Origin of the sequence: Paenibacillus glufosinatiresistens (genome assembly GCF_031470375.1) — a bacterium.
Lineage (GTDB): Bacteria > Bacillota > Bacilli > Paenibacillales > Paenibacillaceae > Paenibacillus_AQ > Paenibacillus_AQ glufosinatiresistens.
On record NZ_JAVFHT010000003.1, the window covers coordinates 1 to 57,671 of the forward strand.

A 57,671-nucleotide genomic window follows, 5' to 3' on the forward strand; every position below is an offset into this window, starting at 1 on the left:
TGGGGTGTTCTGAAGGAAAAATACGAAACCGCTTCAATAGAAGGGGCAGCGGAAATTATCGATACCAAACTTAAAAACAGTCGTCTGCAAAAAGTAAACGTACTTTGGAATTACTCAGATGCACCAAGTGTCCAAGTCGAACTCGATCAAGTAATTAATTTTATAGATGATTTTATCACGGTAGGATCGGATACCTGGATAGTAGGTTTAGATTTCTCGTTTGTTATTGAATTTTTTCATGAAGGAGAAATTACACTGGGATTCTTGTCACTTTGATAAAGCGTTATGAGCTAGTAATAAGAATACAGCACTTACCGTCAAAACCAATTATCGTCGATAATTCTAAAAACTTTGATGAAAGGAGTAAGAGTATAAATTTGGTTCAAGCAGGCTTGTCAGAAAAGGAGAAAGGATTGGTTAGACTAAACAAAAAGCACCGTTTGATATCTGGTCCTTTAGCATTAAATTTGATAAAGGAGAAGATATGTCAAGCACTCTGGAGCAATTGTTACAGCTGTTGATTTCAAGAACTGAAGTTATTAGAGCATTGTCCAAGAAGTATAAACAAGTTCGTATGGAGTTGTACTTAAGGTCGGAATACGGACAATTGGGGATAGAGTTTACAAAGGAAAATTTTGATAAACTAGCTCAATTCGGAATTGGAATGGAAGTCCATATTTTATCCAGAAGGAAGGCAATGTCCGAAAATTGCTCCTTCCTTCAGATATACTTATTCACGCAGCACGAATACCCCGGCACCCCGGCGTATCTCTGCGAGGCTGCCGGGGTATTCGTCTTTCCCTTCGTATCAATCCGTTATGTTCCTCGTATAATACTCGATAATGTCCTTGCGGCGGATGATGCCCAGGAACACGCCGTCCTGATCGACGACGGGGACGAAGTTCTGGTCGGCGGCGAGCGTCAGCATGTCTTCCATCTCGGCCCGGATGTAGACGCTTTCGTTGAGCACATGCCGCTGGATGGTGCTGACCGGCACGGAGGCCATGCCCTCGAAGGTCAGGCCGGGCGTGCGCTTGAGCTTCCAGAGCAGGTCGCCCTCGGACAGGGTGCCGGCGTATTTGCCGGATTCATCAATAATGGGAATGGCGGTGTACGAGTGCTTCTCAAGCTGCTCCATCGCTTCGAGCATGGAGTGGGAGGAGGAGATATAAGCGACTTCTTCCTTGGGGAGCAGAAACGCGCTGATTTCCATGGGCGGATTCTCCTTTGCGCTGGAATTGGTAACCGGGCATAGGTCTATTAAAACATAAAATTTATGTAATCGCTTAATAAATGTTACGGGACGGTGTGATTTAATGAGCCGGCTGCGGCCGCGGAGCGCTATTTTGCGCTCCCGCGGATCGCCAGGTAATGGGTGACGTTGGCGTGCAGGGGATCGACCGACCCGCCTTTGATGAGCCGGATCAGGGTCCGAGCGGCCGTCATGCCCATCTCGGTCGCCGAGTAGTCGACGGTGGACAGCTTCGGGCGGACGATGGTCGACATGTAGCTGCCGTCGAAGCCGAAGACGGACACATCGCCGGGAACGGCGAGGCCCCGGTCGAGCAGCTCGTTCATCGCGCCGATGGCCATCCAGTCGGTGGCGCAGAAGACGGCCGTAGGCCGGCCGTGCTCCAGAATGCGCCGCATGGCGGCGGCCCCGTCTTCGGTAGAATGATGGCTCTCGGCGATCCACTCCGGCCGGACGGGGAGGCCGGCGGCTTCCATGGCCTGTATGAAGCCCCGGTAGCGCTCATCTCCGACGCCCATGCCGCCGCCGACCCGGATCATGGCAATGTCGGAATGGCCGTGCTGAATCAGCCAGGTGACGGCTTCATACGAGGCCATCAGGTTGTCCACATGTACGGATGGCACACCGGGGACGTCCGACACTTGGCCGGCGAGTACGCAGGCGATTCCGGAGTCCGCCAGGCGTTCCTGATGCGGCGGGCCGAACTGCGAGCCGACGAAGAGGATACCGTGCGCGCCGATGCCGCGGAACCGGTCGAGATAGTGAAGTTCGCTCTCGACGCTGCCGTCGGTCAGACCGATCAAGAGCTCATAGCCGTGAAGCGGCAGCACGCTGCCGATTCCCGTCACGAGCTCGCTGACGACGGTCTGGGTGAAGGCGGGCGCAATGAAGCCGATGAGGCTGCGCTCGGCGCCTTCGCCGAGCATCTCCAGGCGGTAGCCCGTCTGGCGCATCGCTTCGAGGACGCGCCGCCGGATGTCGTCGTTCACCGGCTTCGTATGGTTGATAACCCGGGAGACGGTGGCCATGGACACACCGGCCAGCCGGGCGATATCGCGGATGGTCGTTTTCATCAGAATCACCACTTGAAGAGATTTGAGAAAATATTTTCCTGATAGCATCATATCAGAACGGTTTTGGAAAGCCAAGGGTCTATTGCTATCTCTATTGACCGGGAAAATAAATGACTATATACTGACCTTAAGGAAAATATTTTCCCACAACCGAGAACGAGCGAGCGCAAAGGAGATTTCAGACATGGAACGGATCTGGTGGAAGGAAGCGGTGGCGTATCAGATTTACCCCCGCAGCTTTATGGACAGCAACGGCGATGGCATCGGCGACCTGCGGGGCGTAATCTCCAAGCTGGATTATTTGAAGGAACTGGGCATCGACGTCATCTGGATCTGTCCGGTCTACAAGTCCCCGAACGACGACAACGGCTATGATATTTCGGATTATAAGGACATTATGGAAGACTTCGGCTCAATGGCCGATTTCGACGAGCTGCTGGCCGAATGCCACAAGCGCGGCTTGAAGCTGATTATGGACCTGGTCATCAACCACACCTCCGACGAGCATCCGTGGTTCATTGAGTCCAGTTCGAGCAAGAACAATCCGAAGCGGGATTATTATATCTGGGCCGATCCGAAGGACGGGGCTGAGCCCAACAACTGGGACAGCCTGTTCGGCGGCTCGATCTGGGAGTACGATCTGGTCACGAACCAGTACTATATGCACGTGTTCTCGAAGAGACAGCCGGACCTCAACTGGGAGAACCCCGAAGTGCGGCATGAGCTGTACGACATGGTCAACTGGTGGCTGGACAAAGGGATCGACGGCTTCCGGATCGATGCGATCTCGCATATCAAGAAGCTGGCGGGCTTCCCCGATCTGCCGAACCCGGAAGGACGCAAGTATGTGGCGGCGTCGGCGGGCCATATGAACCGCGAGGGCATCCACGACTTCCTGGAAGAGCTGAAACGGGAGACTTTTGATAAATACGATATTATGACTGTCGGCGAAGCAAGCGGCGTAACGGCGGACGAGGCGGACCTGTGGGTCAGCCGCGAGAACGGCAAGTTCAATATGATTTTCCAGTTCAACCACATCAGTCTGTGGAAAAAGGACCTGGCCGAAGCGCTCGATATTCCGCGCCTGAAGGCGGTTCTTACGGAATGGCAGATTGCCCTGGAGAGGGACGGCTGGAACGCGCTCTTCCTGGAGAACCACGACAACCCGCGTTCGGTATCCACGCTTGGCAATGACAGCGAAGAATACCGCGTCCTGTCGGCGAAGGCGCTGGGAACGATGTTCTTCAACATGCAGGGCACCCCGTTCATTTACCAGGGAGAAGAAATCGGGATGACGAACGTGAAGTTCGACTCGATCGACGATTACGATGATGTCTCGATGCGCAACTGGTACCGGATGGGACGGGAGGAAGGGAAGACGCACGAGGAACTGATGCCGGTGATCTGGACGAACGGCCGGGACAATTCCCGGACGCCGATGCAGTGGGATGATTCCGATAATGGCGGATTTACGTGCGGAACGCCGTGGATGAAGGTCAACCCGAACTACCGGGAGATCAATGTGGCGAAGGATCTTGCCGATCCCGATTCCATTTATCATTACTACAAGAAGATGATTGCCCTGCGCAAAGCAAGCCCTGTTGCGGTCTACGGCCGCTATGAACTGCTGCTCTCGGAGCATCCGCAGATTTATGCCTATACCCGCACGCTGGACGGGGTGCGCTGGCTGGTGATCACGAATCTGACTGCGGAGAATGCCGTCTTCAAGCTGCCGGTCAAAATCCGGTTCAGCACGGTTAAGCTGCTGCTGTCGAATTACGGCGAACCGGCGGGCGACCGCTTCCGCGAGCTGCCGCTCCGGCCGTATGAGGCGCTGATCTACGAGCTGGATGTGCTCGGGGAGACCGATGCGGAAGCTTTGGCGGAAACGGCGGAAGAAGCGTAATTCCGTCATTTGTGAAGCTGTAAAATGAGACCCCCTTCTACTCCTTATCGGGGTAGGAGGGGGTTTTTGGGCTGTCATGAGGCAGCCGGCGAATAGAGCGGCGGCTAAGCGCAAACGTTGTGCAACGGTTGCGCAGCGTGGGAAAGATTAGGAGAAAAGTTGCGTATCCCGCAATTGGGTAAGATTCCTAAGTCCTATTGACGCTGTGTATTTGCGATGCCATAATGTAAGCGATTCCAGATTGAGAGCAGGCAATTCAACCTTACTCGGCGTGCGGCGAACGCGGATTGTAGCAGGTTGATCTTTTTTTCAACTTTGTGCAAACGTTTGCGTCGCTTGTCCGGTAAGGAAGCTCGATTTCAAGGTCAGAATGGCCAACACGGTTGATCCAGACCGATCTAGAAGGAAAGGAGGACCCGGGCGGGATAAGGAACAGGTTTCTTGTAAGCGAATACACCATTTAGCTTGTTAACTGCACAAACCAACGGCAAAGGGGAATGAGAGTTGAAGAAGAGTGCCAGATCGCTATCCAGCTTTATATTGTTTGTGGTTCTGCTGCTCCAGACTTGGAGCGGAGCCTTGCTTGCGCCGAGCAGCGCCCAGGCGGCGGCGTCCGATTACGGCCTGCCGGCCAAGACGGCGGACGGGGTTATTTTTCACGCATGGAACTGGTCCTTCGATAACATAACGGCCAATCTGCCGGCACTGGCGGCGGCGGGCTTCAAATCGGTGCAGACGTCGCCGGTTCAGCCGACCAAGGAAGCGCAGACGAGCGGAAGCGCCTGGTGGGTTCTCTACCAGCCGGTCGGCTTCAGCGTCGGCAATGCGCAGCTCGGTACGCGCGACCAATTCAAGCGGATGTGCGACGAAGCGGAGAAATACGGCATCAACATCATTGTGGACGTTGTGGCGAATCATACGGCCAATGCAGGCGGCGATTCGCTGAAATATACGCCTGCCTACAATGTCGATCCTTCGATCCGGAACAATTCGGCATTCTGGCATGAGGCCAAGGGGGTTCAGAACTGGAACGACCGCTGGCAGGTTACGCAGTGGGGGATCGGTCTGCCGGACCTCAACACCTCCAATGCCGATCTGCAGCGCATCATTATCTCCTTCCTGAATGATGCCGTCGCTCTCGGCGCGGACGGGTTCCGGTTCGACGCCGCAAAGCATATTGAGCTTCCGGACGATGCCTACGGCGCAGGCTCCAACTTCTGGCCCAACGTGCTGGGCTCTCTGACCAACAAGAACAATCTCTACATCTACGGCGAAGTGCTTCAGGACGGAACCGTGGACCGTTTTGCAAGCTATGCGAACTACATGAATCTGGCGGCTCCGAACTATGGCCATAACGTCAGATCGGCCGTCGGCTTCGGCAGCGGCGTCAATGTCGGCTCTGCGACTTCGTTCGATGCGGCGGGCGTCAGTCCGAGCAAGCTCGTGACCTGGGTAGAATCGCATGACACGTACGCCAACGACAGCAGCGAATCTACCGGAATGACTGATTATCAGATCAAAATGGGCTGGGCCATCATCGCTTCCCGCGCCCAGACGACTTCCCTGTTCTTTGACCGTCCGGGCGGCAGCGGCAAATTCGGCACCCCGCTCGGCGCAACCGGAAGCACGCTCTGGCAGGACCCGGACATTGCGGCAGTCAACAAATTCCACAACGCCATGACCGGCGAGAGCGAATATCTGCGTACGCAGGGCAATGCCATTATGATGATTGAACGCGGCACCAAAGGGATGACCATCGTGAACCTGGGCGGCAACGCCACGATTAACAGCCCGACGAACCTGGCGAACGGCACGTATGTCAACAAGGCCAGCGGCGGCGGCACGTTCACCGTCTCTAACGGAACGATTACCGGATCCCTGGGCGGCGGCAAAATTGCCGTGCTGTACCAGACGGGTACAGCAACTCCGACGCCGACGGTCTCGCCGACACCAACCCCGACGGCAAGCGCGACGCCGACTCCATCGCCGGGAACAGGCGTAACAGTGCATTTCTACAACCCGTCCGGATGGGGAACGCCGAACATCTACGCCTACGATGATACCGTATCTCCGGCGAAAACCTTGAGCGCCTGGCCGGGAACGGCCATGACGAGCGAAGGGGACGGCTGGTACAAATACACGCTTGCCGGCTGGAATTCGGCTAAAGTCGTCTTCAACAGCGGCAGCAACCAGACGCCGGGAGCGAATCAGGCGGGTTACTCGGTCAGCGGAGAGAAATGGGTGAAGGACGGCGTTGTGTACGCGTCCAACCCGATGGCTACGCCGACGCCGACCGCCACGCCGACGCCAACACCAACACCAACGGCTACGCCGACTCCGACTCCGACGGTCACGCCGACACCAACGCCGACCGCCACGCCGGGCAGCGGAGTCACGGTCCATTTCTACAAGCCATCTTCGTGGGGCACACCGAATCTGTACGCGTACGATGATACGGTGACGCCGGCGAAGACGAACGCCGCCTGGCCGGGAACGGCCATGACGAGCGAAGGGGACGGCTGGTACAAAGCCACGCTCTCCGGCTGGACCAGCGCCAAGGTAATTATGAACAGCGGCAGCAACCAGACGCCGGCTGCGAATCAGGCCGGATACGCGGTCACCGGCGAGCGGTGGATCAAGGATGGAGTGGTTACCCAGTCGAAGCCGGGAGGTTCTTCGACAGTTGCCGTCACCTTCACGATTAACAATGCCACGACGACTCTCGGACAGAATGTGTATATTGCCGGCAACATTGCCGAGCTCGGGAACTGGGACCCGGCCAAGGCGGCCGGGCCTGCCAGCAGCGCCAGCTATCCAACCTGGAAGCTGACGGTCAATCTGCCGGCCGGCACCGTCATTCAGTTCAAGGCCATTAAGAAAGACGCCGGCGGCAACGCGGTGTGGGAGAGCGGCGGGAACCGCAGCTATACGGTGTCCGCTTCAAATCCGAATGTCACTTTTAACTTCGGAAGCTGATCAAGCAAGCCGGCCAGCGGGAGCCTTCCCGGTGGCCGGCTTTTTTAGTATCGGACGGGAGGGAGCGGAGGAGACCGAAGCCGTTAGCGGGCTGGCATAAGCCATTTCCCGGAGCTGTGCCTGATCCGATTCGACGGGGGCCCATCACCGGTAGCGCCGCACCGCCGGACAAGCAGCCTGCGCAGCGAGCGCGAACAGAAGCAGGAGTCCGCCCAGCACCGCCATCACCGGCTGCGGGGACCAGCGGTCAGAGAGGACGGAGACGACGGTCAGTCCGGCCGAAGGGGCAATGCCGAGCACCGAGCCCAGAACGCCGAAGACCCGGCCCTGAAGCTCGGGCGGCACTTCAAGCCGAAGAATAATCTGCACCAGCAGGGTCGCGAAGGCGAACAGGAAGCCGATCAGCAGAATGACGGGGATTGCCGACAGTGCGGACGTACAGCGGGACAGCAGCATGTATGCCGGGCCGAGCGCGAGCAGACCGGCCATAATGAGCCGTCCTCTGTGCCGCAGCGAGGACCCGAAGAAGACGATGACCGCCGACCCGGCCATATACCCGAGCGGGATGGAGGCTTCCATCAGCCCGAACTGGGCGGAGCTGGCCTGCCAGACCTGGACGGCCATGACCTGCGTGAGCATCATCGACGGCATGAAGAAGAGCGTCAGCAGCGGAAGGATAACCATAACGGCTCTGGCAAAAGGATGCTCCCAGGCAAAACGGAAGCCTTCCCGCAAATCTCCGGCAAAAGAGCGCCGGACGCCCGGCTCCGGCGGAGCTTCCTTGTCCGCAGCCGCTTCATCTGCCGCCGCCATTTTCACCGCCGAAGATTCAGCTCCCGCCGCTGTCTGTCTCTCCGCCAAGGCTTCGTCTGCCTCCGCTGTCTGCCTCTGCCCGGTTCTCGGCAGAGGCGAAGCCCAGGGTTTCGGCTGAAGCGAGCCGGTCAGCAGCACCAGCAGATACGACAGCAGGAAGGCCAGACCGTCGATCAGGACGGCTCCCGAAGCGCCGATCGCGGCAATCAGAATGCCGCCGGCGGCGAAGCCGACGGTCCGGCACAGATTCTCGGACAGATTCAGCAGGCCGACCGCCTGCTGAATCCGGGAAGGACCGACAATGACGGACACGGAGGCTTGGTAGGCGGGCGACTGGAAGAGGCCCGAGACGGTAATGAGACCGTGCAGGATGAGGAAGAACGGCAGCGGAACCGTCTCGGGGAGGGCCAGCAAAAGCGCGGCCGTCAGCACCAATAGAGCGCTCGCCAGATCGGCGGCCAGCATGACGGACCGCCGATTGCGGCGGTCGGCGGTGGTGCCCGCCACTGACCCGAGCGCGAAGCTGATGAGGAGGCTCGCAATCGTGAAGCCTGCCATGGCGGCTGCGCTTCCCGTAGTCCGCAGTATCCAGAGATTCAGAGCGATACTGTAGAAGGTATTGCCGAAGGTTGTGATCGAGTAAGAAGCCAGCAGCAGCAGGAAGCGCCGGTTCCGCACCAGCGGTTCGGGCTTCGTATCCGCCGTAGCGGCGGTCGGGGCCTCTCCGGCCTGAAGAGGCAACGGTTCAATCATAAGAAATCCTCCTTAAATAGAATATAACCGACCGACTTAATCGTTTAAGTCAAGGGGCGACCGTCTCCCTCCCTGAAGGAAGCCGGGGGAGGGGGAAGCCGCAATCAACGGATACAATGACGGTTGTTGTCTCCGAGCTGCTCGGGGTGATGAAGAAGAATCTCCAGCAAGCGGCAGGCTTCCCGGGCCTTGCTGCCCTGGAACGGATATACCCGGACATTCGGGCCGAGCAGCTCGGGGCAGTCTCCGGTCGGGATCGCCATAAGCGGCGAGAATACGCCGGCCGCGGCGATGCGGCTGGCCAGAAATTCGTTGATGACCACCGCCGGTCCGACGGGAGCGTTCTCCAGCAGGTTATCGAGCTCTTCGGAAGAGCCGATCCGGTAAATCCGGGAGGCCGGAAGGCCGGAGCTGTCCGCGATATATCGGTTGAGTTCTCCGTTATGAAAGCTCTCGGTTATCAGGCAGACGTCTTCACCGGCGTCTCCGAGCGCCTCCTTCAGGACGGCGCCATAGTCATAGGCGATCTGGTGGAAGAGCCGGTCTTCAATGAAGCTGTCGATTGTAATCAGCGGAACCCCTTCGACAAAATGCCGCGAGACGGGATAGAAGGCGTCTTCCGGAACATCGATTACCAGCACGGCGTCCAGCTTGCGGAGGGCCACAATATCCAGCAGACCGGGGCCGGGGCCGATCGTCATCAGGAGCACATGATATCCGCCGGCGGTCAGCAGGCGTTCCAGACTGCGGATGAAGGAGGACTGGCTCTGCTGCTTCCAGAACGGCTCGGCGGGAAGGCCGTACACGAGCAGGCCGATGAGCCCGGTCCGCCGGCTTCCGAGCGAACGGGCCGCCAGGTTCGGGACGTAGTGCAGTTCTTCGGCAATCTCCCGGATCAGAGCCTGCGTCTTCGGAGGAATGCTCTGGCCCTGCACCCGGTTCAGCACATAGCTCACGGTAGCGACGGAAACGTTCGCCCGGGCGGCGATATCCTTCATGGTTGCTTTGCGCAAGACGTAATCTCTCCTTTCGGTGCCTCCAGACTATCACCGGAGAAGGAAGGCTGTCAACGATTAGCTTAATCGATTAAGTCTATCGGCGGGCTGGAAGTTGCCGAGCATGGTATAATCAGGCTGTGCCGCTGGTATGGACAAGGACAGAAATGAACAGGGATGAACAGAATGAACAAAATGAACAAAATGGACATAGATGAACAGAATGAACAGGGAAACAGGAACGGGAACAAGTGAGCGGAGGGACATACCGATGAAGGAGAAGGTGGCCGGGCTGCCGGCCGGACCGGGCGTCTATCTGATGAAGGACGGCCGCGGGGATATTATCTATATCGGGAAGTCGAAGAACCTGAAGCAGCGGGTGAGCTCTTACTTCCAGCCTTCCGCTGCGCACTCCAGCAAGATCAGACGGATGGTACCCCAGATCCGCGATCTGGATATTATACGGACGGATACGGAATTTGAAGCGCTCATGCTGGAGTGCAGGCTGATCCGGGAGCGGCGGCCGATCTATAACCGCAAGATGAAAACCCCCCGGGCTTATGTCTATGTGGCAGTGGCCCCCGGCGAGGGCGCGCGCGCCCTCCGGCTGGTGCGGGAACCGGATGCAGCCGCGGAAGGACGGGTATTCGGTCCCTATACCGCCGGTGCAGGCTCGATAGAGCGGGCAGCCGCCGCCGTCCGGGAGCTGCTCGGGCTGGCCTGTCTGAAGAACCGGCCGGACGGCATTCCCTGCCTCAACGTGAAGCTGGGCAAATGCCTCGGCTTCTGCCGGGGCGGCGAAGATGGCCAGCGGCACCGGGAGCAGACCGAAAGACTGTCGGAGCTTATGGAAGGCAGCGACGACGGCGTCTACCGGGAATGGGAGCGGAAGATGGAGGAGGCAGCCGGGCAGTTCGACTTCGAGCGGGCGGCCAAGCTGCGCGACGGACTGGCAGCGCTTCGGCTGCTGATGTCCAAGCAGCGGGTAGCGTCCTTTGCGGCGGAGAACCGCAATCTGATTGTGCTGGAGGAGCTGGACGCGAACACTGCGAAGGTGTTCTGCGTCCGGCGGAACGCGGTGCTGCACAGCGAGAAGGTCGATTGGGCCGGAATCGGAGGGCCGGAAGGTCTGCTGCTTCGGCTCCGGGAAGCTGCAACGGGGATCTTCGCACCCGTGCAGCAGGAGGTCGGCGCAGAAGCCATCCGGCGGGAAGAAATCGACGAAGCCCAGATTATCTACAGCTATCTGCGGAGCGGAGCGGCGAAGGCGGTAGAGATTCCGGCCGAATGGCTGGCGCCGGGAGCCGCAGCCGCGCTGGAGGAAGGTCTCCGTCGGCTGACGGAGACGGGCAGTTCCGACTTGTGATACAATCGGGGAAGCGGTTGATTCCGGATTGTACATATATGGAGGTACTCTTATGAAGAAGATTGAAGCGATCATCCGGCCCGAGAAATTAAGAGAGGTCATCGAGGCGCTGCGGGCGGTGGAAGTCACCGGATTCACCGTGACCCAGGCCCAGGGCCGCGGCCAGCAGAAGAACCTGACGGGCGTCTACCGGGGCAAGACCTATACCGTCAATCTGCACCACAAAGTCAAAATGGAAATCGTGGTCTCCGATCACAAGGTCAAGGAGACCATCCGAACCATCATCGGAACAGCGCAGACCGGAGAGATGGGGGACGGCAAGATCTTCGTTCTTCCCGTTGAAGAAATGTACAATATTCGGACCGGCAGACCCGACGACACGATCGACGAGCTGCTCTGACACATTTTGGCTAAAAATGAAAAAAGCCCGCAGCGGCGGGCTTGCAGACCTTCTAAAGAGACGAAGAAAGACCTTCGTTTCTTTTTTTGTGTAATAAAACCTGACATGAAGTGTTGACAATTTAAAGCCCTGCTTTTACTATTAGAAAAGTCAGTTCATGTCAGGGAGGTTGACATCTAATGAGTGTCGATACCGGTGTGGCGTTGAATACGGTCTGGGTCGTGCTGGCAGCCGCGATGGTGCTGTTCATGGAAGGCGGCTTCAGCCTGCTGGAAGCGGGTCTGGTGCGGACCAAGAACGCAGTCAATGTAACAATGAAAATATTCGTGGATCTTACGGTGGGGGTGCTGGCCTTCTTTCTGGTCGGCTTCGGCATTCTGTTCGGACCGGACGCAGGCGGAGTGTTCAGCTTCGACTTCTGGGGAGCCTCGCAGTCGCTGCATCTGTCCCTGAACCTGCCGCTGTCCGCCTATGTGCTGTTCCAGATCGGCTTTGCGATCGCCGCGATCTCCATTATCTCGGGTGCGGTAGCCGAGCGGATGTCCTATAAAGCTTATATTCTGATTGCATTGTTCGTTGCGGCTATCCTGTACCCGGTCTCCGGCCACTGGATCTGGAACGGAGAGGGCTGGCTCGCCCGGCTCGGAATGAAGGATTTTGCGGGATCGGCGGCGATTCATGCCCTGGGCGGCTGGGCCGCCTTTGCCTTCGCCAAGGTGCTGGGTCCCCGGAGAGGCCGCTTCAATTCGGACGGAAGCGTCAACGTCTTTGCTCCGAGCAATATTCCGCTGGCTTCGGCAGGCACGTTCATTCTGTGCTTCGGCTGGTTCGGCTTCAATGCGGGCAGCACGCTGAACGCGGCGGATGCGCAGCTTCCGGTCATCGCGCTCAATACGCTGCTTGCCGCCGCTTCCGGCGGCGCGGCCTCGATGCTCTATACGATGTTCCGCTTCGGCAAATCCGATCCCAGCATGACCATGAACGGCGCGCTTGCCGGACTGGTGGCCATCACGGCGGGTTGCGCCTATGTCAGCCCGTACTCCTCGATTGGCATCGGTCTTATTGCCGGTCTTCTGGTGATCTGGGGAACGCTCGCCATCGACAAGCTCAAGGTGGATGATCCGGTGGGCGCGGTAGCGGTTCATGGTGTCAACGGGATATTCGGCACACTGGCAGTCGGGCTGTTCGATGCCCAAGACGGACTGCTGACGACCGGCCATGCCCACCTTCTCGGCATTCAGGCGCTGGGGATCGCGGCGGTGGCCGTCTGGGGGCTGAGCATGAGCTTCCTGTTCGCCAAGCTGCTGGACCGCACCGTCGGTCTGCGGGCTACCGATGCGGAAGAAGAAGAAGGGCTCGATATGGCGATGCACGGCATCCCGGCCTACAATGAGCTGGAGCGCTTCAGCGACCAGCCGGGCGGCGATCTGCTGGACTTCGCCAAGGCGGGCGCCGCTCTCCGGGTCGCCGACTAGGCGGAGAAAAGGATGAACGAAGGCAAGCCTTGGCTGGCCGGAAGTGCAGCCCTATCCCCGGGGTCCGGTGAACCCGGCTAACCAATGAACAAGCCATCCGCTCACGGGGAACTGCCCGCGAGCGAATGGCTTGTTCTGGTTGTGGTTTATTTGGACGCCCGGAGATTCTGGGCCTGGAGCAGCTTGCTGAACACCTCCGTATTCTCGAAGACGCCGGTGAACAGCTGCGCTCCCGGTCCCATAGCCGTGACCGGAATATCTACAGCTGTATGGCCGGATGTTGTCCAGTCCACCACGAAGTTCTGCTTGGACCCGGCGATGGCGAACGGCCCGTCTTCCATAGAGATGCCGTCGCCGGACTCGTCCTCATCGTCCACAGGCTCGATCGAGAACCCGCCGGTCTCATGGTCGGCCAGTACGAGCACCAGCGTCTCCGGGTGCTTCTTGGCGAAATTTTTGGCGACCTGGACAGCCTTGTCCAGCTCCTGGCCGGACTTGATCGTCAGGCGGGCGTTGTTCTTGTGGGCGAATTCGTCCGTGCCTTCTTCCTCGACCATCAGGAAGAAGCCTTTGGAATTGGAGGAGAGCGTGTCAATCGCCTTCTGCGTCATTACAGGCAGCGGAACGACCGGGTTGTAGAGATCGCCCTTGCCTTCCTCGTTCTGCTGGAACATTTCTTCATTGGCGAACAGTCCCAGCAGCTTCTTGCCCTTGGTCTGCTTCAGGCCGTCCGGGGTCGATACGTACGTATAGCCGAGCTGCTTGGCCTTCTCCACAAGATTGCCCTGGGTTCCCTTGCTCTTCTCTTTGGGGTCTTCCGCCGGTTCATCCGGGAATTTGCCGGGATTGCCGGCCGGATACCAGAAATCCTCGCCCCCGCCGAGCATGACGTCGGGCTTGCTCTGGGTCAGCAGCTGGAGCGCGATGTCGCTCTGTTTCGACCGGTCTTCCACATGGGCGCCAAAAGCCGCTCCCGTCGCATCCGTCACCTGGCTGGTGGTGACGATGCCGGTGGATTTGCCGGCCGCTTTTGCGATTTCCATAATGGTCCGGACGGTCTTCTTGTCCGCGTTGACGCCAATCGCTCCGTTATACGTCTTGACGCCGCTGGCGTATGCCGTCGCCGAGGCGGCCGAGTCCGTCACCGGCGAAGTCGAGCTGGTATGAATCAGCCCGGCATAAGGCATGGCGTCCATGGCAAGCTTGCCGTTCTCGCCGACGGTGGCGAGCCGGATGGCGTTCCGCTGGGCCGTGCCCATTCCGTCTCCGACGAACAGAATGACGTTGCGGGCTTTGGCAGAGGCGGCGTCCGCCTGCTTTGGCGCTTGACCGGCGGTGGTTCCCCCTGCAAGTACGGCTGCTGCCGCCATGACGGCGGCTGTTCTGGTCCAAACGGATCGATTACGAAGCTTCAACTGAATTCCCTCCCGGTATTGGTTTACTGGACTATCGTAAAGCAGAAAAGTCAGCGCAGGACCTGCTCCGTGTTCGGACAATGTAAATATTGGGAGCCGGAAGCTTCATATCCGGGAAGAATTTCGGTATAGTGAATTCCGAGAGGGTGGAGCAACCAGAAGTTAAAATCGGGGGGACCGCGTATGGAATTGACGAAGACACGGCTTGGAACGGTCCGTGAAATTCGCCGGTATCCGGTGAAATCTTTCGGCGGAGAGGCGCTGGAGGCGTGCATGGTGGAAGAGACGGGACTGGAAGGGGACCGCATCTGCGCGTTTTACGATGAATCCAGAGAAGGTTGGCAGCGCTTTATAACAGCAAGGGCCCTACCTGATATGCTGGCCTATGAGGCCCGCTATGCCGACGGAGAAGTATGGATTCAGACGCCGGACGGCCGCGTTCTGGAATGGGGACCCCGGCTGCTGGAAGAGATTCAGCGCAAGAGCCGGGCGACGGTTACCTTATCGGAGCCTTTCGCGCCGCACCCCGAGCAGGAAGGGCTGCTGTCGGTGGACGGCGCGAGTCTTCTGCTGCTGACCGATGCCGGTCTGCGAAGACTGGAGGAGCGGTGGGGACAGCGGCTGGACCCCCGAAGATTCCGTCCCAATCTGATTCTGAATGTTGACGACGAGGCTCCGGACGACGGGCAGTGGGTCGGGAAGCGGGTATCCGCCGGTGACGCTGAACTGCGAATCGACAGTCTGTGCGAACGCTGCTCGCTGATTACAATCGATCCGGATACCCGGACCCGGGATGCCTCTCTGCTGCGGACCGTCAAGGAGGAGTTGGATCTGTGCTTCGGTCTGTACGCTTCGGTGGTTAAGCCGGGTATGATCCGGGTCGGCGATGAAGTAAGATTCTATTAATGGAGAACGAAGGTGGCGGAGCAGGCGAAGCTCGCCGGAGGGCTGGAGGGGGAGGATATTCTGGAACGGCTCGGCAACACAGCCGGGTTCCGCGGAACCCCTTCGGAGTCGGCGGATTGGGATTCGGATGAGCGAGGGCGAGGAGAACAAGAGCTTGACGATTCCGGGCTTCGGTTATACCGGGTAGATACAGGATGTTTCATGCTGCGGCGTGTTCGAATTAAGGGAAGGTTAACCGGAGACCAAATCTTTGTGCGTCTCCCACAAAGTTCGATCAAAATTGTAAAAATAGTAAACTTCTAACGGACTCCTCCTTGTTTCGTGCTATTCTGGTAACGACCTGCCAAGGCGGGCCAATCCCTGATAAGAGTGGAGGAATGTTCATGGTTCACAGCTTTCCCCGGTGGCGGTCTTTCTGGACGTCGCTGACAGCCGCCGCTGTATTGGCGGCGACGCTGGCGCTTCCGTCTGCCCCAACCTTTGCGGAAGGGCCGTCCGATCCGGCGCCCAGCCTGACTCCGGCTACGGCGAACGGCAAGAAGGTGCTGTTCGACAATACGCACGGCCAGACGGCCGGCGCGGCAGACTGGGTCATCGACGGCGGATTCTCGGATTTTGCCAACGGGCTGGCGTCTGCGGGCTACTATGTCAAAGAGCTGCGCAAAAGCGCGCCGATTACGCTATCGGACCTGTCCGGCTATGATGTCTTCGTCCTGCCGGAGGCGAACATTCCTTACAAAACGTCCGAGCAGTCTGCGCTCCTGAGCTATGTGCAGAGCGGGGGAAGCCTCTTCTTCATCAGCGACCATTACAATGCCGACCGGAACAAGAACCGGTGGGATGCCTCCGAAGTATTCAACGGCTACCGGCGGGGGGCCTGGTCCAATCCGGCGCTCGGCATGACTTCCGAAGAAGCCGCATCTTCCGCTATGTCGGGCGTTGCCAGCTCGGATTGGCTGTCGGCCAATTTCGGTGTTCGGTTCCGCTACAACGCGCTGGGCGATATCACGGCCAATCAGGTTGTCGCGCCGGCTCAGGCCTTCAACATAACGAGCGGCGTCTCGGCGGTGGCCATGCATGCCGGCTCCACGCTGGCGATCACCGATCCTTCCAGAGCCAAAGGCATCGTCTATGTGCCGACGACGGCAGCCTCGTGGTCGAGCGCGGTTGACCAAGGCGTCTATAACGGCGGAGGGACGGCCGAAGGCCCGTTCGTCGCCGTATCGAAGGTCGGGGCAGGCAAGGCCGGGTTCATCGGCGATTCTTCTCCGGTCGAGGATGCGACGCCCAAGTATAAGAAGGAAGAGAACGGCGGCGTCAAGACGACCTACGACGGGTACCAGGAGCAGAATGACGCCAAGCTGCTGGTCAATATGGTCAACTGGCTCTCGACCAAAGAGAGCTATACTTCCCTGACGGCCGTACCGGGGCTGACGCTGGATTCACCGACCGCTCTCTACAGCTGGGAAGCCCCGGCAAGTTCGACAGAGCCGGTGGCCGAGCCTTGGGCAGCGCCGGCGGCAGGCTACAAGTGGTATGATCCGGCAACCTTCAAGAGCGGATCGTACGGCGCCGGATCAAGCGGAAGCATTCCGTCTTCAGGCTACGCCTTCAATCATCAGGCAACGCTCCCGAATCACTACGAATTCCAGGTGGAGGTCGTCGTCAGCGGACTGACTCCGGGTTCCACCACTTCGGGCTACAGTCTGGGCATCTACAACGGCTCGGGCACCCAGGTTGCGAAAGTGAAGAACAGCGACGGCTCCTGGCCTTCCGCCTACGGCTACAGTTCGGCCTTCTCCCTGATGGCCGATGCAAGCGGGGTGGCGACCAAGGTCCTTACGCTCTCGATCAATCCGAATATAACCGGAGCGGCGAGCATGCGGCTCAGGCTGAACAGTACGGCGAAATACACCGAAGCGGTGACCATCGGCAATGTGCCGGTAGAATGACGGGAAAATAAAACGGCAAGAGGCGATTCCCTCGCTTGCAGGGAATCGCCTCTTGCGTTGATCGGAGTAGGTCCGGCTCACGCCTACGGCCAGGCCGGATTCAATCTGTCAGTAGGCGCCGCGGATATGCTCCTGCACCTGCTCGTTGTAGAAGGCGCGGAGCCGGGCGTGCTCCTCCGCGCTGAACGGCCCGGCTTCCCGTACGCCGAGGTTGTCCTCCACCTGGCGGACATTCCGGAATCCCGGAATGACGCAGGTAATCTCGGGGAAGTCCAGCAGCCAGCGGAGCGAAGCGCGCGTCATATTCCCGCGTCCTTCCGCAATCCAGGACAGCTTCGACGCCAGTTCGACCCCTTTCTCGAACGGGAGGCCGGCGAAGGTCTCGCCAACGTTGAACGCTTCGCCGTTGCGGTTGAAGCTGCGGTGATCCTGCTGCTCGAAGCGGGTATCCGAGGTGAATTTGCCGGTCAAGAGTCCGCTTGCGAGCGGCAGCCGCACGAGCAGACCGACTCCCTGCGCGGCGGCGCGGGGAAGAAGCTCGGCGATCGGTTTTTGCCGGAACAGGTTGAAGATGATCTGCAGCGCCTGAACGCCGGGCTGTTCCAGACAGAAGAGCCCTTCTTCCACGGTCTCGACGCTGACGCCGTAAGCTCGAATCTTGCCTTCGCGCTGAAGCTTGTCCAGCACCTCGAACACTTCGCCGCGCTTCAGAATCTCCAGCGGCGGACAATGAATCTGGTACAGGTCGAGCGTCTCGCGCTCCAGACGCTTCAGACTGTCTTCGCACCACTGGCGGACCCGCTGCTCGGAGTAGGTCTGCGGATCGGAAATATCGCCTTGGCGGCAGAACTTGGTGGCAATGTGAATCCGGTCTTCCTTGCCTTTGGTGGCGCGGGCGAGCAGGCGCTCGCTCTTGCCGTCGCCGTAGACGTCGGCGGTATCGAAGAAATTGACGCCTTCTTCCATGGCTTTGTCGAGAGCGCGAAGCGATTCGGCGTCGTCGGTCTGTCCCCAGGACCCTCCGATTGCCCAAGTGCCGAAGCTGACTTCACTGACGGTAAGACCGGTTCTTCCAAGCGGACGTTGATTCATCTGCCATCCTCCTAAGTTAGTCAAATGTCCATTCGAGAGTATTGTAGCAAACTCGTTATGAACACGCTATCATAAGAGAAGAAAATGGCGGCGACGGCAAGGGGACAGGGGCAGCGGCACCCAGTTCTCCTTCCCTGCCGCTTATGCTATAGTAGACGACAAAAGCGAAGCCGGAGCAGCCCTGCTGCTGACGGGAAGCTAACAGGGGGTTATGATTATCAATCAGCAAGCTGCACCGCAGCGCACATCCGGACGAAACCTGATTCAAATTCTGATCGACGGAATATCGGGCATTTTCCTGCCGATTGTCAACATTCTGAGCGCGGCGGGCATTATGAAGGGGCTGGTGGCCGGAGCGGCGGCGATGGAGATTCTCTCCAAGACAGACGGAACTTACATTGTGCTGAACGCGATGGCGGACAGCCTGTTCTATTATCTTCCGCTGCTGCTGGCCTACACCTCGGCGCGGAAGTTCGGCGCCAACCCGTACACCGCCGTCGTCATAGGCGGGGTGCTGCTGCATCCGAGCCTGACGGCGCTATTGGGGAATGACCACACTGTCCCGTTTCTTGGCATGAACATACAGCCGGCCAATTATCCGGCCAGCGCGATTCCGATCATTATGGCGGTCGGACTGCTGGTCTACGTCGAACGGCTCTGCAACCGCATTCTGCCGGAAGTCATCCGCAGCTTCTTTACGCCGCTCATTTCCATTCTCGTGGTGGCTTCGGCGACCCTGCTGTTCTTCGGTCCGATGGGCATGGCTGCCGGCGATGCGCTGGCCGATGCATACCGGTACGTCTATGATCTCAGCCCGGTGGGCGCGGGAATTGCGCTCGGAGGGATCATTCAGCCAATGGTCATCTTCGGGCTTCAGTGGAGCCTGGTTCCGCTGGCGATCAATAACATCAATCTCTATGGCTCGGACACGATTCTGGCCTTGATGGGACCGGCCGTCTTCGCCCAGGGTGGAGCGGCGCTGGCTGTCTTCCTGAAGTGCAAGGACCCGAAATTCAAGACCTTGTCGTTGTCGGCTTCCATCTCGGCCCTTTTCGGCGTTACCGAACCTGCCATGTTCGGGGTGAACCTGCCTCTGCGCAAGCCGATGATTGTCGTCTGCTGCGCGGGCGCCATCGGGGGAGGCCTGGTCGGCGGATTCGGCTCGGAGGCGATCTCGTTTGCTTTTCCGGGGCTCGCAACGCTTCCAGCCTATCTGGGCGACGGGTTCGGCGGTTTTGCCTTCGCCTGTCTGGTCGGATTCGTGATCGCACTGGCAACGACCCTGATGTTAAAGCTGGGACCGCTGCCGGAGACGGCTTCCGCGCCCGCGATAACGGAAGAAAGCCGGAAGGTCTAAATAGAGTTAGCTGGCGTGAAGCGGCTGAATAGGGAGTGGTCCTTATTCAGCCGTTTTTTTACTGTGCGGTGGGGGAATTTACGCCTATTTGCAGTTTAAATTTCATTCCCTAGAGAGTGACCTGAAAAGATATTTAGTTAAAGAACAAGGATATAGTGATTCAGATATTGTAAGTATTGAAGCAACGTATAGTAAAATGCCGCAGTATCCTGTTTATGTGAAATTTGCGGACGATCCTGATACAACCTATTTATTTACAGACCGGGGAATCGGAGATTGGACACAAATAGAAGTTTATTAGTTCATTTCAACTTCCTGCGCCCTCCCCAGCCAATTTGGGTAAACTAACCCTAAGCAACGCTTTACCCCAACTACTTGAAAAGAGGTGATGCCCCATGACAACTCACAAAGTACCCAATAGATTAGCCAAGGAAAAGTCACCATATCTGCTGCAACATGCCCATAACCCGGTGAATTGGTTCCCTTGGTCTGAAGAAGCTTTTGAAGTCGCGAAGCGCGACAACAAGCCTGTCTTCTTATCTATTGGGTATAGCTAGTTGTTGATTCACAAGTACATGTCACTGGTGAGATGTTCGTGTGAATCAATTTTTTTATGAAGGTTCTGCAGATGTTTTGGCGGGAGTTTTTTGTTTGTAAGTATAGGATCAGTGGTCGTAATATTTTTCCATTTCATTGTATAATAAGAGCATAGTCTATAGGCAATTTGAGTCTCGATAGTTCGTTTATTTATTTGTATTCTGTAGATTGACGAACTTTGTCAATAATACGTTAGATGACATAAAGGGGGATTGATATGGGGAAAATAATTTTTAGTCAGAATACTTATGCTTATGAATTCACCAATATTGAAGTCTTCTTCAAATATAAAAATATAACTTTTTTTAGTACTGATGACCTTACAAAGGTTGGTAAAGCTAATGGTGTTTCTCAAGCAAGAGAATTTAAATTAAATTGCATTACTCGTATTGAAGATCACGAAGGAATAAATGAAAGTAATAGATACAACAGAGCAAATATACTTACTGTACTTGGAGTTGTTTCTTTTTTTGTAGGGATTCCATTAACGGTTTACCATAAAACAACAGGGAAAGACACATTAAGACCAAATACTTCAATTGAAGAGAAAGCTTTAAAATTAATTATTGAAGATGAAGATTACACGCAGCAATTAAAGTCTGTACTAGAGAAATTAGAATCTGATGAAGAGGTTATCGTTTCTTTATTAGATCGTTGGAGGAAAGCCAATTATTTAGTAAATGAAAGCGTTGATGCAAACCTCTATCATGATGAAGCGATTCTCAATTATTTTCATATAATAGAATTAATTTGCGAAATCTATTCGAAAGGCTTACGAATTGATCTAGAAAAAAATATAGAGAAGTATGTTGAAGAATTTTATAAACAAAATTTCTTCTTCAATGAAAATCAACTTCAGTCACAGGTCAATTCAGTGAAGAAAGTCTTTACTGAACTTTTGATTGGTAGAGACTTGGCATTATCACATAAAATTAAATTTGTTCTAAACAAATTTAATATGCTGAATCCCTTTGTTGAATATTTTATAGACTCTGTCATAAAAACAAGAAATGCTATTGCTCATGGTAGATTTACGTACCAAGACAAATTATCTTGGCCTTTACCGCCATTTTTTTTCATGTCTAATGATTCATCCGAGATATTAGATTCCTTGAATTTTCTTACGGCAAGATTGATTGCCTGTTATTTAGAGATTGAATGTTGGAAAAAAGAATGGGAAGAAGTAGACGAGGATTTAATGCCGCCTGATAAATTGCTAGAAAAATTCTTAAAAGATGTTACAGAATTTCCAGAATTGAATTCTGAAAGTATTAATGAACCAAATCAGTATCATATCACATGGAGGTCAATTTTCAAACACTATGTAAGTAACCCCAAAAAGTTCAAAATAGATCAAATTGAGATTGCTCTAAAAAGTTTTTTTATAAATTGTACATTGAATGAGTCTACTGCCAATGATTTATTTGATATATCTGTGGTCTTAAGTGACTCGAAGGATGAGGAAATTCAAAATAGAGCTATAAAGAACATAGATTTGATAGTTCAAAATAGATGGTATGCTTGGTCTAATAAAAGAGATATTTATAGCTATTTAGAAAAAATGAATGTTCCACCTGTTTGGTATCTAAGTTATTTAAAGCAGTAAATATAATTACGTCATCTAACAAAATATTTACGCTGGGGGCATACCTCTTGGGTCCGACATTCGCCGGACTTTCAGCATATGTTGAGTCGTGAATACAGGAACGTTAGCTGAAATTGCTGAATGAAAAATGATTTTTGAAATTACTTATAAGGAGTAGGTGAATCAATATGAGGTTTGATTTAAGGACTGTTGATGATGCAAAGAAATTTTTGATTGATTGGTTAGAAGTTAATAACCGTATCTTAACGGAATATATATTGTTGAATAGTGATGGAATCGATGTTGATGACTTCTGCCGAGAGCATAAGATCGATTTAAACGAGATAGAAATACATAACTTAACCTATATTGCATCTCATGTCACAACTTCTTCGGATGAGCTTGAATCTATTAAAACCTATGGCCTAATGGATTTGAAACTGGTTTTAAGTTTGCCGACACCATTGAAAAAATTTCTTGCAGAACATGGAATTGAATTTGATATAGTTTCGAAAACTATGAAACTAGGTACAGAAGTTTTTGATGTAAGTTACAAAAGAGAGAATTTTATCGATAGAGATTCACTAGAAGAAAAAATAAACAGTGTCGCTCATAAGCTCTTTTATGATAGTCAAATATCATCTTTTTTTTCAATGGAAGGTGATAAATAATATGGCGGGATTGTTCATATGAGGCCGGAATTTTTATTGAATGTTTCAGAAGCAAGTAAAAAAAATCTTGAGAAATATTGGACGAGAGATACTAAAGCTTTTGTTTTAGAATATGAAGAAAAATTCGAGAATTTCGAATGGTTCACATTTTATGAAAATATAAAGCATAAAAAATGGCTTGTTGAAAAAGCATTATATAGATTATGGAATGACTTCTTTTACAATAACAATAAAGAAGAATACGCATACATGAAATCTTCGTATACAATTTCTTGGGAAAACATAATTAATGTGAGAGGAATCGATTAAGTGATAAGCTTAATAAAATATAAACAAAGCGTTTTGGGAGATTAGTAGAAGCTAGCAACATCATTTAACATAATATTCACGCTGCGGGTATGCGCCTGGTCGTGAATACGGGAACGTTATCGGAAATTATTGTGCATATTAAAACTGATGCTTCAAATAAAATGAATTAAAGGTGGAAAAATTATGGATAAGGAAGAAGTCTTCAAGCCACTAAATACTTTAACTATGAAGTACTCAATGATGCTGAATTTGGAAAAGATTCAGTTCGTAAAGAAATTATTTTTCCTATTATTAAGTCACTTGGATATAATTCGTATGGAAGTAATAAGATAATTAGAAGTCGCAGTTTAACTCATCCATTTGTTTCGATTGGAAGCAAAAAAAAATTAATATTATTCCCGACTATATAATGGAAATTGACAGTCGACCAAGTTGGATACTGGAAGCAAAGGGACCGAATTTGTTTTATATCATGTTAGTGAATATAAACCTCTAATACATTTTAAAATGGAACATTTGCCATTTTATTGGGCAGATTTAAAGCGACTTTTATCTCCTGATCAACTGTTAAGTAATTGTGATAAGTATAATAAATTAGATAAAGACTTTGGCTTGCATTTAAAAAGATTAGGATTTGAATCTTTTAAAGGACTTCATTTTTTACAAGTTCCTGTTATATCTCTAACAAAATTAAATAATGATTTGTATACATTTGCAACCACCATTAAACAAGAAGATGATTACTGTGTTTCTTTTGATTTTAATCTTAATACGTTTTTGAACTATGAAGGGTAAAATTCCAGATGAAGCCTTCTTTAAACTTATAGAACCAGTAACAGATTCAATAACTCAAGTTAGATTGGTTGATATGAGATATTATGTGAATATAAGGTGCGAGCTAGGAACAAGCTTAGAGGAGAACCGTGATGAAATTTTCATGCCACTCATTATTAACGAGTTTTTGTAATATACTGTTTTAAGATAGCATTATTCCTTTTATCAGGGAAAATGTTTAACTGAATTTAAAGGATATTATCACTTCCAATAACAAAATATTCACGCTGCGAACTAACGTCTCGATTTTAGGAAAGTGAATTAGATCTTTTACATAAATTAACTCCCACAACTATAGGAGTGGGAGTTTTACAATCCTTCAGATGATACTTTTTTACCTCAATTACTTAGTTCATTATAACTGCTCTAATTTACTATACCTCAAATACAAATCCCCAATTCGCTTCAACATCTCTTCATTATCTGGTTGAAAGTGAACCGCCCATTCCATATATTCAATGGCTTTACTTAATTCCTCTGACTCCAAGTAGGCCTCAGACATGAACTGACTAAGCGTAAAAAGTTTTTCTTCCCATTTATTACGCAAGCTCAATATCCAATCATCGGACAATGTTCTAAATGAGTTCTTATGAAGCTTAGGTTAGAAGAGTAGTTGTAAAGTTATTTTGAACATCTGTTGATAAAAAGTGAGGGATTTAATTCATCAGTTATCCGATATTTTAGTGAAATTATAAATTGAAAAAAACTTAGGAGGCACAAAATAATGCCATTCACCAAATCTGATTTAGGAGCACAAGCCTCATGGAAAGGCTATTCTTCCCAAACTTTATATATTGCTACGCGAATAGTTGAGGATATAGACTCACTAGAGTATTATCCAGAACAGCTTGAAGATTTACTGATTAAAAGTGATGGTGAAGTATCTGAGGTAGTACAAATTAAAGACTTAGGTTCTGATTTAAGTATATCAAGTCTTGCTTCTACTAGTGCCTCACTGAAAAATGAGGGTTTCTTTCGAAGAGTGTTAAGTTTGCGAAAGTCAGAATCGAAGAGGTTAATTGCAAAGGTTGTACATTTTGGAGAATTAGGAGATGAACTTAATGGTTTTATTAATGGAGTCACTACTTCTTTAGAGAGTATTAAGGATAAACTTGTGAAAAACCATAATTTATTGTTAGAAGAAGCTGAATGGATTACAGAGAGAATGGTATTTGAAAAAGTTGATAAAGAAGCTCTTCAACTTAAAATAGCAGAACAAATTAAAGGCTATATACCAACAATGATTGCTCCTACTATTATGCAGGATTTACTGATCCAGTATGTTTCAGATCTTTCAAAAGCTAAAGGACATACTTCAAAATCAATCTGGCAAGAAAAGATACATAAAATTGGTCGTGATATGGCTGCAATAGATGGATATTTCAGAGAATATGGAAGTTCTCTTATAAGGTTGTCCGATATTGAGAATTATACAAGTTATGAAGAGATGAAGTCAGAATATGAACAAGGTATATCTGCTCATCCTGCTCATATACGCTTTTCACTGGATTTCGAACGAACAAACTGGCTGGAAAAAATTGAAGCTGCGCTTGCTGAAAATAAAGCAGCAATTATTAAGGGGGCTTCTGGACAAGGGAAAACTTCGTTATGTTATAAATATTTGATTAAAAACTATGCTGAAGAACTTGTGTTTTGTGTAAGACAAATTCAAACACAAGGACAAGCTGAAAATCTAGTAAAAGCGATATTGGGACTATCTAATCATTCAACTAATATTATTTTATATATTGATGTCAATCCGGGACAAATACACTGGACTTGGTTAATTCGAGAGCTTCAAGTAAGAGGGGTTAAATTGCCTGTTATTATATCAATTCGTGAAGAAGACTTCAAACAGTCAAATGTAGACATGAACGAGGTAGCTTTTGAGTTGATCGAATTAACACTCTCCGAAGAGGAAGCAATGAATATATATTATAAAATAATAATGCATAATCCTCATGCCTCATTTCGAACCTTCGAAGAAGCTTGGCAGCAGTTTGGTCATGAAGGGCCATTGCTTGAATTTGTATATCTTCTTAACAATAATGAGAGTTTGAAGCAACGGTTGAGTACTCAAATAGATCGTTTAATTGATGAAAGTGTTGATGATACATGGTTGAATCTTTTACTTCTTGTCTGTTATGTTGGGAAACTAGATGGTTGCATATTGTTTGACAAAGCTATACAAGCAGTGAAATGTACAAATGCTATAGCCGCTTTGAAACGACTAAGTGATGAATATTTAATTCGTAGTTCTTTGGATGGAAACTATATTGAATCGTTGCATTCTCTAAGAGCAGATATAATTTATTCAATTCTTCAAAATCGTATGGTATTTAAAGAAAAAGATTTGTTATTACAAAGCTTAACTTGTATAGAAAATCTGTTTCCACAAATGCTTCTTCTTCATTATTTTACGAATAATGAAATTGATAGCAGAGTAATCAGTGATATTGCAAGAATACATTATGATGATTGGGTTGCATATGGTAGAATTTTAAACACTATGCTCTGGCTTGATGTCAAACAATATGTTGTACAGAACAGGGAGGCATTTGAGCGTATTGTTGCTGAAAGAGGAGCAGGATGGTTGCCATTTGCACCAATGGATATTACAGGGGAAATATTACCTGGAGAATTTGCAGCCGCAGGGCTTGTTCAATTTAATGCTCAGATCCTTCCGTACCTTGAAGAAATTAAAAAATCCCTTCTTAGCTTCACAATTTCATATTCAATAACTGATAGATGGTTAGAACTATCGTCGATTCCGCAAGGACTTCCATCCAGTGACCTTGAATGGTCTAATCTTGGATACACATTATTTTGGGCTGCGTTACGAAAGAAAAAAATTATAATGAATTTTTCAAATCAAGAAATACTATCTTTAATGAAAGACGGAAATGTAGAAAGTAAAATTGATGCAGCTCTGGGCTTTTATAAACAGGGATTTTTAGAACTGTATACTATGAGTGAATTCGTTTTACGTGAAAGATTAATTCAGCATTATAATATACTATTTTTGAACATAGCTGAGTCTGATGTTCAATGTCGCTTTGTCCCACCGTATTTTAAACAAAATAATGAAGTTGAAAAGCAGGAGAACTTGAATCACTATTGGACTATGAATATGGTTGATCTTCTGAGTCGCTTGTATCCAGAGAAAGAAACAATTTCAGTAAAATTAATAGGTGTAGATTTATTAAGTGACTTAGGTATCAAACCCTTTGACTTTGAAAAAAAAATTACAAAAGAGCATCGTCCTGATCGATGGATTACCGAAGTAAACTCATGGCTTATCTCACGTATTGAACTAACGCATCGCCCCAATAACTGGATAAATTATTTAGATGAAGTTTATGTTCTTCGTAGGCTAATTACAGAAACTTTACGTGAGTTTATATATTTGGTTGATAATCTATATAAAAAACGTTATTGGGATAATGTAAAAGCCAAAAGAACTATGACGAAGATAGAATTGTTGAAAAAATCTCTTCAAAAAGATTATCTTCTACCCAAAACCATTCTTGATCCCTATGGTTTACACAGTGAAAGTCATGCATCAGATTCGATGCCACAGTTTATCAATATATCTATTCAGCCTTATAAAAATTTCAGGAGATCTTTAAGAGATATGATCTCTGGTCTTCATAACTTTTTTAACCAGTTTGAAGATGTATTAGTTTCCCGAATTAAAAATGAGGAAATAAAGTCAGACTTATCGCTGAAAAATATATATGAATCATCTAAGGCACTGTCATCAGTGCAAAAAGAGTTCAGGACATTATTTAAAGCATATGTTGATCATAACTACTCTATTTTTGCTGATGAAGAAATTGAGGGAATGATAACAGCTCTGAATGTCTGGGAAAGTGTTTTAAATCAAAAACCTAGAGGTTTTATTTTATCGTACAACGCTAAACAAACGTATAAAAAATCAGAATCTTTTATATTTAATAAATTTGAGGAAGCGATAGTATCTTTAGGACCAAAAATTTCGGTGATTAATCAGGAAATGGAAGGGAATAGCGGAGTGAAATTTGTATTATATGAAGATTTTATATCTGAGACAAATACAATTGAAGAACAATATAAATTGCTTTGTGGTAAACTTCATAAATCTTGGATCACTGCTGTGAAATTAAACAGTTCAAGATGGATATTAGAAACACATTGGCCCAAAATCGTTTTCGTACCCTTGTATAAAGGACTTCCGATATTAAGCGGTTTTGACGTGCCAATGCATCGAGTTGTTGATATGTATGGAGATCCATCGTCTCCAATGTCTCCAGTAGAAATTCCTTTAGAGTTATACTCTTTATTTGGTTTAGATATTGCACCATTTACAGAATGGAGAGATGCTATTGCAAATGTGGGAAGATTAAGGCTAATTATTTTACAGTATAATCAGGCCATAGATGAAATTGTGGATCACCAACATGGTATAAGCGTAGGGTTTTCTGCTTATTTAAATACGCTATTGATAGAAATTGCAAAAATCTTCGGAGATTTCAATGGTGATTTCATACAAAATATTACTGCATTAAGCGATTATAAGGAGCCTGAAGTGCTAGAATTATTAAGTATTATAATTAATGGTTTGAGTGATTTGGACATCATAGTAGAACACATTAGTTCGGCGCAAAAAATTGATGATATATCTGAAATATTACAAGAAGCAGCAACAGCGATGATTTTAGTAACACCATACCTGAAACACATTGAATAATCAAAAATAAGTGGGCGTGGTTAGTCATCGAGTAAAAATCACTTTCGTTCATGAGCCTTCCCCCATCATTCTGGGTAAACTAACCCTAAGCAATACTTTACCCAAATCCAAGTGAAAAGAGGTGATGCCCCATGACAACTCACAAAGTACCCAATAGATTAGCCAAGGAAAAGTCGCCGTATCTGCTGCAACATGCACATAACCCGGTGAACTGGTTCCCTTGGTCGGAAGAGGCTTTTGAAATCGCCAAGCGCGACAATAAGCCTGTTTTCTTATCTGTTGGGTATAGCTAGTTGTTGATTCACAAGTACATGTCACTGGTGCCATGTCATGGAACGGGAGAGCTTCGAGGATGAGGAAGTCGCTGCGCTGCTGAATGACCATTATGTGGCGATCAAGGTGGACCGCGAAGAGCGGCCGGACATCGACGCGCTGTACATGTCGGTGTGCCAGGCGCTGACCGGTTCGGGAGGCTGGCCTTTGACGGTGCTGCTGACGCCCGACCGGAAGCCGTTCTATGCCGGGACGTATTTTCCGAAACGCAAAATGTTCGGACGCATGGGGCTGATGGACCTGCTGGAGCAGATCCGGACCAAATGGCAGGAGAACGGCGCCGCTATGGCGCAGTATGCCGATGAGCTGATCGGCGAGCTTCAGCGGGTGAATGCGGGCAGCCGGACGGAGGCGGGCGAAGGCGGCGGAGAAGGAACGTCCGAAGAACTGCTGCATCAGGCGTACCGCCAGTTCAAAAGCACGTTCGATCCCCGGTGGGGCGGCTTCGGCGGCGCGCCGAAGTTCCCTTCGCCGCATCAACTGTCCTTTCTGATGGCCTACAGCCGGGCGTACGACGAGCCGGAAGCGCTGGACATGGCGGAGAAGACGCTGCTCGGCATGTATCAGGGCGGAATTTACGACCACATCGGCTACGGGTTCGCCCGGTATTCCACGGATCAGCGCTGGCTCGTTCCCCATTTTGAGAAAATGCTCTACGATAACGCGCTGCTCGCCTATGCGTATCTGGAGGCGCATCAGCTAACCGGCAAGCCGCTGTATGCTGAAATCGCCGAGCAAATCTTCACTTACGTGCTGCGCGATATGACGTCGCCCGGCGGCGCTTTCTATTCCGCGGAGGATGCAGATTCGGAAGGAGAAGAAGGCCGGTTCTACGTGTTCACGCGGGAAGAACTGGAGGATGTTCTGGGCCTGGAAGACATGCATTTCTTCTGCCGGGTGTTCGGGATCGAACCGGGCGGCAATTTTGAAGGACGGAGCATTCCGAATCTGCTGGACGGCTTGCCGGAAGAAAGGGCGGAGGAGCTTGGCCTTAACCCGCTGGGACTGCGCACCCGGATCGGTGAATGGCGGGAGAAGCTGTTCGCCTACCGGGAGGAGCGGGTTCACCCGCTGAAGGACGACAAGGTGCTGACCGCCTGGAACGGTCTGATGATTGCGGCGCTGGCCAAAGGCGCGAAAGCGCTGGACAAGCCCGAGTACGCCGGAGCGGCTGCCCGCGCCGCCGAATTCATCTGGACGAAGCTGCGCCGAGAGGACGGGCGCCTGCTGGCCCGTTACCGCGACGGCGAAGCAGCGTATCCGGCCTATATCGACGATTACGCCTTCCTGATGCGCGGACTGCTGGAGCTGTACGAAGCGACGGGCGACGCGCTGCATCTGGAACGCGCGCTGGCGCTCAAGGACGGGCTGCTGGCGCTGTTCCGCGACGAGGAAGGCGGAGGTTTCTTCTTCGCCGGTTCGGACGGCGAGGCGCTGCCGGTGCGAACCAAGGAATTGTATGACGGAGCGCTGCCGTCGGGCAATTCGGTGGCCGCGCTGACGCTGTGGAAGTTGGCGGCGGTGACGCAGGATGCTGCGCTGAAGGCGGAGGCCGAACGTACGGCCAAGGTAATCAGGCTGGATGCGGCAGAGTATCCGGCGGGCTTCTCTCTGTATTTGCAGGCCCTGCTGGCGATGGTCCGCGGAGGCCGGGAATGGGTGCTGACGGGCAAGAAGGACGATCCGGTCCTGCACAGCATGCTGGCGCATGTCCGCCGGGCGTACCAGCCGGACGCCGTCCTGGTCGTCCGCTGGGAAGGGGCGGACGAGCCGATTGACCGGCTGCTGCCGCATCTGGCAGACAAGCCGGCCATTAGCGGAGCCGCGACCGCCTATCTGTGCCGGGATTTTGCCTGCCGGGCACCGGTCACCAGCCTGGAAGCGGTGCAGGAGCTGCTGGCCGGCAAGTAAGGCGAAGCCGGAAGACCGCCGGAGGGGGATGACTGGAAGAGGGGATCCGGAAGCCATAACCGGAAGCCACAACGCAAAACGTCAGCTTCGCCGCGATGAGGGCGAGGCCCATCGCACAGCAAAAGGGACCGAGTGATCGGTCCCTTTGTTTGTGCTGCGCCCCTTACAGGTGCAGCCGGTCTACCTTTTATTTTACCGCCACGTTGTCGACATAGACGGCCGACTGGCCGCTGCTGTTGGAAGACGCCTGGAACTCGACGCCGATCTCCTTCACATCCGAGAGATTGGGAATGCTGCCCAGCGACAGCGACAGCGTGGTGCCGGAGCTGGCGTTGATCGCCACGGCTCCGCTGTCATACCAGGTCCAACCCGAGCCGGTCTTCACATACAGCTTGGCCTTGATACCGCTGCCGATGGTTCCCCAGGAGGCATGCTTGACTACAGCAGTCAGCGTGCTCTTGCCGGAGAAGTTCTGGCCGGCGCTCAGGTACAGCGAATGGGTCGAGTTGGCGGAGAGGCTTACATCGGCTTTCAGCGCGTTGGAGCCGGAGGATTTCCACTCGGTGGTCGTCCAGGGTCCGCCCGATACGCTTCGCCCGGCCCAGCTCTGCGTTCCGGATTCAAAATCATACAGGGTGGTTGAAGTGCCGGAGCCGGAGCCGCTTCCGCTGCCCGAACCGGACCCCGAACCGCTGCCCGAGCCCGATCCGCCGAAGACGCCGCTCAGAACGCTAGTCGCCTTAATGCCATTGCTGCCGTTGACTACGGTGTTACCAAAAGAGGTCAGCGAGCCGCCGGCCCAGTCATTGGCCATATCCAGGTAGGCCAGGTCGCTGCTGTTGCCCTTCCACGACCAGGCGAGCCAACCGACCGATTTCTCCCGGGAATAACTCATAATCGTAGCTTCATCGACATCACCGTTCGTATGCTGCCCGCCGAATTCGCCGATAATCAGCGCGAGGTTCTTGTTGAGCACGCCGTCGATATTGGACTTAACGGTGGAGGCGTTGCCGCCCGCATATTCATACATATGAATCGAGAACATCGTATTCTTGTTCGGATCGGCGTTCAGAACTTCCGTTCCGTAATTCATGATGGAGGCGGGATACTGGCCCCAGCCGGCTGCATCGACAATGAGCGTATGGTTCAGACCGGCGCTGCGGAGTTTCGGAATGGCCTGCTTGTAGCCGCTGGCCCAGTTGGCGCCGTCCCAAGTGCCGTACCATTCGTTGGCAATGTTGATGATGACGCGGTCTTCCTTGCCGATCAGGGCGCTCTTGATCGCGATCCAGTAGTTGACGGCAGCGTTGAGATCCGAGACATTGTCGCTGCCCGTGGCGTCGTGGACTTCAAGAACGGCAATCAGCTTGTTCTGTTCGCACAGGCTGATAATATTCTTAACCGTATTGACGTCGTCATAGGACCACTTGGCTCCGTCCGACAGGACGATACGGACTGTGTTGGCTCCGGTCTTGGCAATGGCGGCGATCGCCGTGCCGAGTTGATCCTTGTACCAGTTGTGGGCGTGGTTCGCTCCGCGCATTACGAATGTTTTGCCGGTAGAATCAATCAATTTGGTTCCGCTTACATAAAACCCGCTGGCTGCGTGCGCCTTGGACGGGGAGAATCCCGCAACCGAGAACGCCATCACCAATGCGGCCAATGCCATCGACCACTTTCGAATCTTCAAGAACTACCACCTCTTCGTCAAATTTTTTGGTTACGCTTACAAGGTAACATAGGCTCCAACAGAACGGGTATAACGGTCTTGTCTCTTTAAATGGAGAATGTTGCGATTTATAGGACGGATTTGTTGGAACATTTTGTGGTTGGAAGCGGCGTAACTTCCTTCTGGGCGAATGCATATACTGTGGCAAAATCCATCCGATGAAAGGTTGAAGCCTATGTCGACCTATCCCGGACAGCAGCCGACCCTGATCTATCAGGCCGATCCGGCGGTTGTCCACCATGTTCGCAAGGTCCGCGATACGATCCATACGAACCTGAAGCCCTGCCTGAACCGCAGACTCCGGGTACAGACCATGGACGGAACGCTGCATGAAGGGGTGCTGAGCGGCTACGACAGCAGTCATCTCTACCTGACCGTTCCCGCCGCTCCTGTTCCGGCGACTGCGCGGGCGTTCTTTCCGCCTCCCCGGCCGCCCTATCCGCCGTATGCACCGCCTCCGCCGCCTCCGCCAGTCAATCCGGGGAGCGCGGTTCTGCCGCTCGTTCTCTACAGTCTGCTGGCCATCTCTCTGATATAGAGCAGCATTTTGCTTGCCCGAACGACGCAACAGGCAGGAGCCGCTCGGCTCCTGCCTGTTGCTGTGTACGGTTCGATTCTTGGCGGTACGCGCTGCGCTCCGCCGGGCGGGGGAGACCCGGGGGGACTTAGCGGCGTACAACGGCGATAATCTCTTCGTCCAGCTCGAGCCGGACTTCTTCGCGATAGGCGCGAATGCCGTATTCCGTCTCCAGATAACGGAGAATCGCTTCCATCAGATTGGCTTCCACAAGATACTGGCTTCTTCCCTGGACCCATACCTCTGCGGTATAACCCGTATCCTCGTCCCAGCTGAGCTCGACTTGAACCTCGGAAGGACGGACGCCTTTGCGGCTGGCCATGTGAAGACAGACCGCATTGATAATCTCATCCATGGAGAGAACGAGCCCGTTCATCAGTAACGGCCTTCTCTCTGCGCTTCATAGCGGCGGCGTTCCCGTCTGCGGCGGAAGAAGGAGAGAACCAGCACGACGACCAGATACAGAGCGAGCATGTTGACCATCAGGCCCAGGAAGCTGCCAAAAGCGCCCATGTTCGCGAACATTCCGCCGAACAGCAGGCCGGCGATGCCGCCGATCATAATGCCCTTCATCAGACTGCCGCCGCTGAAGAATCCGCGCTTCTTCGTCTGGGCTGCGGCGGTTCCGGACTTGGAGCTGGAGCTGTCGCTCTTGCTTACTCCGCTCTGCGTCGATTTCTTCGGCGTCGTCTGGTAACTGCGCACGCCCGACTTGAAGCCGCCGCCCTTGCGGGCATCCGCCAAATCGTGAACGCTGGTCGCGAAGAACAGCGTAAACGCCATCATAATCATCAATACTCGTTTCGTGTGTTTCATGAACGGGGTGCATCCTCCTGTTGGTGTGTAGAATGATGTGCTTAGGAGGTAATACGGACAAGCCGGGAATTGGTTTCAATTTTAAAATAAAAAATTATGACGGCCGGAACATCGGAATGGACTTTCCGGGGCAGGTATGACTCAATAGAAGAAGTAGAGCACACGATATTCATAGAAGGAGAGGTACCTCATGGCGAGTCAAGAACGCTTGGATATTCTGGATGTTCAGGGGAGGGTAATCGGGGAAGATACCCGGGAGCGCGCCCATTCGCTGGGTCTGTGGCATCGAACCTTTCACTGCTGGGTACTGAATCCAGGCCTGGGCGCCGGCGGCAGCCTGCTCTTTCAGCTCCGCCATCCCTCCAAGGATACGTTCGGAGGGCTGCTCGATATTTCCTGCGCAGGCCATCTGCTGGCCGGGGAAGAGCCGAAGGATGGCGTCCGGGAGCTTCGGGAGGAACTGGGGCTGGACGTTGCCTTCGAGGACCTTCTGCTGTGCGGCACGATAGCGGAAGAGAGTCTGCCGGGTCCGGGGCTGATCGACCGCGAATTCAGCCATGTCTATCTGTATGTCAGCGACCGGGCTGTCGAGAGCTATGATTTTCAGAAGGAGGAAATCTCGGGCCTATTCTTCATAGGGGTGGAGGATATAACGAGTCTGCTGAGAGGGGAGCGGGAGAGCCTGGACATTCGGGGGGTACTGGCGGACGAAGCGTCAGGCGTTCTGCGTCCGGAACGAAGAGTGGTGCGTCCCGAAGACTTCACGCCCAATTCGGCGGAATATTACCGGCTGTTGTTCCAGGGAATCGGGAAGCTCTGACCAAAAAAAGGCGCGGACCCAGGGTCCGCGCAAACAGCAACAGCAGTATCAGAGAGATGTCAATTGCTTCCGTACCCGTCCACGACCAGCTCCAGAGCCCCGGTAGCAGGGTCCATGACCATACCGTGAATCGGCACGTTGGGGGGGAGTAATGGATGGCGCTTAATTAGCTCCACAGTTTGAATTACCCCCTCTTGAATGGTGTCAAACCCGCGCAGCCACTTGGTGAGCTTGATTCCGGAATTCTCCAGCGTGGAGAATACTTCCTCGGATATGCCGCGCTCCTTCATGTGGCCGATCATCTGCTCGGCGTTCAGGGAAGCCATTCCGCATTCATGGTGACCGACGACTACAACTTCATCCGCGTTCAGTTCGTACAGCGCCACCATGACGCTGCGCATGACGCTTCCGAACGGCTGGGAGATGATCGCGCCGGCATTCTTGATGACCTTGACATCCCCGTTCTTGAAGTTCATGGCTTTGGGGAGAAGCTCGACCAGCCGGGTGTCCATACAGGTGATAATCAGCATTTTCTTGTTCGGAAAGCGGCTGGTCAGATAAGACTCGTAGGCTTTTTCTTCGACGAATTTCTTGTTGTGTTCGAGGATTTGGGAAATCTGGGTCACTGTAGGTTGCCTCCCGACGTATTGGATGAGGAATGAAGTTCACAGACGGCGGCGGGCGGCGGACTGGCCGGTGGCAAATCGCGCTCGTCGCGGACACGCATATTGGAACTGTAGATCTGGGAATCGCTGCTCAATCGGAAAATCGGCGCATGTTCATCTGCGTCCAGCCGCAGCTCGGACTCATAGAACAGCTCATGCTCGGCCGTTATGACCAGCGGAAGATTTCCCGCTTCGACGGAAATATCGCCCGGTTCCGGCTCCTTCAGCAGCCGCAGGACGCTGATGCCGTCGCAGCCGCACCCTGCGCCAGTATCGTAGTAGAGCTTGAACGTGCCCGGGCGGTCTTTCAGCAGGGCCTTCAGTTTCTCTTCGGCACGCGGTGTCGCCTTCAGCTTCACTGCTCTCACGCTCCCTTCGCCTTGTCTGTTTAGTCATTCTTAAATGTTGATTATACGTTCTCAAAAAAGTATCATCAAGAGGGTTGAGCATTTCAAGCGAAGAACGGAGGGTATCTATTGGAACAGCATTTGGAACGGGAATGGGAGCTGTTCAGCGGTCTGCTGGCCAAAATCAGCGGATACCGCGAGGCGATCGGTCTCCTGCAGTGGGATTTGCGGACAGGGGCGCCGCGCAAAGGTGCGGACGTGCGGGCGCGGACCATCGGGACGCTTGCGGGCGAGCTGTTCCGGCTGGAGACGTCGGACGAAATGGGCCGCTATACGGAGCTGTTCAGCCGTCCGGCGTCCTCGGCGACGCTGACGAAGGTGCAGCGCAAGATCGTAGAGGACTGCCGCAAGGAGTATGAACGCAGCCGCAGTCTGCCTCCCGAGCGGTACGAGGCGTATACGGTTCTGGCCATGCAGTCGGAGACGGCATGGGAAGAGGCGAAAGCGAATGACGACTATGCGTCGTTCGAGCCTTTTTTGCAGCAGATCGTGGCCTTCAAGCAGGAGTTCATTGATTACTGGGGCGTCAAGAACACGCGGTATGACACGCTTCTGGACATGTATGAGCCGGGGCTTACGACAACCAAGGTGGACGAGGTGTTCGGACGTCTGCGCAGCCGGCTGGTTCCGCTGGTTCAGCGGATCGCTTCCTCGGCCAATAAGCCGAAGACGGATTTCCTGGACGGGCTGTTCGACAAGGAGCAGCAGGAGAAATTCGGCGTATATCTGCTGGAGCAGATCGGCTTCGACTTTGAAGCGGGCCGGGCCGACGAGAGCGTCCACCCGTTCGCGACCGGACTGAACCCGGGAGATGTGCGGATTACGAACCATTATCTGGCCGACAATCTGATTAGCTCGATCTTCAGCGCGCTGCACGAAGGCGGTCATGCCCTGTATGAGCAAAATATCGCGCAGGAGCTCGTCGGCACGCCGCTCGCGCAGGGGGCTTCCATGGGCATCCATGAATCGCAGTCGCGGCTCTGGGAGAATATGATCGGCCGCAGCCTTCCTTTCTGGGAGCGGCATTTCGGGAAGCTCCAGCAGCATTTCCCCGAGCAGCTCGCCCGGGTGACGCCGGAGGAATTTTACCTGGCCGTGAACAAGGTCGAGAATTCGCTGATCCGGACGGAAGCGGACGAGGTCACCTATAACCTGCATATCATTATCCGCTATGAGATCGAGAAGCAGATCTTCAACGAAGGGCTGTCCGTCCAGGACCTGCCTGCCGTATGGAACGCCAAATATCAGGAATACCTCGGCATTACGCCTCCAAGCCATGCGCTGGGCGTGCTGCAGGATGTGCACTGGTCGGGCGGGGACTTCGGCTATTTTGCTTCGTATTCGCTCGGCAATATGTATGCGGCGCAGATGATGAATACGCTCCGCCGGGAGCTGCCGGACTTCGAAGAGCTGATTGCTGCGGGCAACCTGCTTCCGATCCGGGACTGGCTCAAGGAGAAGATCTATGTATACGGCATGAGCGAGACGCCTTCCGAAATTATCGAACGCGTGACCGGCGAGCCGCTGAATCCGGATTATCTGGCCGATTATTTGGAAGCCAAGTACCGGGAGATTTATCACCTGGAGGCTTCCGAGTAGAAGCCGGGCCGCTCCCTGGCGGGTGGCGCCGGGGCAGCGGGAGGGATATAATAGAAAGAAAAAGGCAAGAGGAGGGATTGTGCCCATGGCCAATACGCATACTTACACACGCAAGGAAGAAGTCGTCAACGCGATCACACACGGCATCGGAGCCGTGCTCAGCATTGCCGGACTGGCTCTCCTTGTCGTCTTTGCGAGTCTTCGGGGCACGGCCTGGCATGTGGTCAGCTTCTCCATCTACGGGACCACCATGCTGCTGCTGTATTTGAATTCAACCGTCGTTCACAGCCTGAAGGAAGGCAAGGTCAAGGATCTGTTCGAGTTCTTCGACCACTCTTCCATCTATCTGTTCATTGCCGGGACCTATACGCCGTTCCTGCTGGTCGCCATCCGGGGAACGCTCGGCTGGAGCCTGTTCGGAATTATCTGGGGAATCGCCTTCTTCGGCGTCGCCTTCAAAGCGTTCTTCACCAAGAGGTTCCTGTTCATGTCCACCATCTTCTATCTGGCGATGGGCTGGCTGATTGTCATTGCCTGGCATCCGCTGAGCCTGGTTGTCGCGGACGGAGGCATGGCGCTGCTGATGGCGGGCGGCCTGTTATACACGCTCGGCACGATCTTCTACGTGTGGCGCGGATTTCCGTTCCACCATGCCGTCTGGCATGTGTTTGTCCTGCTCGGCAGCGTGACGCATTTCTTCGCGGTTCTGCTGTACCTGCTGCCCATTCGCTGAACCAAGCTGCGACAAGCGCGCCCGAACGGAATTCAAGCCTTGGCCATGACCAGACATGGCTGAGGCTTTGTTTGTAAGAACCCCGATTCAGATGACAAGGAATAGTGCTTGACATCTTTCTTTGTTTTCGGTATTATTAGGAGCGTTGAAAAGCTGTAAAGTGTTTTTCCTTGACGAAGGGAGTGCCCTTGATGAGTCAGGGTAACCGGTTGGAGAAGACCACCCGCATCAATCTGCTTTTTGCGTTCTACGAGCCTCTGCTGACCGACAAGCAGCAGACGTTCCTTAAATATTATTTCCACGATGATTTCTCCCTGGGAGAGATTGCCGCCGAATTCGACATCAGCCGACAGGCGGTATACGAGCATATCAAGCGCGCCGAAGTGGTGCTGGAGAATTATGAAGATAAGCTGGGGCTGCTCGGCAAGCACGAGACCCGCGTCCGGGTTCTGGACGAGCTGAAGGGCTTCACGGCGGAAGCCGGCCTGGCGCAGCCGGATCAAGAACGGCTCATGCGTCTGATCAATCAATTGCGAAGTCTGGAATAGCGTGAAGGGAGAAGCAGCCTATGGCGTTCGAGGGATTGACCGGAAGACTGCAAAGTGTATTCAGCAAGCTTCGCGGCAAGGGCAAGGTGACCGAAGACGATGTCAACGAGGCGATGCGCGAGGTACGGCTGGCGCTGCTGGAGGCCGACGTCAACTTCAAAGTCGTCAAGGATTTTGTAGCGAAGGTTAAGGAAAAAGCGATCGGCCAGGAAGTCATGAACAGCTTCACGCCGGGCATGGTCATTATTGATATCGTCAATAAGGAATTGACGGAGCTGATGGGCGGCAGCCAGTCGAAGCTGGCCAAGGCGAACAAAGCTCCGACCATCATTATGATGGCGGGCCTGCAGGGCGCCGGCAAGACGACGACCTCGGGCAAGCTCGCCAAGCTGCTTCAGAAGGGCGGACACAAGCCGCTCCTCGTGGCAGGCGACATCTATCGCCCGGCTGCAATCAAGCAGCTTCAGGTATTGGGCGAACAGCTCAAGGCCCCGGTGTTCAGCCTGGGCGACCAGGTAAGCCCGGTGGAGATAGCCCGCCAAGGCGTTCAGCATGCCAAGGACAACGGTCTGGACTATGTGATTATCGATACCGCCGGCCGTCTGCACATCGACGAAGCGCTCATGGAGGAACTGAAAGAGATCCACGAGACGGTGAAGCCGGATGAAGTTCTGCTGGTGGTCGATGCCATGACCGGTCAGGACGCCGTCAATGTGGCGGACAGCTTCAACAAGCAGCTGCAGCTCACCGGTGTTGTTCTGACCAAGCTGGACAACGATACGCGCGGCGGCGCGGCGCTGTCGGTCAAGGCGGTAACAGGCTGTCCGATCAAGTTCGCGGCGCTCGGCGAGAAGCTGGATGCGCTGGAACCGTTCCATCCCGAGCGGATGGCGTCCCGGATTCTCGGCATGGGCGATATGCTGTCGCTGATCGAGAAGGCGCAGGCCAATATCGACGCCGACAAGGCGAAGGAAATGGAGCGCAAGATGCGCACCGCAGAGTTCACCTTCGACGATTTTCTGGAGCAGATGGACCAGGTCAAGAAGCTCGGGCCGCTGGATCAGATTCTGGGGATGCTTCCCGGCATGTCAGGCGCCAAGGGAATGCAGGACCTTAAGGTCGACGACAAGCAGATGGGCCGTGTGGAAGCCATTGTGAAGTCGATGACGAAGGCGGAGAAGAGCCAGCCGGAGATCATCAATCATAACCGCCGCAAGCGGATTGCCGCCGGCAGCGGGACCTCGGTCGCCGAGGTCAACCGGCTGATCAAGCAGTTCGACGAGATGCGGAAGATGATGAAGCAGTTCTCGGGCATGATGGGCGGCGGCGGTAAGTCCAAGAAGAACGCCATGAAGCAGCTGAAAGCGCTGGGCGGCAAAGGCATGAAGTTTCCGTTCCGCTGATGCGGGCTTGACGCCTGCACAGTATGGAAATTCAATAAGAAGTTAATTCTTTAAGGGAGGTGAATTTTCGTGGCAGTACGTATTCGTCTGAAACGCATGGGTGCGCATAAAGCGCCTTTCTACCGTGTAGTGGTTTCCGATTCCCGGTCCCCTCGTGACGGTCGTTTTATCGAGGAAATCGGTTACTATAATCCGGTTGAACAACCGGCAGTAGTGAAGATCGACGAGGAAAAAGCACTCAAATGGCTCCAGAACGGAGCTCAAGCTTCCGACACCGTCCGCAACCTTCTGAGCAAGGCTGGCGTGATGAAGAAGTTCCATGAACTGAAGCTGCAGAAATAATGACTGATTGCGAGGGTCCTCTATGGAAGAATTAGTTGCAGTTATTGCTAAGGCTTTAGTGGATCATCCCGAAGATGTGGCGGTGCGGGCCGTCGAGAAGGATCACCTCGTTGTCTATGAACTTTCCGTTCATCCGCAGGATGTCGGCAAGGTGATAGGGAAGCAGGGGCGGATTGCCAAGGCGCTTCGTACCGTGGTCACATCCGCAGCAGTCAAGAGTGAGAAACGCGTCACCGTCGATATTTTATCATGACAAGTTCGCAAAGAGGGGCTGGGGTAACTCCCGGCTCCTCTTTTTAAACATAGAAAGAGATTGGAAAGGAGAACGGCCATGAGCGAAGTTCTGTTAACGGTTGGCAAAATGGTCAATACCCACGGCATCCGCGGCGAAATTAAAGTGCTGTCCCGTACCGATTTCCCCGAGGTCCGGTTCGCTCCGGGCAGCAAGCTGCTGATCTCTCCGGAGACAGGCGGGCGGCTGGAGGTAACCGTGGAGTCGGCCAGAGAGCATAAAGGAATGTATATCGTGAAGCTGGAAGGCGTCACCGATATTAACCAGATCGAGAAGTACAAGGGCAGTCTGGTGCAGGTGCACGGGGATAACCGGGTCGAACTGCCGGAGAACGAGTATTATTTTGACGAAATTATCGGCTGCACGGTGGTGACGGACGAAGTGGAGAACCGTGAACTCGGTGTAATTCGGGAGATTCTGACACCGGGCGCTAACGATGTCTGGGTGGTCAAGCCGCCGAAGGGACCGGATATACTGATTCCGGTTATTCATGACGTTGTGGTGGATGTTGATATTGCCTCCAAGCGCATCAAGGTTCATCTGATGGAAGGCCTGCTGCCATGATCCGGATTGATCTCATTACGCTGTTCCCGGAGATGTGCGAGACGGTGCTGGGGACAAGCATTCTGGGCAAAGCGCGGGAGAAAGGCATTGCCGAACTGCAAGCCTTGAATTTCCGCGATTATGCGAACAACAAACATCATTCTGTCGACGACACGCCGTACGGCGGAGGGGGCGGCATGGTGTTGAAGCCGGAGCCGATCTTTGCGGCGGTTGAAGACCTGCTGCACAAGGTCTACACAGATCCGGAGACGGGAAGAACAGTGAGCGGTGAGCCGCACACGGCGCCGTCCGGGCGTCCGCCGCGCATTATTCTGATGTGCCCGCAAGGAAGACGCTACAATCAGGCGATCGCGGAAGAGCTGGCGCAGGAGAGCCATCTGATCTTTATCTGCGGCCACTATGAAGGCTACGATGAGCGGATTCGGGAGCATCTGGTGACGGACGAGCTATCGATTGGCGACTATGTGCTTACCGGCGGCGAGCTGGCCGCTCTCACTGTGGTGGATTCGGTGGTTCGGCTGCAGCCGGGAGCGCTCGGCAACGAAACGTCGGCGGTAACAGATTCATTCAGTACCGGTCTGCTGGAATATCCGCACTATACGCGTCCTCCGGAGTTCCGGGGCTGGAAGGTGCCCGACATGCTGCTGAGCGGTCATCATGCCAACATTGAACAATGGCGGCGTGAACAAGCGCTGCGCCGTACGCTGGAGCGCCGACCCGACCTTCTGGAGCAGGCGGAGCTGACGGACAAGGACCTGCGGATGCTGGAGAGAATCAAAGCGGAGACAGGGCTGTCATAAAATATTCACCTCTCGCATAAATTGGTAAAGTGTTCATTTGTGGGGATACGGGGTAATAAGAAGAGGCGCCGTAAATCACAGAGAAGGCTAACCACGCGAAAGGATGAAATGAAACGATGGCAACCAAGACGCAAGACACATATAAACCGGAAATGAATGCAGCACTGAGACCGGCGGAGCCGCTCCGCACCGTAAGCGATATTATCAACTTCTATACCGGCAAGAAGGAAGCTTGAACGGTGATTCGTCCGGTGAAAGACCGTCCGGACCGACAGGCTCGATGACCAACCAATGAATCCGATTCAGCCGTACCCCGGCTGTGCGGCGGCATTGGTTTTTTAATGAAAGGGTTCGGGAAGGAAAGGAGTGTCCATGAAGAGAACGGCAGTATGGGAGAACAATCGAACCTATGGCTCCGAATTGCTGGAAGTCACCTTATCGGGAACTTCACTGCGGGCCCAGAGCACCGTAATCACCTTGGAGGATGCGATACCTTTGAAGATCGAGTATCAACTCGAGGCTTCGGATGGATGGATGAAGCGGGTACACCTCGAAATTCCTGCAATTAATCGGTCGCTGTATCTGGAAAGCACTCCCGATCATCGGTGGCTGGACTCTGACGGAGAAGAGGCGCACGAACTGGCCGGTGCGATTGAGGTGGATATTTCATGCACGCCTTTCACCAATTCGCTGCCTATTCGCCGGATCGAGTGGCGCTTGAACCGGCCCGAGGTCTGTCAGATGGTATACATTAAAGTACCGGAATTGACGCTTCAGAAGGTGGAGCAGGTATACACACTGATCGAAGAGAACAAAGACTGCCGAAGATTTGAGTACAGCAGTCCGACGTACCGTGCCACTTTGGAGGTCGATTCGGACGGGCTGGTCAAGGATTACCCCGGTCTGTTCACCCGGAAGTATTGAGGGACAGGCATGAAAAAAGACCGTCCGAAGACGGTCTCTCTACCCGTGGCGCTAACCCTGCGTGATCCGTATCCCGCGCCACCGCCTGCTGCTTATGCGAAGGCGGCCCGGGTAAGGGATACGTTCGACATATCATAATGGATGTGAACGCACCTCCTTTCCTTGTACGGTCAGTATAGCACAGCGCCGGGCTGAAATCTATCTAAAAATTGAAATAATCGCAAATTCAACTCCAAAAAGCAGCCGATCCATAGAATCGGCTGCTTCCTGAAGAAAGAATCGGAGTAGCGGGATTCGAACCCACGGCCTCACCCACCCCAAGGGTGCGCGCTACCAGACTGCGCCATACCCCGATGATAAGAAGATATGTATGCTTCGTCGAAGACATTTAGTATTATACCTTAAACGCGCTGAGTGCTGCAAGGGAAAAAAGTGAAGGCGCCCGAGCCGGGCACCTTCTGTCATCCTGCCCGTCAGTGCTGGATATCAATCGCGCCGACGGAAGATACAAGCGTTACTTTAGGACCGCCGCCGTTAATCTTCTCGGTCCCTTTCTTGGCCCCGGTCACCGAGCCGAGCTCAGTGTCGGTCTTCAAGGTAAAGGAAATACCGGGATCGAACGAGGCGTGGATAGCGCCGACATCCGCCTTTGCCGTCAAGCTGGCGCCATCCGCCAGGGCGGCGACCTCCATGCTGATCGAGCCGGTATCGGTGCTGAGGCTGGAAGCTCCGTCGATGCCGGCTCCGCTCAACCGGACGATGCCTACGTCACTGGACAGCTGAAAACGACCGCTGACGCCGGACACATCCAGGTTGCCGACATCGGCCGTCAAATCAAAGCGTGCGATAGACGGAGGGACCGTCACCGTATACGAGATGGACAAGTTATCATTGCCGTATTTGCTGCGGGCCCACTTCCAGATATCCCGGCCGTCCCGGGAGACGGCATGCACGTTGAATCGCTTGCCTTTCTGCTCGATGCGGACAGCGGCCTCGTCGAGAATCTTCTGCTGGGACTCCTGCTTCAGACCGTATACCTTGACTTCCGCCTGTACAAGGATCGAGTCGCCTGATCCGCTGCGAACTTCAATATTGCCGACCGGGTTATCCAGAGCGAGCGTACCACCTGCTACCGCTTGCCGATCGGCCGAGACTGTCCGGCTTGCCGCGGCTTGGTCCAGAGAATCGGCAAGGCCGGCGGCAGCCTGATTGGCTGCGTCCTTCGCGACTTGCCCGGCCTGCCCGCCGATCTCATTGACGGCCTGGTTCACCTGTTCCTCCACGCTTACCGAAGAGGCGGGTGTGCCGTTCTCGCTGTCATTGCGGCCTCTAAGCTCGGTACAGCCTGATACGATAACCGCGAACACCAGGGCTGCGGCGAGAAAGGGACGATTGGGATAACGCTTCATGACGTTCCTCCTGTCTGTGTTAGCTCCATGATGCCAAGGGTTTCCTGGATGTATGTATGCTATGTCTATTGTAAAGGCTGGTAAAAAGATGAAAAAGAGACCTTAGACGGTATTCTTCCTAGACCTTAGGCGGGGCCTACTTGTGCGGCTGCGGGGGGTTCATTATAATGGAAGAAACCCGGATGGGGTCTTGACGGTTGGACCATTCTCAAGCAGAAAGGAACCTGCCTATGACTTATTTGCTGATTGCTGTACTGCTGCTGGCAATCGCGGGAGTAATGATCTTCCTGCGTAAACAGGGCGTCCCGCCGCACAGCGTACAAGAAGAGACGAATCGGAAAGTCATCCCGCTTGATCGGCACAGGCAGCTCCGGTCCAAACCGGAGGAACAGCCCTGCTCCTCCTGCAAACGGAAGAACGGCAAACTGATTTTCTACGCGCAGGACAATGGATCGGTAGTCGGATTATGCCGGGATTGCCGGGATAAGGCCAAGAAGCGGGATATGCTGCCGCTCTAGAACAAATGTCTTTTTTATGAGGAAATAGGCTTGCCCGGAGATTTAGAATATGATAGAATAATTTTTGTTGTGAATACGGTGGTCCGCTGCGGATAATGAGGGAGAGCACGGCTCTCCGGAAGAGGCATGAACACCTGTACGGGAAGGAGGAAATCCTTAATGAATATCCTGCAACAGATTACGCAAGAGCAGCTTCGCAAAGATATCCCGAGCTTTCGCCCGGGCGACACGCTGAAGGTGCATGTTAAGGTAATTGAGGGCACACGTGAACGCATCCAGCTGTTCGAAGGCGTTGTGATCAAGCGTCACGGCGGCGGCATCAGCGAGACTTTTACAGTACGTAAAATCTCTTACGGTGTCGGCGTTGAAAGAACATTCCCGCTGAACTCGCCGAAGATCGATAAGATCGAAGTGACACGTCACGGTAAAGTTCGTCGTGCCAAGCTGTACTACCTGCGCGAACTGCGCGGTAAAGCTGCCAGAATTAAAGAAATCCGTCGCTAATCCGGCGGTAAGGGGGAGGGCTTGGTTACAAGCCCTTTTCGTTTATCCAAAATATCCGATGCGAGGCGCTCGCCTTGCATAGATGAAATAAGACGGCATACCAGCCCCACCTGCGTGGGGTTCTTTAACGCCTGCGGGATTGGAAACCCTGCTTGCACTTGTGATATGCTGAAGTGTAGGAAAGTGAGAGGATGGAAAGGACGGTGAACCATGCAGCAGGATCAATTGCAGCAGGAACCGGGAGAAGGCGGCGAGATCGCCGAACGGCGGCCTCCCAAGAAGAAGAATGAGGTGCTGGAGTGGATCAAAGCCATCGCCATCGCGCTGGTGCTGGTCATTCTGATACGCTGGCTGCTCTTCAAGCCGTTTATTGTGGACGGTCCGTCGATGAAGCCCAGTTTTCATACCGGCGAGCGGGTAATCGTGAATGAAATTCTGTACAAATTCCGTGAACCGGAGCGGGGAGAAGTGATCGTCTTCCATGTGCCGCAGGAAGGCCGGGACTTTATCAAGCGCGTCATTGGCGTTGCGGGAGATAAGGTTCAGGTGGAAGGAGACGTCGTTACCGTCAACGGCAAGCCGATCGACGAGCCGTATCTCAAGAAGGCTCTGGAACAGGCGCATGAGAACAACCAGCTGTGGAACGATAAAAACTTCCCGAACGAAACGTTCCCAAACGGCACGGTTCCGGACGGACATGTCTTCGTAATGGGGGACAACCGCTCGGACAGCACGGACAGCCGGATGATCGGCTATGTGTCGCTGGATGAGATCGTAGGCCGCGCGGATCTGGTCTTCTGGCCGCTCAAGGATTTCACTTGGATCAAGCATTAACCATGAATCGAATACCCAAGGAGGCATACGGCATTGACCATTCAATGGTTCCCCGGTCATATGACCAAAGCCCGGAGGCAGATTGAAGAGAAGCTGAAGCTGATCGACGTTGCCATCGAGCTGCTCGACGCCCGTCTGCCGCTGTCCAGCCGCAATCCGATGATTGACGATATTCTGCGGGACAAGCCCCGTCTGATTATTCTGAACAAGGCCGATCTGGCCGACCCGGAGAGCACACGGAAGTGGATCGCGTATTTCAAGGCGGAAGGCCATGCGGTTCATCCGGTGGATGCGTCAACGGGCACCGGCGTGAAGGAGATCCCGGATCAGGTCCGTCTGCTCCTTAAGGAGAAGATTGACAGGCAGATTGCCAAGGGCATGAACCCCAGGGCGATGCGGGCACTGATTGTCGGCATCCCGAATGTGGGCAAATCCACGCTGATTAACCGGATGGCGGGACGCAATATTGCGGTGACGGGCGACCGTCCCGGTGTAACGAAGGGCCAGCAGTGGATCAAGACGGGCGACAGTCTGGAACTGCTCGATACGCCCGGAATTCTGTGGCCGAAATTCGAAGATCAGAGCGTGGGCTACCGTCTGGCGATTACCGGGGCGATCAAGGAAGAAATCCTCAATGTAGAGGACATTGCCTTCTACGCCGTGAAGTATTTGCTGAACGATTACGGCGACCGGTTCAAGGAGCGCTTTGGGATCGACAAGCTGCCGGAGGACACCGAGAATCCGGATGAGATTGTAGCGGTCATGGAGGCCGTTGGCCGCAAGCGGGGCTGCCTGGTGAGCGGAGGACGGGTCGATCTGGAAAAAGCGTCGCGCGCGCTGCTGCATGAGCTGCGCGCCGGCAAGCTCGGCCGCTTCACGCTGGAAACGCCGTAAGAAGCGTATAGAACCGCCGCCGGGCGATGAACCGGCGCAATTGGACCCGAACAACCGTGCTCCCTCAGGAGAGCGCGGTTTTTTTGTGCGGGAAAAGTGCTGGCGTTCTTTGGATGGATGTACGGGCTGGCGTCGTGTGGTAAGCTGGAAGAGAGAGCAAGGATTCGAAGCGGGTCCGTTGGACGACCTGAGGAAACGGGGAGAACACACTTGAAGAAGAGCATGGAACCGGAAATGGAAATCGACCGGCTGGCTTACGAGAAAGAATGCTGGAGCCTGTCTTATCGAAGAATCGCCGGAGTAGATGAGGTGGGCAGGGGCTGTCTGTTCGGCGACGTGGTCGCAGCGGCGGTGATTCTGCCCGAAGGACTGGTCATAGAGGGCGTTGATGATTCCAAGAAGCTGTCGGCCAAGAAACGGGACAGCCTGTATGAACAGATTATGGAGCAGGCGCTGGCGGTAGGCGTGGGGTTCGTGGATGCCGGAAGGATCGACGAAATCAACATCAAGCAGGCTGCCCGGCTGGCGATGCGCCAAGCGGTCCTGGCTCTGGGAGAAGAGCCGGATTATTTGCTGGTCGATGCCGAGACGGTAGATCTGCCGCTGCCGCAGAAGGCGATCATCAAAGGAGATGCCAACAGCCAGTCCATCGCTGCCGCTTCCATCGTGGCGAAGGTTACGCGGGACAGGCTCTGCGAGGGGGCCTGGAACGAGATGTACCCGGAATATGGAATTTCTGTACATAAAGGCTATGCCACCAAGCTGCACCGGGAGAAGCTTGCGGAACTTGGGCCGACGCCCCTGCACCGGCGCAGCTTCCTGGGGCGGATTGCGGCGGAGCAGATGACGTTGTTCTAGCTTCAGCGGGAAGGCTGCGAAGCCGATATAAGGGAGAGAAAGCGGAAGGAGGAGAGGGAGTATGAACATCGGTTCGTTGATTCGCGGTCTTCTGGGCGACAGCAAGCCGGGCGAACCCAAGTCGCTGGAGCTTCGCGAAGGCCAGGTCGTGCGCGGCGTCGTCTTGAACGTATCGGAGACAGGCCGGGAAGCGGTTGTTCAGATTCAGGGAACCCCGGTTCGGGCCGAACTGGAGACGCCGCTGCAGCCCGGCCAGACCTTGTCGCTTCAGGTCGGCGCGCCCGGCGAAGCGGGACTCCCGGTACTGAAGGCGGTTCCCGATTCTGCCGCCGCCGCTGCCATGAGCGTAGGAGACGCCCTGGAAGCCCTCGGACTTGCGAATGAGCCCGAAGGAAGAGCCATTCTGGATGTAATGCGCGGAGCCCAGCTTCCGCTGGATAAGGAGACGGCAGGGCGGCTTAGTCAGCTCCTGGCCTCCAAGCCGGGTCCGGTTCCGGTCTCCCAGTGGCTGGAGGCGGCGGCCGTATCGCTCAAGCGGGGTCTGCCGCTGACCGCAGAGGCGGTAAAGGGGCTTCAGCAGGCAATCTTCGGTCCGCGCCTGCATGAGCTTCTTGCGAAGCTGGAACATGAACTGGAGCAGTGGGCATCCGGCGGCGATTTGCCGGATGAACGGGCGCCTCAGCTCCGCGGGAATGAAGCTGCGGTGCGGCCGTCGGCGCAGCCGGCCTCCGGGACACAGCCCGGAGCCGTAGGGGAGGCAGCGGCCCGGGTGGCCGGGAGCGACGCGGGGCTTCCGGCAGCCTCCGCCGGTCAGCCGTCGCCGCGAAGCGTGCAAGGAGCAGCGGGAGGGCCGGCCGGAGCCTCCGGTGCGGCAGCGGCTGCCGCGGCCGCCCAGGTTGGAGAAGGAACGGTCCGGGCAGAGAATGCCGGGAGCCCGGCGGCTTCTGCCGGAAATCCAGGCGTATCCGGCGGACAGTCTCCGCCAATGCCGGAGAGCGCCTTGACCGGGGAGGCCGCAGGTCCGGCCGCTGAACCGGAAGCGCCGTCTCCCGGAGGATCGGCCCCCCGCCAAGCGGCCGCGCCTGAAGGACAGCGGACGACGGAATCCGGCGGGGAGGCCGGATCTTCCGTGTCCCGGCCTATGTCCGGCGGGGTCCCGGAGACGGGGACGACGGCGGGCACGGCGGTTCCGGTGGGCCGGGACAGCGCTCCGCGAGGCGCGGATTCTGCTGCCGCCGCGCCCGGCGCTGCCCTCCCGGGAGCGCCTGCGGGCGATGCGGCTTCGGATAGCGCCGGCGCTCCCGCAGGGCGCGCAATGGAAGCCGCCCGAGCGGACCAGGCGCCGCCTGCGCCCGCGGGCCGCGCAGCCGCGGGGTCCGATCCCGCCGCCGCTGCGCGAGGCGGCGCGGGGAACCCCGCCGCGCCTGCGGCCGGCGGGGGAGACGCCCTGCTGGCGAAGCTGCAGGGCGTGCTGGCGGAGCTGCGGCGGACGCAGCCGCAGCTTGAAGGCGACCGGCCGCCGGGGGAACCGGCGGCCGCTGCCGGCGGCGGCTTCGCCTCCGCCGCCGGCGCAGACGCGCCCGCCCACGCCGATGGCGCGTGGGTGGCGCGCGTGCTGAAGCTGCTCGGCGCGGAGCACGAGCAGCAGGCGGTCCGCGGGCTCGCCGCGGACCCGGGGCAGAGCCCGGCAGCGGCGCAGCCGGGCGGACCGGCGGCCGCCGCTGCGGACGGCGGCCTCAAAGGCACGCTGCTGCAGCTTCTGGGCAGCAGCGACGTGCCGGCGGCGGTCAAGGAGACCGCCGGGCAGCTCGTTCAGCAGCTGACGGGACAGCAGCTGCTGCTGAACACCGACCGGACGACGCCGTTCGCCCAGGTGACGCTGTTCCTGCCGCTGCGCGGGCCGGACGGAGAGGAGACCGCTTCGGTTCAGATCCAGTCTCGGCGCGGACGCAAGGGCGAACTGGACGCATCCAATTGCCGGCTCTGGTTCGACCTGGACATGAAGCGGCTGGGACAGACGCTGGTGGATGTGCAGGTCGTGGACCGGATTGTCAGCCTGAGGCTGCATAATGATCTGGCATGGGTGCAGGAAGCCTTCGAAGGGTCGCGCGAAGACATCCGGGCCGCGGTTGAGAACATCGGCTATCAGTTGTCCGGGTTTAGAACGGAAGGGATGCCCGTCCTCACAGAGAAGACAGGCACGCCCGCCGGGCTGAGCGGCGGCGTGGCCGAGTATACGCCCGAGTCCTACAAAGGAGTGGATTATCGGATATGAAGGACCGGCCGGAAGAAACAGGTCCCTCTCTTTTACAGAAGAAGGCGGTGGCCTTGAAATACGTCCCCGGCCAGACCGAAGCTCCGGTTGTGGTCGCCAAGGGGAAAGGCCATCTGGCAGAGGCGATACTGCAGAGGGCCAAAGAGAACGGGGTAGCGGTGCAGGAGGATGCCTCTCTGGTAGAAGTCCTCTCCAAGCTGGATCTGGATCAGCAGATTCCATCCGAGCTGTACCAGCTCGTTGCCGAGATTCTGAGTTATGTCTATCGCAGCGATGCGGAAGCGGGAAGAAGGCGGGACTCTTGAAGATCAAGGCAAACGGAACGGGCGGAGGCGACTGCATCAGGCGGGAGCAGCCGCGCCGGGACCGAATGGATGGACGCCGGATGAAGGGCCAGGCGGGAGAAGATGCCGCCGAACAGTACCTGCGTTCCCGCGGATACCGGATTATCGAACGGAATTGGCGCTGCCGGGCCGGAGAGCTGGACCTCATTGCGGAGCTGAAGGGTGTGACGGTCTTTGTAGAAGTCCGCACACGCAGCGGCGGTTCGCTGCTGGGTACTCCCGAAGAGTCGGTAGACGTCCGCAAGCAGCACCGGGTGCGGCGGACCGCGTCCATGTTTTTGCATGCTAGCGGCGGGGCGGAGCGGCCCGTATCCTTTGACGTCATCGCCGTAAGGCTGGAGGACGGGATGCGGGTGGCTTCGCTTCACCATATCCGGGATGCCTTCTGACGGGGCGATGCAAAGGTGGCGGCTCGGGGCTTAAGTGTCAGGCCGGACAGGAAGTGGGTATAGATGTAGTATACTTCTTGCGTCACCAGGAGGAGGGCTGGCACCATGGATCAGGATCCATCGAAGATTGAAGTCCGTTTTACATGCAAAACATGCAAACAGGATATCACCATTACGTTTATGGATAGCCCGGTCTCCTCTGTAAGCTGCTCGGACTGTGGACAGGTATATACGGTGATGCGCCCGGCAGTTGCCGATGAGATATTGTTCGACTGGGAGAATGAAGCCATGTTCCAGAAGTTCCGCGCTGACCAGTCCGAGAACAGCAACGAGAGTCTCATGTCCTTAATTATTAAGGTCATTGAACAGCTGACATGGAGAGACCAGGGCAACGGTCAGGTCGAAGCGATCAAGATGATGCGCAACTGGCTGATCGAGAATGAAAGTGTTCCCATGCTGTCCGAGCTGATTAAGACGAGGAGCGACAACCGCCCTTATCCTAAACGCGACTTTCGCAGCTAACCGGCGCGGGACGACGGTATTCGCTGCTTCGGCAGTGAATACCGGATACATAGAAGCGGGATGGAGGAAGGATCAAAATGGCAGACGTATTTTTCACCTCAGACCATCATTTTGGCGACCGGTCTATTCTGGATGTGGAATCCAGGCCGTTCCCGGGTGTGCCGGAGATGAACGAAGTCATGGTCGCCCGCTGGAATGAGACGGTAACGCCGGAAGACCGGGTCTACCATCTGGGAGATTTCTCGGTGCTGGATCAGGAGGAGACCCGGCGGGTCGTGTCTCGTCTGAACGGCTACAAGATTCTAATCCTCGGCAATCATGACCGCGAGCACGGACGCACCCGTTCCTGGTGGCTTGACGCCGGATTCCAGGAAGCCCACGAGACGGGGCTAATCTATCAGAACTTCTTTCTGCTGACCCACGAACCGCTCTATATGAATAAGCATATGCCTTTTGTAAATGTGCATGGTCATATTCATGGGCAAAAATACGCAGACAAACAGCATTTCAACGTCTGCGTCGAACATTGGGATTACCGCCCGGTGTCGTTCGGTGAGATGCGGCGTATCCTGGCTGGAGAGGAGAACGAATTGTTGTGATAAACTGACCGCCGCCTCTGAATGCAGCGTACCCTCAAACCTAAGAAGCTGCCGATCGGGCCCAAGCCTGACTGGCAGCTTCTTCGTGTAATTGCGCTTTACACGGTATCGCTAAATGCCTCGCACTCGCACTCAGGTCATAACATTCTTGAATAAGATAGCATCAAGGAGTTCAAAAATGCTCCTCCACGAAATTCGGTTTGAAAAGTGAAACAACTTTTATGAATCAAAGTTTTGATTACAAATTTATGCGTAAAAAGGATATATATTTCTTTACATATCCCCAATACTTACATAATAGGAATTATTTTCTTGGACAAAGCGAGCCTTTTGGGATAATGTGGTTAACGGCTATAAACAGTACAGGAGGAATTTACGTGAAAAAATTGGTTTCATTTGCTCTGTTAATGGTAATTCTTATGTCGATCCTGGCTCCCGGATCTGCATATGCCAGTAGTCCTGGTACCAACAATGCGACTGCTTTGTCATTCCCGACGAACGGCACATACGCGTATATTAATCAGGTCTCGGCCCAAAAGCCCGCTTCTGCATTTACAATTCAAATTAGTGCCTATTCTTCCAACTGGAGCTCAATTACTTATGATACTCGTCTGCTTTCTACTGCTGAGGCTAGCGGTTACGATTTCACAGTTAACAGTGTTCCTGGATATTTGAATTTTTATCTTTATTCAGGAGGCGCTTATCATGGAAATGGCATTCTTTTGTCCAGCTTGAACCGTGGTTGGCATACATTTACCGGGACATTTGATGGCAGATATCAAAAACTTTATGTAGATGGCATTCTAAAAGATACAAATGACTATGGTTCATCCGAAAATGTTATTACCTATAGCAATACTTTACTGATCCTTGGCGGGGAGCCCACTCCAACTGGTCTATATACGGGTATGTCCACATTTAATGGATATATCGATGACCTTCGTATGTATAAACGAGCCTTATCCGCTGATGAGGTAGGTTATGTATGGAATCGTAAACTAACCGGTAATGAAAATGGATTGGTCGGTTTATACCGATTTGACGTTGCGAACAGCAGTCTTGTTGACGATTCACCCACACATAATAATGGTTTTTTGAATAGTGCCGTTCGTGTCGTTGAATCCCCGGATTTGCTTAATGCCCCTAACTTTGCTGAACCCACAGCCCCTTCTAATCTTGAGGCAACAGTGAACAATGGTTATACTAATTTAGCTTGGTCTCCATCAACTAAGCTTGATCAATCATCGGTTACATACAATATCTTTGTTGATGGGGTAAAAGTGAATTCTTCGCCTATTTCGTCTCCTTCTTACACAGTTACCGGGTTGACGAATGATGTTACTCATTCTTATTATGTGGTAGCCTATGATCTGGTAGGTACTGCTTCTGCGCCATCTGATACGGTTACTGCACTTTATGATTCAGTATCTCCAGCAGCTCCACGCGGGCTTGCCGTCAAAGAACAAACGGAAGACTCTGTAACCTTAATATGGAACGCTAACACTGAAACGGATTTGGCGGGATACAGGATCTACATGAACGGCACTCCATTGAATGTGGGTACTGTAACGGGAACGACGTACACTGTTGCAGGCCTGGACAATCAAACCACCTACAGCTTCTATATGACGGCCATAGATACATCTGGGAACCAATCTTCCAAGAGCAACACCGTAACAGCGACCCTTGCTTCGACAGACAGAGCCTTATTAACGATAACGTTAAATAACGGTTTTGAAAAAGAATATGATCTATCGATGGCTGAAGTAAATGCTTTTATTACTTGGTATGAAGCAAAAGCAGCAGGTACTGGCCCAGCTTCTTTTGCGATCGATAAACACAATAACAACAAAGGACCCTTCAAGAGCCGTAAAGACTACGTAGTCTTCGATAAAATATTAACATTCGAGATTAACGTGTATACGTCGGATAAATGAATATATGGGGACGCCGAGAGGCGTCCCTTTTTTGATAGCGGGATTGCAGTTTGTTATGTTGATTCCTCTACTCCTCCTCATGCCCCTTCCGGTCCAGTATCCGGTACTGCAGCGCCTCCGCGATATGGGAGGGGGCGATGTCTGCGGCTTCTTCCAGATCGGCGATCGTGCGGGCGACCTTCAGGATGCGGTCATAGGAGCGCAGGCTCAGGCCCAGCGTCTCCATAAGGTCCTGGAGCCGGGCCTCCCCATCTCTGCCGGGGGATGCGTACTGCTGCAGCGCAGAGCCCGACAGCTCGCTGTTCCAGGAGAAAGGCCGCCCGGCGTAGCGGGCTATCTGCATGCGCCGGGCCCGCTCGACGGCTGCCCGCATATCGGCGGTGCTCATCGCAGGCTCGGCGGCAGTGGCGGCGGAATCCCGGGGACGGGGAACATCGACCTGGAGGTCGATGCGGTCCAGCAGCGGGCCGGAAATCCGGGAGCGGTAGTGGGCAATGCGCGCCGGGGAACAGGTGCAGCGGAGGTGGGGGTGATTGCTCCCGAGCAGTCCGCAGTGGCAGGGGTTCATGGAAGCCGCCAGCAGGAAATGAGCCGGATAGGTAAAAGAAGCCCTTGCCCGGCTGATTGTCACCAGACGGTCCTCCAGCGGCTGGCGCAGGGATTCCAGCACTCCGCGCGGAAATTCGGGCAGTTCGTCAAGGAAGAGAACGCCCCGGTGAGCAAGGCTGACCTCACCCGGTTTCGGAATACTGCCGCCTCCGATGATGCCTGCGGCAGAGATCGTATGATGCGGCGACCGAAAAGGACGGCTGCGCAGCAAGCCTTGTCCGGGTTCCCGGAGCAGCCCGGCAGCGCTGTAGATTCTCGTCGCCTCCAATGCCTCCGTCTCGGTGAGCGGAGGGAGAATGCCGGCCAGCCGTTTGATCATCATGGTCTTGCCGGTACCGGGAGGGCCAAGAAGCAGAATATTGTGCATCCCGGCAGCCGCGATGGTCAGCGCGCGCTTCGCCTGGTGCTGGCCCCGGACGTCGCTGTAGTCTTCTGCCGGCTCCGGTCCGCTTCCCGCACCGGAAGATGAGGGGACAGGCTGGTAGCGCAAATGCTCCAGTGACTGGAGAACAAGCGGCTGGGACACAGCATGCAGCGGCCCGCTCTCGTAGACCGGGAAAGGGAGTGCTTCACTGGAGACCGGAAACTGCCCGATTCCGCTGATCTCCAAGCCGCCGGACGCTAAGCCGGGAGCGGACGATTCACCGGCCGGTTCGGCGGCCGATAGTTCTTTCAGATGGCCCAGCGCATAAATCTGCATGCCCGAGACCAGCGCAGCCTCCGCCGCATTGCTTCTGGGGAGCAGTACGGCGTTCAGACCGCAGCTCCGCGCAGCCGCAACCATCGGCAGGACGCCGGTGACCGGGCGGAGGCTGCCGTCCAGCGCCAGCTCGCCGATCAGCAGCAGCCGGTCGGGTTCCGGAAGAACGAGCTGGCCGCTGGCGGCGAGAAGTCCGAGCGCGATAGCCAGGTCAAAGGCAGAGCCTTCTTTTCGCAGGTCTGCAGGGGCCAGGTTAATCGTAATCCGCTGCTGCGGGTAGCGGTAGCCGCAGTTCTTCACCGCAGCGCGGACGCGTTCAACCGCCTCCCGAATGGCGGAGTCCGGCAGTCCGATAATATGGGTCTGGGGCAGACCGCTCGACAAATCCACCTCGACCTGAATCATCACCCCTTCGATGCCGTACAGACAAGCGCTGTTCAACGTTCCGTACATGACAAAAAACACCCTCTCTTCTGTAAAGTGTCCAGAAAAGGGGTGCTTCCGCCATTCTCCGCCGGTTCTCTGCAAGAACCGCAAAAACTTTCCTTCATTATATAACCGGCTTCTCCCAAAAATCAAATCAGAGAACTTCGATCTCCACCGCAATGTTGCCGCGGGTAGCGCGGGAATACGGACAGGCTGCATGGGCGCCTTCCACCAGCTTCTCGGCCGTCTCACGATCAACGCCTGAGACCAGCACGGCCAGCTTCACGCCAATGCCGAAGCCGCCGTCTTCCACCTTGCCGAAGCTGACCGTAGCCGTTACTTCGCTGCCCTCGATCTTCGTCCGGCTCATCCGGGCCACCATGTTCAGCGCACTGTCGAAGCAGGCCGCATAACCGGCTGCGAACAGCTGTTCAGGATTGGTGCCTTCTCCGCCGGCTCCGCCCATCTCACGGGGGGTAGAAATCTTGTGGGAGAAGACCGGGGAAGCGGATTCGACATAGCCGTCGCGGCCGCCGACAGCCTTAACCGTGGTTTCGTACATTTTTTGCTGAATGGTCATCATGGGTTCATCGCTCCAATTCATTTTAGTAAATTATATTTTACACAATTTAATTTATCATAATAAAAGAAAATGTCAATTCATTTTTTGCTATTATCATGAATTCCGTCCGCATTTATGATATGATCGTCATAAGAAAGCAGGTGACCATAATGGATGAAAAAACAACAACGCCCGAACTGCTGCTGGATAATCAGCTATGCTTTACCATTTATGCTTGCTCTCGTGAAATCACGAAGCTGTATCAGCCTTATCTGGACACGCTCGGCGTAACGTATTCGCAGTATCTGGTGCTCCTTGTGCTGTGGGAGAAGAAGCAGTGCACGGTCAAGGAACTCGGCGCAGAGCTTTATCTGGATTCCGGGACCCTGACGCCGCTTCTCAAGCGCCTTCAGGCTGCGGGACTCATCAACCGTGACCGGTCGCTCGAAGACGAGCGCAAAGTGCTTATTACTCTCACCGACACCGGTTGGGCCCTTCAGGAGAAGGCAAGGGAGATCCCCGGCAAAATTGCCGAAGGAACCATGCTGTCCGAGGAGGAATTCGGAGCGCTGCTGTGCCAGTTCAAGGACCTTCTGGGCCGGGTACATCAGGCGAATTTCAAGTCTCCGTCCAAGGTGTGAGGTTCTGTCTATACAATCAATCGCGTTTTGATATGAAATCATGCGAAAATGTATGTATAAAGATCGACAACTTTTTGAGGTAAGCGTTTTTAAATCATGTTACAATATTCTCGGCTTCAGGTGACTCTCAACCTGTTCCGGGAGTATTGGCATGGCTACATATCTTCTCCCGGACCTGACCTTGCGGCAATCAAAACGGAATGCGGAATGAACGGCAGGCAGCCTGCCGCGATCCCGCAACACTTTAGGAGGCTTCCGTCAATGAATATCCACGAGTACCAGGGAAAAGAAGTGCTTAAGAAGTACGGCGTTGCCGTACCGAACGGCAAAGTCGCTTATACGGTGGAAGAAGCGGTTGCTGCGGCGCAGGAGCTTGGCAGTCCGGTAACGGTGGTGAAGGCGCAGATCCACGCCGGCGGCCGGGGTAAAGCCGGAGGCGTGAAGGTCGCGAAGAATCTGGATGAAGTCCGCAGCTATGCGGGAGAAATTCTGGGCAAGACGCTGGTTACCCACCAGACGGGACCGGAGGGCAAAGTGGTCAAACGCCTGCTAATTGAAGAAGGCTGCCAGATTGTCAAGGAGTACTACATCGGTCTTGTGGTGGACCGCGGAACCGGACGCGTCGTGCTGATGGGTTCGGAAGAAGGCGGCACGGAGATTGAGGAAGTGGCTGCCGAGCATCCGGAGAAGATTTTTAAACAGGTCATTGATCCGGCCGTCGGACTTCAGCC

General features: G+C 54.1%; 56 protein-coding genes and 1 tRNA gene (1 of these 57 running past the window's edge). 42 read left to right on the forward strand and 15 right to left on the reverse strand.

Annotation, left to right across the window (positions count from 1 at the left end; genetic code table 11):
- A partial coding sequence (locus RBI05_RS04935) for a CDI toxin immunity protein (protein ID WP_310550304.1) occupies nt 1–276 on the forward strand: 276 nt, incomplete at its 5' end.
- Nucleotides 277–808: 532 nt separating this feature from the next.
- Here RBI05_RS04935 and RBI05_RS04940 read toward each other — a convergent pair.
- Nucleotides 809–1,213: a CBS domain-containing protein gene (locus tag RBI05_RS04940; RefSeq protein ID WP_310550305.1), complete on the reverse strand. Its 405-nt coding sequence runs from the start codon at nt 1,211–1,213 to the stop codon at nt 809–811.
- A 128-nt stretch (nt 1,214–1,341) separates the two neighbouring features.
- Nucleotides 1,342–2,325 carry a LacI family DNA-binding transcriptional regulator gene (locus RBI05_RS04945; protein ID WP_310550306.1) on the reverse strand — a complete coding sequence of 328 codons (984 nt, stop codon included), beginning with the start codon at nt 2,323–2,325 and terminating at the stop codon, nt 1,342–1,344.
- A gap of 184 nt (nt 2,326–2,509) precedes the next feature.
- Here RBI05_RS04945 and RBI05_RS04950 point away from each other — a divergent pair, with 184 nt between their 5' ends.
- Complete coding sequence (locus RBI05_RS04950) at nt 2,510–4,231, forward strand: glycoside hydrolase family 13 protein (protein WP_310550307.1); 1,722 nt, start codon at nt 2,510–2,512, stop codon at nt 4,229–4,231.
- A 504-nt stretch (nt 4,232–4,735) separates the two neighbouring features.
- Nucleotides 4,736–7,207 (forward strand): starch-binding protein, encoded by a 2,472-nt coding sequence (locus tag RBI05_RS04955; RefSeq protein ID WP_310550308.1) that lies wholly within the window; start codon nt 4,736–4,738, stop codon nt 7,205–7,207.
- A 144-nt stretch (nt 7,208–7,351) separates the two neighbouring features.
- On the opposite strand, the gene RBI05_RS04960 is transcribed toward RBI05_RS04955, so the two are convergent.
- Complete coding sequence (locus RBI05_RS04960) at nt 7,352–8,773, reverse strand: MFS transporter (protein ID WP_310550309.1); 1,422 nt, start codon at nt 8,771–8,773, stop codon at nt 7,352–7,354.
- 104 nt (nt 8,774–8,877) lie between these two features.
- Nucleotides 8,878–9,786: a LacI family DNA-binding transcriptional regulator gene (locus RBI05_RS04965; RefSeq protein ID WP_310550310.1), complete on the reverse strand. Its 909-nt coding sequence runs from the start codon at nt 9,784–9,786 to the stop codon at nt 8,878–8,880.
- A 253-nt stretch (nt 9,787–10,039) separates the two neighbouring features.
- On the opposite strand from RBI05_RS04965, the gene RBI05_RS04970 reads away from it, so the two are divergent.
- The 3 genes from RBI05_RS04970 to RBI05_RS04980 all read left to right on the forward strand — a co-directional run bounded on the left by RBI05_RS04970 (nt 10,040) and on the right by RBI05_RS04980 (nt 13,009).
- Nucleotides 10,040–11,134: a GIY-YIG nuclease family protein gene (locus RBI05_RS04970; RefSeq protein ID WP_310550311.1), complete on the forward strand. Its 1,095-nt coding sequence runs from the start codon at nt 10,040–10,042 to the stop codon at nt 11,132–11,134.
- Between the two features lie 52 nt (nt 11,135–11,186).
- Nucleotides 11,187–11,534: a P-II family nitrogen regulator gene (locus tag RBI05_RS04975; RefSeq protein WP_150457175.1), complete on the forward strand. Its 348-nt coding sequence runs from the start codon at nt 11,187–11,189 to the stop codon at nt 11,532–11,534.
- 179 nt (nt 11,535–11,713) lie between these two features.
- Nucleotides 11,714–13,009 (forward strand): ammonium transporter, encoded by a 1,296-nt coding sequence (locus tag RBI05_RS04980; RefSeq protein WP_310550312.1) that lies wholly within the window; start codon nt 11,714–11,716, stop codon nt 13,007–13,009.
- 146 nt (nt 13,010–13,155) lie between these two features.
- Here RBI05_RS04980 and RBI05_RS04985 read toward each other — a convergent pair whose 3' ends face one another.
- A complete protein-coding gene (locus RBI05_RS04985; protein ID WP_408638309.1) occupies nt 13,156–14,379 on the reverse strand; it encodes an alkaline phosphatase in 1,224 nt (407 codons plus the stop codon).
- A 228-nt stretch (nt 14,380–14,607) separates the two neighbouring features.
- Here RBI05_RS04985 and RBI05_RS04990 point away from each other — a divergent pair, with 228 nt between their 5' ends.
- The gene (locus RBI05_RS04990) at nt 14,608–15,330 is read left to right on the forward strand and encodes an MOSC domain-containing protein (protein WP_310550314.1); all 723 of its coding nucleotides are present in this window, start codon (nt 14,608–14,610) and stop codon (nt 15,328–15,330) included.
- A gap of 383 nt (nt 15,331–15,713) precedes the next feature.
- Nucleotides 15,714–17,282, forward strand: coding sequence for a DNA-binding protein (locus tag RBI05_RS04995; RefSeq protein ID WP_310550315.1), 1,569 nt, complete (start codon nt 15,714–15,716; stop codon nt 17,280–17,282).
- Nucleotides 17,283–17,390: 108 nt separating this feature from the next.
- On the opposite strand, the gene RBI05_RS05000 is transcribed toward RBI05_RS04995, so the two are convergent.
- A complete protein-coding gene (locus RBI05_RS05000) occupies nt 17,391–18,374 on the reverse strand; it encodes an aldo/keto reductase (protein ID WP_310550316.1) in 984 nt (327 codons plus the stop codon).
- Nucleotides 18,375–18,585: 211 nt separating this feature from the next.
- Between RBI05_RS05000 and RBI05_RS05005 the strand changes: the two genes are divergently transcribed.
- From RBI05_RS05005 to RBI05_RS05045, 10 genes are all read left to right on the forward strand, one after another.
- Entirely contained in the window at nt 18,586–19,731 is a 1,146-nt protein-coding gene (locus RBI05_RS05005) for a PTS transporter subunit EIIC (protein WP_310550317.1), read from the forward strand.
- An 88-nt stretch (nt 19,732–19,819) separates the two neighbouring features.
- Nucleotides 19,820–20,032, forward strand: a complete 213-nt coding sequence (locus RBI05_RS19290; RefSeq protein ID WP_191089483.1) for a DUF3139 domain-containing protein — start codon at nt 19,820–19,822, stop codon at nt 20,030–20,032.
- A 94-nt stretch (nt 20,033–20,126) separates the two neighbouring features.
- A complete protein-coding gene (locus RBI05_RS05010) occupies nt 20,127–20,288 on the forward strand; it encodes a DUF255 domain-containing protein (protein ID WP_074108930.1) in 162 nt (53 codons plus the stop codon).
- Between the two features lie 257 nt (nt 20,289–20,545).
- Complete coding sequence (locus RBI05_RS05015) at nt 20,546–21,934, forward strand: hypothetical protein (RefSeq protein WP_150457182.1); 1,389 nt, start codon at nt 20,546–20,548, stop codon at nt 21,932–21,934.
- A gap of 167 nt (nt 21,935–22,101) precedes the next feature.
- Entirely contained in the window at nt 22,102–22,584 is a 483-nt protein-coding gene (locus RBI05_RS05020) for a hypothetical protein (RefSeq protein WP_150457183.1), read from the forward strand.
- An 18-nt stretch (nt 22,585–22,602) separates the two neighbouring features.
- Nucleotides 22,603–22,893, forward strand: a complete 291-nt coding sequence (locus RBI05_RS05025) for a hypothetical protein (protein ID WP_150457184.1) — start codon at nt 22,603–22,605, stop codon at nt 22,891–22,893.
- 432 nt (nt 22,894–23,325) lie between these two features.
- Nucleotides 23,326–23,688, forward strand: a complete 363-nt coding sequence (locus RBI05_RS05030) for a hypothetical protein (protein WP_150457185.1) — start codon at nt 23,326–23,328, stop codon at nt 23,686–23,688.
- Nucleotides 23,689–24,451: 763 nt separating this feature from the next.
- Nucleotides 24,452–28,456 carry a hypothetical protein gene (locus RBI05_RS05035; protein ID WP_150457186.1) on the forward strand — a complete coding sequence of 1,335 codons (4,005 nt, stop codon included), beginning with the start codon at nt 24,452–24,454 and terminating at the stop codon, nt 28,454–28,456.
- 131 nt (nt 28,457–28,587) lie between these two features.
- Nucleotides 28,588–28,749, forward strand: coding sequence for a DUF255 domain-containing protein (locus tag RBI05_RS05040; protein WP_310550318.1), 162 nt, complete (start codon nt 28,588–28,590; stop codon nt 28,747–28,749).
- A 37-nt stretch (nt 28,750–28,786) separates the two neighbouring features.
- On the forward strand, nt 28,787–30,700 hold the full coding sequence (locus RBI05_RS05045) for a thioredoxin domain-containing protein (protein WP_310550319.1): 1,914 nt from the start codon (nt 28,787–28,789) through the stop codon (nt 30,698–30,700).
- A gap of 187 nt (nt 30,701–30,887) precedes the next feature.
- Here RBI05_RS05045 and RBI05_RS05050 read toward each other — a convergent pair whose 3' ends face one another.
- Nucleotides 30,888–32,369, reverse strand: a complete 1,482-nt coding sequence (locus tag RBI05_RS05050) for a glycoside hydrolase family 5 protein (protein WP_310550494.1) — start codon at nt 32,367–32,369, stop codon at nt 30,888–30,890.
- A gap of 235 nt (nt 32,370–32,604) precedes the next feature.
- Here RBI05_RS05050 and RBI05_RS05055 point away from each other — a divergent pair, with 235 nt between their 5' ends.
- On the forward strand, nt 32,605–32,967 hold the full coding sequence (locus tag RBI05_RS05055; protein WP_310550320.1) for a hypothetical protein: 363 nt from the start codon (nt 32,605–32,607) through the stop codon (nt 32,965–32,967).
- A gap of 127 nt (nt 32,968–33,094) precedes the next feature.
- Here the strand turns inward: RBI05_RS05055 and RBI05_RS05060 are convergent, their stop codons facing one another.
- A complete protein-coding gene (locus RBI05_RS05060; RefSeq protein WP_150457188.1) occupies nt 33,095–33,382 on the reverse strand; it encodes a YxcD family protein in 288 nt (95 codons plus the stop codon).
- Nucleotides 33,382–33,822 carry a hypothetical protein gene (locus RBI05_RS05065; RefSeq protein WP_310550321.1) on the reverse strand — a complete coding sequence of 147 codons (441 nt, stop codon included), beginning with the start codon at nt 33,820–33,822 and terminating at the stop codon, nt 33,382–33,384. Before RBI05_RS05065 ends, RBI05_RS05060 begins: the two co-directional genes overlap by 1 nt.
- Nucleotides 33,823–34,012: 190 nt before the next feature.
- On the opposite strand from RBI05_RS05065, the gene RBI05_RS05070 reads away from it, so the two are divergent.
- Nucleotides 34,013–34,642, forward strand: coding sequence for an NUDIX hydrolase (locus RBI05_RS05070; RefSeq protein ID WP_310550322.1), 630 nt, complete (start codon nt 34,013–34,015; stop codon nt 34,640–34,642).
- A 59-nt stretch (nt 34,643–34,701) separates the two neighbouring features.
- Here the strand turns inward: RBI05_RS05070 and RBI05_RS05075 are convergent, their stop codons facing one another.
- Together RBI05_RS05075 and RBI05_RS05080 are read right to left on the reverse strand one after the other, a co-directional pair.
- Nucleotides 34,702–35,268, reverse strand: coding sequence for a beta-class carbonic anhydrase (locus tag RBI05_RS05075; protein WP_150457191.1), 567 nt, complete (start codon nt 35,266–35,268; stop codon nt 34,702–34,704).
- Nucleotides 35,265–35,675, reverse strand: coding sequence for an iron-sulfur cluster biosynthesis family protein (locus RBI05_RS05080; RefSeq protein WP_223879783.1), 411 nt, complete (start codon nt 35,673–35,675; stop codon nt 35,265–35,267). The genes RBI05_RS05075 and RBI05_RS05080 overlap by 4 nt, the downstream gene beginning before the upstream one ends.
- Nucleotides 35,676–35,783: 108 nt before the next feature.
- Here RBI05_RS05080 and RBI05_RS05085 point away from each other — a divergent pair, with 108 nt between their 5' ends.
- From RBI05_RS05085 to RBI05_RS05125, 9 genes are all read left to right on the forward strand, one after another.
- Nucleotides 35,784–37,313, forward strand: coding sequence for a carboxypeptidase M32 (locus RBI05_RS05085; protein ID WP_310550323.1), 1,530 nt, complete (start codon nt 35,784–35,786; stop codon nt 37,311–37,313).
- A gap of 85 nt (nt 37,314–37,398) precedes the next feature.
- Nucleotides 37,399–38,046, forward strand: coding sequence for a PAQR family membrane homeostasis protein TrhA (trhA, locus tag RBI05_RS05090; RefSeq protein WP_310550324.1), 648 nt, complete (start codon nt 37,399–37,401; stop codon nt 38,044–38,046).
- A gap of 191 nt (nt 38,047–38,237) precedes the next feature.
- Nucleotides 38,238–38,594, forward strand: coding sequence for a putative DNA-binding protein (locus RBI05_RS05095; protein ID WP_150457194.1), 357 nt, complete (start codon nt 38,238–38,240; stop codon nt 38,592–38,594).
- 20 nt (nt 38,595–38,614) lie between these two features.
- The gene (gene ffh, locus RBI05_RS05100) at nt 38,615–39,997 is read left to right on the forward strand and encodes a signal recognition particle protein (protein WP_150457195.1); all 1,383 of its coding nucleotides are present in this window, start codon (nt 38,615–38,617) and stop codon (nt 39,995–39,997) included.
- A 69-nt stretch (nt 39,998–40,066) separates the two neighbouring features.
- Nucleotides 40,067–40,339 (forward strand): 30S ribosomal protein S16, encoded by a 273-nt coding sequence (rpsP, locus tag RBI05_RS05105; RefSeq protein ID WP_150457196.1) that lies wholly within the window; start codon nt 40,067–40,069, stop codon nt 40,337–40,339.
- A gap of 22 nt (nt 40,340–40,361) precedes the next feature.
- Complete coding sequence (locus RBI05_RS05110; protein ID WP_150457197.1) at nt 40,362–40,592, forward strand: KH domain-containing protein; 231 nt, start codon at nt 40,362–40,364, stop codon at nt 40,590–40,592.
- A gap of 78 nt (nt 40,593–40,670) precedes the next feature.
- Nucleotides 40,671–41,195, forward strand: a complete 525-nt coding sequence (gene rimM / locus RBI05_RS05115) for a ribosome maturation factor RimM (RefSeq protein ID WP_310550325.1) — start codon at nt 40,671–40,673, stop codon at nt 41,193–41,195.
- A complete protein-coding gene (gene trmD / locus RBI05_RS05120) occupies nt 41,195–41,995 on the forward strand; it encodes a tRNA (guanosine(37)-N1)-methyltransferase TrmD (RefSeq protein ID WP_310550495.1) in 801 nt (266 codons plus the stop codon). The genes rimM and trmD overlap by 1 nt, the downstream gene beginning before the upstream one ends.
- Nucleotides 41,996–42,367: 372 nt before the next feature.
- Nucleotides 42,368–42,919 (forward strand): putative glycolipid-binding domain-containing protein, encoded by a 552-nt coding sequence (locus RBI05_RS05125; protein WP_310550326.1) that lies wholly within the window; start codon nt 42,368–42,370, stop codon nt 42,917–42,919.
- 279 nt (nt 42,920–43,198) lie between these two features.
- On the opposite strand, the gene RBI05_RS05130 is transcribed toward RBI05_RS05125, so the two are convergent.
- Both RBI05_RS05130 and RBI05_RS05135 read right to left on the reverse strand, forming a co-directional pair.
- Nucleotides 43,199–43,272 (reverse strand) — tRNA-Pro (locus tag RBI05_RS05130).
- Between the two features lie 120 nt (nt 43,273–43,392).
- Nucleotides 43,393–44,328: a hypothetical protein gene (locus RBI05_RS05135; protein WP_310550327.1), complete on the reverse strand. Its 936-nt coding sequence runs from the start codon at nt 44,326–44,328 to the stop codon at nt 43,393–43,395.
- A 230-nt stretch (nt 44,329–44,558) separates the two neighbouring features.
- On the opposite strand from RBI05_RS05135, the gene RBI05_RS05140 reads away from it, so the two are divergent.
- The 11 genes from RBI05_RS05140 (at nt 44,559) to RBI05_RS05190 (ending at nt 54,002) form a co-directional block, all read left to right on the forward strand.
- The gene (locus RBI05_RS05140; protein ID WP_150457201.1) at nt 44,559–44,846 is read left to right on the forward strand and encodes a hypothetical protein; all 288 of its coding nucleotides are present in this window, start codon (nt 44,559–44,561) and stop codon (nt 44,844–44,846) included.
- Nucleotides 44,847–45,005: 159 nt separating this feature from the next.
- The gene (rplS, locus tag RBI05_RS05145; protein ID WP_150457202.1) at nt 45,006–45,350 is read left to right on the forward strand and encodes a 50S ribosomal protein L19; all 345 of its coding nucleotides are present in this window, start codon (nt 45,006–45,008) and stop codon (nt 45,348–45,350) included.
- 225 nt (nt 45,351–45,575) lie between these two features.
- Complete coding sequence (gene lepB, locus RBI05_RS05150; protein ID WP_150457451.1) at nt 45,576–46,184, forward strand: signal peptidase I; 609 nt, start codon at nt 45,576–45,578, stop codon at nt 46,182–46,184.
- Between the two features lie 33 nt (nt 46,185–46,217).
- Nucleotides 46,218–47,078, forward strand: coding sequence for a ribosome biogenesis GTPase YlqF (gene ylqF, locus RBI05_RS05155; RefSeq protein WP_310550328.1), 861 nt, complete (start codon nt 46,218–46,220; stop codon nt 47,076–47,078).
- Between the two features lie 210 nt (nt 47,079–47,288).
- Nucleotides 47,289–47,936: a ribonuclease HII gene (locus RBI05_RS05160; protein ID WP_310550329.1), complete on the forward strand. Its 648-nt coding sequence runs from the start codon at nt 47,289–47,291 to the stop codon at nt 47,934–47,936.
- Nucleotides 47,937–47,997: 61 nt separating this feature from the next.
- Nucleotides 47,998–50,211, forward strand: coding sequence for a DNA ligase (locus tag RBI05_RS05165; RefSeq protein ID WP_310550330.1), 2,214 nt, complete (start codon nt 47,998–48,000; stop codon nt 50,209–50,211).
- Entirely contained in the window at nt 50,208–50,516 is a 309-nt protein-coding gene (locus RBI05_RS05170; RefSeq protein ID WP_150457205.1) for an EscU/YscU/HrcU family type III secretion system export apparatus switch protein, read from the forward strand. Before RBI05_RS05165 ends, RBI05_RS05170 begins: the two co-directional genes overlap by 4 nt.
- The gene (locus RBI05_RS05175) at nt 50,513–50,944 is read left to right on the forward strand and encodes a YraN family protein (protein ID WP_310550331.1); all 432 of its coding nucleotides are present in this window, start codon (nt 50,513–50,515) and stop codon (nt 50,942–50,944) included. The genes RBI05_RS05170 and RBI05_RS05175 overlap by 4 nt, the downstream gene beginning before the upstream one ends.
- A gap of 105 nt (nt 50,945–51,049) precedes the next feature.
- Nucleotides 51,050–51,466, forward strand: a complete 417-nt coding sequence (locus RBI05_RS05180) for a hypothetical protein (RefSeq protein ID WP_150457206.1) — start codon at nt 51,050–51,052, stop codon at nt 51,464–51,466.
- 77 nt (nt 51,467–51,543) lie between these two features.
- Nucleotides 51,544–52,065 carry a phosphoesterase gene (locus tag RBI05_RS05185; RefSeq protein ID WP_310550332.1) on the forward strand — a complete coding sequence of 174 codons (522 nt, stop codon included), beginning with the start codon at nt 51,544–51,546 and terminating at the stop codon, nt 52,063–52,065.
- A gap of 377 nt (nt 52,066–52,442) precedes the next feature.
- Nucleotides 52,443–54,002: a fibronectin type III domain-containing protein gene (locus RBI05_RS05190; protein ID WP_310550333.1), complete on the forward strand. Its 1,560-nt coding sequence runs from the start codon at nt 52,443–52,445 to the stop codon at nt 54,000–54,002.
- A 67-nt stretch (nt 54,003–54,069) separates the two neighbouring features.
- Here RBI05_RS05190 and RBI05_RS05195 read toward each other — a convergent pair whose 3' ends face one another.
- The gene (locus RBI05_RS05195; RefSeq protein WP_310550334.1) at nt 54,070–55,764 is read right to left on the reverse strand and encodes a YifB family Mg chelatase-like AAA ATPase; all 1,695 of its coding nucleotides are present in this window, start codon (nt 55,762–55,764) and stop codon (nt 54,070–54,072) included.
- A gap of 127 nt (nt 55,765–55,891) precedes the next feature.
- Nucleotides 55,892–56,320 (reverse strand): organic hydroperoxide resistance protein, encoded by a 429-nt coding sequence (locus RBI05_RS05200; RefSeq protein ID WP_150457209.1) that lies wholly within the window; start codon nt 56,318–56,320, stop codon nt 55,892–55,894.
- A 149-nt stretch (nt 56,321–56,469) separates the two neighbouring features.
- On the opposite strand from RBI05_RS05200, the gene RBI05_RS05205 reads away from it, so the two are divergent.
- Together RBI05_RS05205 and sucC are read left to right on the forward strand one after the other, a co-directional pair.
- Nucleotides 56,470–56,940 carry a MarR family winged helix-turn-helix transcriptional regulator gene (locus RBI05_RS05205; RefSeq protein ID WP_150457210.1) on the forward strand — a complete coding sequence of 157 codons (471 nt, stop codon included), beginning with the start codon at nt 56,470–56,472 and terminating at the stop codon, nt 56,938–56,940.
- A gap of 261 nt (nt 56,941–57,201) precedes the next feature.
- A protein-coding gene (gene sucC / locus RBI05_RS05210; RefSeq protein WP_150457211.1) for an ADP-forming succinate--CoA ligase subunit beta crosses the window boundary here: on the forward strand, nt 57,202–57,671 show its start. The gene runs 691 nt beyond the window's last position; only the first 470 of its 1,161 coding nucleotides appear in the window; the start codon lies at nt 57,202–57,204; its stop codon lies beyond the right edge, outside the window.

Bases quoted from the DNA above. Each gene is read 5' to 3' on its own strand.
- RBI05_RS04990 (WP_310550314.1), top strand. From the start codon at position 14,608: ATGGAATTGACGAAGACACGGCTTGGAACGGTCCGTGAAATTCGCCGG.
- RBI05_RS04995 (WP_310550315.1), top strand. From the start codon at position 15,714: ATGGTTCACAGCTTTCCCCGGTGGCGGTCTTTCTGGACGTCGCTGACA.
- RBI05_RS04950 (WP_310550307.1), top strand. From the start codon at position 2,510: ATGGAACGGATCTGGTGGAAGGAAGCGGTGGCGTATCAGATTTACCCC.
- RBI05_RS05170 (WP_150457205.1), top strand. From the start codon at position 50,208: ATGAAGGACCGGCCGGAAGAAACAGGTCCCTCTCTTTTACAGAAGAAG.
- RBI05_RS05165 (WP_310550330.1), top strand. From the start codon at position 47,998: ATGAACATCGGTTCGTTGATTCGCGGTCTTCTGGGCGACAGCAAGCCG.
- RBI05_RS05040 (WP_310550318.1), top strand. From the start codon at position 28,588: ATGACAACTCACAAAGTACCCAATAGATTAGCCAAGGAAAAGTCGCCG.
- RBI05_RS04945 (WP_310550306.1), bottom strand. From the start codon at position 2,325: ATGAAAACGACCATCCGCGATATCGCCCGGCTGGCCGGTGTGTCCATG.
- RBI05_RS05200 (WP_150457209.1), bottom strand. From the start codon at position 56,320: ATGATGACCATTCAGCAAAAAATGTACGAAACCACGGTTAAGGCTGTC.
- RBI05_RS05140 (WP_150457201.1), top strand. From the start codon at position 44,559: ATGACTTATTTGCTGATTGCTGTACTGCTGCTGGCAATCGCGGGAGTA.
- RBI05_RS05070 (WP_310550322.1), top strand. From the start codon at position 34,013: ATGGCGAGTCAAGAACGCTTGGATATTCTGGATGTTCAGGGGAGGGTA.
- RBI05_RS04940 (WP_310550305.1), bottom strand. From the start codon at position 1,213: ATGGAAATCAGCGCGTTTCTGCTCCCCAAGGAAGAAGTCGCTTATATC.
- RBI05_RS05135 (WP_310550327.1), bottom strand. From the start codon at position 44,328: ATGAAGCGTTATCCCAATCGTCCCTTTCTCGCCGCAGCCCTGGTGTTC.
- RBI05_RS05110 (WP_150457197.1), top strand. From the start codon at position 40,362: ATGGAAGAATTAGTTGCAGTTATTGCTAAGGCTTTAGTGGATCATCCC.
- RBI05_RS05180 (WP_150457206.1), top strand. From the start codon at position 51,050: ATGGATCAGGATCCATCGAAGATTGAAGTCCGTTTTACATGCAAAACA.
- RBI05_RS04970 (WP_310550311.1), top strand. From the start codon at position 10,040: ATGAAGGAGAAGGTGGCCGGGCTGCCGGCCGGACCGGGCGTCTATCTG.
- rplS (WP_150457202.1), top strand. From the start codon at position 45,006: ATGAATATCCTGCAACAGATTACGCAAGAGCAGCTTCGCAAAGATATC.
- RBI05_RS05005 (WP_310550317.1), top strand. From the start codon at position 18,586: ATGATTATCAATCAGCAAGCTGCACCGCAGCGCACATCCGGACGAAAC.
- ffh (WP_150457195.1), top strand. From the start codon at position 38,615: ATGGCGTTCGAGGGATTGACCGGAAGACTGCAAAGTGTATTCAGCAAG.
- trhA (WP_310550324.1), top strand. From the start codon at position 37,399: ATGGCCAATACGCATACTTACACACGCAAGGAAGAAGTCGTCAACGCG.
- RBI05_RS04960 (WP_310550309.1), bottom strand. From the start codon at position 8,773: ATGATTGAACCGTTGCCTCTTCAGGCCGGAGAGGCCCCGACCGCCGCT.
- RBI05_RS05195 (WP_310550334.1), bottom strand. From the start codon at position 55,764: ATGTACGGAACGTTGAACAGCGCTTGTCTGTACGGCATCGAAGGGGTG.
- RBI05_RS05025 (WP_150457184.1), top strand. From the start codon at position 22,603: ATGAGGCCGGAATTTTTATTGAATGTTTCAGAAGCAAGTAAAAAAAAT.
- RBI05_RS05185 (WP_310550332.1), top strand. From the start codon at position 51,544: ATGGCAGACGTATTTTTCACCTCAGACCATCATTTTGGCGACCGGTCT.
- RBI05_RS05055 (WP_310550320.1), top strand. From the start codon at position 32,605: ATGTCGACCTATCCCGGACAGCAGCCGACCCTGATCTATCAGGCCGAT.
- RBI05_RS04975 (WP_150457175.1), top strand. From the start codon at position 11,187: ATGAAGAAGATTGAAGCGATCATCCGGCCCGAGAAATTAAGAGAGGTC.
- RBI05_RS05125 (WP_310550326.1), top strand. From the start codon at position 42,368: ATGAAGAGAACGGCAGTATGGGAGAACAATCGAACCTATGGCTCCGAA.
- RBI05_RS04985 (WP_408638309.1), bottom strand. From the start codon at position 14,379: ATGGCGGCAGCAGCCGTACTTGCAGGGGGAACCACCGCCGGTCAAGCG.
- RBI05_RS05050 (WP_310550494.1), bottom strand. From the start codon at position 32,369: ATGGCATTGGCCGCATTGGTGATGGCGTTCTCGGTTGCGGGATTCTCC.
- RBI05_RS05010 (WP_074108930.1), top strand. From the start codon at position 20,127: ATGACAACTCACAAAGTACCCAATAGATTAGCCAAGGAAAAGTCACCA.
- RBI05_RS05020 (WP_150457183.1), top strand. From the start codon at position 22,102: ATGAGGTTTGATTTAAGGACTGTTGATGATGCAAAGAAATTTTTGATT.
- RBI05_RS05060 (WP_150457188.1), bottom strand. From the start codon at position 33,382: ATGAACGGGCTCGTTCTCTCCATGGATGAGATTATCAATGCGGTCTGT.
- RBI05_RS04980 (WP_310550312.1), top strand. From the start codon at position 11,714: ATGAGTGTCGATACCGGTGTGGCGTTGAATACGGTCTGGGTCGTGCTG.
- rimM (WP_310550325.1), top strand. From the start codon at position 40,671: ATGAGCGAAGTTCTGTTAACGGTTGGCAAAATGGTCAATACCCACGGC.
- RBI05_RS05065 (WP_310550321.1), bottom strand. From the start codon at position 33,822: ATGAAACACACGAAACGAGTATTGATGATTATGATGGCGTTTACGCTG.
- RBI05_RS05095 (WP_150457194.1), top strand. From the start codon at position 38,238: ATGAGTCAGGGTAACCGGTTGGAGAAGACCACCCGCATCAATCTGCTT.
- RBI05_RS05000 (WP_310550316.1), bottom strand. From the start codon at position 18,374: ATGAATCAACGTCCGCTTGGAAGAACCGGTCTTACCGTCAGTGAAGTC.
- RBI05_RS05045 (WP_310550319.1), top strand. From the start codon at position 28,787: ATGGAACGGGAGAGCTTCGAGGATGAGGAAGTCGCTGCGCTGCTGAAT.
- RBI05_RS05205 (WP_150457210.1), top strand. From the start codon at position 56,470: ATGGATGAAAAAACAACAACGCCCGAACTGCTGCTGGATAATCAGCTA.
- RBI05_RS05015 (WP_150457182.1), top strand. From the start codon at position 20,546: ATGGGGAAAATAATTTTTAGTCAGAATACTTATGCTTATGAATTCACC.
- RBI05_RS05035 (WP_150457186.1), top strand. From the start codon at position 24,452: ATGCCATTCACCAAATCTGATTTAGGAGCACAAGCCTCATGGAAAGGC.